Source organism: Bacillus cereus group sp. Bce041, from assembly GCF_052646455.1.
On sequence record NZ_JBQXON010000012.1, the window covers coordinates 57,672 to 115,342 of the forward strand.

Here is a 57,671-nt window from a genome sequence, read left to right on the forward strand (position 1 = left end):
ATTCATCCAAATGCGATAATTAGTATGGAAACAGATTTGAATACGTTACTTACATCTGTGGGTGGATGTGATCGTATCAAAACAACACCTATTCCTTTTGCATATTTTGCTCATATAAAAATTTTATTGATTATATTTTGTGCAACTTTACCGATTGGTCTTGTTGATAGTCTCGGATGGTTTACAGTACTTGCGACTACGTTTATAAGTTTTGCATTCATAGGTATTGAAGCAATAGGGGTTGAAATTGAAGATCCCTTTGGTCAGGATCCAAATGATCTTCCGCTAGAAGGAATTTGTATAGGAGTAGAAGCGCATTTGGTGAATCTATATAATCAAAATGATCTATTAGAAGTAATGGGTTTGAATCTTGATAAAAAAATCATTTAATCATTTATTGTTGTTTTAAAATAGGTTATTTAAAAACTTGTCAAGAGTCAATTTAAGGCTTAACGTCAGCTTTATATTTTTTATATAAATATATAATATTCCTCCATGCTATAATCCATTCATGAAATGTACATGTTGCATGAGTTGGAATAAAAAAGACATGAATTGAGGATTAGTTGGCTTTGTGAAATCAATTATGTAACTACTATTAAAAAGCGAGGTAAATAATATGGAACAAAAACATAATGGAATTATTTTTACTGCAATACCAGACGAATCGAATGAATATTATCAACCATTTTATGAAGACTTGATTTACTTTAATGAATGTTTAAATGAAAAGAAATCAATTGCGGATCAACTTATATCTTTATCTGTTGAAGAACAAGACTTTCATACGAGCTGTTTTGAGTATGATGATATTTGGCTAAGAGATGTTGCACCGGTTGTCACAAATCATCTAGTTAAATTTAAATATCGACCAAATTATTTGCCAGATGATCAAGGGCGATATTTAGATCAACAGTTTAATAAATGGTTGAAAAAGAATGACTTTGAATATGTGAAATCCCCATTAATATTAGATGGTGGTAATCTTATTTGGAATAAAAAAGATACCGTAATATTAACAGAACGTATATTTGATGATAACGATGATTGGACAGAAGAGGAAATTATTGAGCAGTTAGAATGGGATTTAGATGTGAGCCGAGTTATTATTATTCCTGCTGAAGAAGGGGATGTACTAGCACACGCAGACGGAATGGTTAAATTTATTGATGAACATACAATGTTTATTAGTGATTTTTTAGGGGATCATGAATTTAGATATAGTGTTCAAGAGATTATTCAAGAACAAATGCCAGAAGCTGAATTTATAGTTGTTCCTTCATCATATACAGAGAAAGGACAATATGATCAAGAGATAGCATCAGCAAAAGGGTTGTATATAAATATGTTAGAATCATGTGATGCTCTTTATGTTCCTAAGTTTGGACTAGCTAAAGATGAGGAAGTTTTACGATATATTCAACAGTATACGGAGAAGCAAGTTATTCAAATTCATGTAGGAGAAATATCAACAATGGGAGGCGCAATGAATTGTTTAACGTGGTATTGTTCAAGCCATTTGTTACCTTCAAAAATGAGAAGATTAAAAAATCAGAATGAAGATTTTTCAATGAAGAAGATTTTTGATTGGTTTTAATAAATAAGTAATGAAAAGAAAATCTATTCAAGGAGTATTGATATGTATACCATCGCTGAGTTTTCTCGGATTTGTAAAATGAGTACGCGGATGTTAAGACATTATGACAAAGAGGAGATATTAAAACCGGCATATGTGAATCCGGTTAATGGGTATAGGTATTATGAACAAGAGCAGCTGGAAGTAGCGTTGAAAATCAAAAAGTTAAGGGAGTATAAATTTCCTCTTCCAAAAATTAAAATTGTTTTGCAGTCATCAGATCAAGATTCGTTTGTTCAACATATACAATCACAAATTATCGAGTTGTCTCATGAAGTGAAGCAAAATTTACAGGTTATTTCAGAAATGAATGAAATGGTAAAGGTGAATAGTAGTCTAAATATTGCTCGTCATAGAAATTACGATATATTAATGGGAATGAGGAATGAAGTAACGATAATTACTCAAAGAGTAAAAATAGATATAGATGATATGGATGATTATTTTTATGACTTATATGAAGAGGTACAAAAAAATAATTTTCAAATAGTCGGTTCACCATCTGCAGTCTTTTATGATGAAGAATATATTCCAAGTAACAGTGATATTGAATTAAGAATCCCGGTTATGCAGGGGAATGATGAAGACGTAGCACAAGAGTATGAAATGAAACAACTAAGTCCACATCATATCGTTACTACTATGCATTATGGAAGTTACGACTATATAGGTTACGCTTATATAGCGTTAGAAGAATGGATTGAAAGAAATGGGTATGTGATAATTAATTCGCCATATGAGGTTTATATAAAGGGACCTGAATGTGATTGTTTAGCAGAAGAGTATGTGACACAAATTTGTTTTTTAGTTACGAAAATAGAATGAGAATAAGGATTGACATTAACATTATGTCAAGCCTTATTCTATGTATGAAAGCAATTTATCATAATAAAAAGGAGAGAGAATATGAGAAGAACAATCATGATTATTTGTCTCGTTCTAAGTATGGTATGGATTTCCGCATGTACTGCTGGAGTAGGAGAAGGTGAGAGTGGTAGCGCTGTACTACCAAGTCAGTTACCTAAAAATGTAGTGTTTAAAAATGGTACAATCTATACTTCAAATGAAAAGCAAGACATCGTAGAGGCTGTAGCCGTTAAAGAGGGGAAAATTATATTTGTTGGTTCAAACAAGGATGTAGAGGAATTTATAAATGAAGATACGAAAGTGGTGGATTTACAAGGACGTTTTATCCTTCCTGGTTTTGTGGACAATCATAATCATATATTTGAAGCAAAATCACCAGCAGCAGGAAATTGTAGTGTCTCACCAGATGCTTCTCTGCAAAAACAACGCTCGTATTTAAAGGCTTGTAAAAAAGGTGTGAAAGATGGCGAATGGATAAGTGGAACGGGGTTCAGTTTGGAAGCGTTGTTAAAAGATATGGACGAAAAATCAGAGCAACAAACCCCATTACAAGTTCTTGATGAGTTATTTCCTAATAATCCAGTATTAATTATGGAAAGAACCTCCCATTCTGTATGGGTTAATTCAAAGGCACTCGAGTTAGCTGGAATAAATAAAGATACAAAAGATCCACAAGGTGGAAGGATTATTCGGGATTCCGAGACAGGAGAACCGTTTGGTATTCTTTATGATACAGCAGGAGATATCGTGATGGAAAAAGCATGGAATTCTCAACCAAATCTGTTTGAAAAAAATTATGAAGGTTTATTAGACGGTTTAGATGAGGTTGCAAAGAATGGTATTACTACAGTTGGTGATGGACGTCTTTATTGGAAGCGAGGCTGGTTAGACGTTTGGAATAAAGTAAATGACGAAAAAAAGCTAACGTCACGCGTAGTACTTCGACCATGGGTATATCCAAATTTAAACGAAGCAGAACAAATGGAGTATTTCAAAAAAATTAAGCGTGATGATGTGTCATCCCGTATGCTTATTAATCAAGTGAAAATGTATAGTGATGGAATTAGTATTAATAGCACTGCTAAAACACTAGAAAAATATAAATTTGAATGGTTTACAGGAACTCCGTATGGGTTGAATTATATTCCAGAAGAAAAAATGAAATGGTGGTTAACCGAATTAAATAAAATTGGTTACGGTGCACTTATTCATACAATTGGAGATGCTGGGGTAAGAGAGAGTTTAAATGCGATTGAAGCAGCGAAAAAAGAAGGTGCAAACCAGCCTTATACACTTACGCATGTGGAAATGGTAGAAGATAGTGATATAGATCGTTTTGCTAAGTTAGGTATTAGCGCTGATTTTCAAGTAGGTCATGATTTTGCGGAAGATCCAAAACAAAGCTGGGCAAGTACGTATTTTACAAATCAGCAAATGAAACGAATTATGCCGTTAGGGCGAATTTGGAAAACCGGTGCGAATGTATCACTTAGTAGTGATTGGGATGTAAACGAACTGAATCCACTTGTGACGATTTCAAATGCATTAAGCATTGATGAAAAGGGCTTGTCTGATGTATACGCAGCTATTGATGCCTATACAATTAAGCCAGCTAAAGCGCTAGGTCTTGATAACATTACAGGTTCGATTGAAGTAGGCAAATCAGCTGATATGGTATTACTAAATGAAGATATTACTAAAATGAGTGCCGATAAGATTCCGAATGCGAAAGTTTTAGTGACGGTTTTACAAGGAGAAGTAGTGTATCACAAGGAGAAATAAAGAGTCACCTTATAAAGTTGCTACAAGTAAATGAATATATTCCTGTTGACCTTAACACGATGTCAAAGTATAGACTGGACATACATTCATATAAGGGGTGAACACGTATGAGAAATATAGAAAATAGTTTGTATTATATGCCTGCGGAATGGGAGAAACATGAAGGTACATGGCTCCAATGGCCACATGATAAAGCACATAGAGGTGAAGGTTATAGAGCTAAGTTAGATGATATTTGGATATCGATGGCAAAGGAGCTTCACTATGGAGAAAATGTCCATATTGTTGTATGTGATGAAGAAGAGAAAATACATGTCCAATCGAAGTTAATGGAAGCTAATGTAAATATGGATAAAATTGATTTCTTAATTCAAGAAACTGATGATATTTGGATAAGAGATAACGGACCAATCTTTGTAACGGATAAGGAAGGGAATCGCTGCCTAACGCACTGGATATTTAATGGTTGGGGAGATAAATATCCGTACGAAAACGACGCTAATATTCCGAATAAAATAAGTGAAATGTATCGCATTCCAAAAGTTGAATCTAGTGTCTGTCTAGAGGGCGGGGGAATTGAGATAAACGGAAACGGGACCTTAATGGCGGCGAAAACGTCTATTATAAATGAAAATCGAAATCCTACACTAAGTCAGAAAGAAATTGAAATAGAATTAACGAAATATTTAGGAGTAACGAATTTTATATGGATAACTGGTATACGCGGAGAAGATAATTATGATGAAGATACGGATTATCATATTGATGGCGCGGCACGGTTTGTAAATGAAAATACGATACTGTATGAATATGATCCTTTCGGTGAAGGAGAGCCATACCTTTTGGAGGCGTACGAAAAGCATTATCAAGAATTGCGACAAGCGAAAAATATAGATGGAAAGCCATTTCAGCTCATTCCAGTACCAGTAACAAGAAAAGTGGTAAAAGAAGCAGACTGTAAGGGTTCATATTTGAATTTTTATATTGGTAATGAAGTTGTATTGGTACCTATATACGGTGATGAACATGATAAATTAGGGCTTCAAATCATTGAAGGTCAATTTCCAGGGAGAAGAATTGTCGGTATATATGTTAACGAATTGTATGCATACGGTGGTATGATTCATTGTGTGACGCAGCAGTATATAGAATAGAGTAATTCAAATAAAAAGCATGCAGAGCATATACTCTGCATGCTTTTTATAATGTTGAAAACTCCTCAACAAGTTGAGTGAATTGTTTCAATGCACTTTCAATCGGTTCTGGCGTTGTTAAATCGACGCCAGCTTTTTTCAATAAGTTTAATGGGTAGTCTGAACTTCCACCTTTAAGGAATTCAATATAATTTTTCTGAGCATTCGGATCACCGCTTAATAGTTTATCAGCGATTTGAATGGCAGATGCGAATCCAGTTGCATATTTGTATACGTAAAACGGGCGATAGAAATGAGGGATTCTAGCCCATCCGTATTTTACTTCTTCATCAAATACAAGTGAATCACCGTTATATTCTTTAAATAGCTTTTCATAAATTTCACTGAATACTTGTGCATTTAATGGTTTACCTTGTTCAGCCATTTCATGTGTGATTTTTTCAAATTCTGCAAACATAATTTGTGTAAAGAAAGTACCTTTAAATTTCTCAATAAAATGGTTAACTAAATGGTTACGTACGTTCGTTTCTTTTGCTTCTTTTAATAAATAGTGAATTAATAACACTTCATTTACTGTTGAAGCGACTTCTGCGACAAAGATAGAATAATGTGCAGAAATTCGTGGTTGGTATCCATGTGAATAGTGCGTATGCATACCGTGTCCGCATTCATGAGTAAGAGTGAACAGGCTGTTTAAATCATCGTGATGATTTAAAAGAATGAAAGGGTGAACACCATATACACCAAAGTTATAAGCACCAGAACGTTTTCCTGGTGTTTCCCTTACGTCTATATATCTTTTATCTTTAAAACTTTTTAATGTTTCAATATATTCTTCTCCTAAAGGAGCTAGTGATGCAATCATAATGTCAAATGCTTCACTATATGGAATGTCTTGTTTTGCACCTTCTACTAAATCGACGCCTAAGTCGTATTGTCTTAGTTCATCTACGTTTAATTTTTCTTTTCGAATTTCATTGTATGTATGTAATGTTTGAATGTTTTTTTTCGTTGTATCAATTAGGTTTTCATATACTTCTTTCGGAACCATATCGCCAAATAATGATTTCTCTAGCGCTGATGGATAGTTTCTTAGCTTCGAAACAGTAACATTATTTTTAATAGCAGCAGATAAAGTAGATGCGATGGAATTCTTTAACTGAACATATGGTTTGTAATATGCTTTATAAGCTTCTTTACGCTTTTCACGATTCGTATCTTCTATTAACTTTGCATACATTCCGCGTGTTAAGTTCACTTTTTCTCCATCGTCAGTCGTCACTTCACCAAATAATATATCTGCATTGTTTAACATACCAAATGTGTGCTGTGGAGAAGAAAGAGCTTCACCCATCTGTGATAAAATTGCTTCTTGGTCCTTATTCAATACGTGTTTTTTATACCGATATAATTCAAATAAGTCTTCTTTATAATATTGTAAGCCTTCTGTTTCTTCTATGTAAGAATGTAATGTGCTTTCGTCTATGCTAAGTAAGAAGGGGGAAAAGAAAGATTTCGCCGCACTTACTTTCACGTGTAATTGTGATACTTTATCGACAAGAGATTGCGCGTCAGTATCGCGTGTATCAAGGTCAGATTGTAATCGTGCATAAGCGAACATTAAAGATATTATGCTAGAAATTTCTTCACTCTTCGTTAAATAAGCTAATAAACTATTGCCATCGTGAATATTGCCATTAAACTCGTGTAATTCCTTCGTTAATACTTCAATTTTATGAAAATCACTTTCCCAATCTTCAATTGTATGGTAAATGTCTGTTAAATCCCATTTTTCTATATCAGCTACTTGTAATCGATCTTTAAGTTCTGTCATAATCATTTCCTTTCTAAACATGTAGTTATATTTCTATATAACTATGAAATACAACAAATTGCAAAAAATCCCTGCTGAAAATTGAAAAGCCTTGCTAAAATAACAAGGCTTACATACTTATAGTGTAATTCCAAATTTTGAATGTAAAAGGTTTGTATATTGCATGTCTGTAACGGTTTCTTTCGTTTTTTTACCATTTTTCGCTACTGTAAGGCTATCTTTCGTTAAAGAGGCATGCCCATCTTCAGTTAGTTTTACAATAAGAGGTACTTTATTAAAGGGTGATCCTTCATGTTCAACGATAATTTTTTGTGCTGTATTTGCTTTTTCTTCATCCACTTCTTCTATATAAAATGCATAGCCTAACGTCCAATCATCAGCAGCAGATTGATCCAAGAACTCATTGTTTTTCCGCATCTCTAAAATGTAGTTTCCCTTTTCGGTCATTTCTTTACGAATACGATAATCTCCTGTAGCAGAGTGAATGACTTCACCTAAGAAAGGGACAGGGGCAAGAGGTAAGTATGATCCGAATCCTACTTCAATTAAATAAAGTTCATTATGATGGGTTAAAACGGTTGCGATATGGCCAGAATCAACAGCCCATATGGAGTTTGCAGCGTTATAAACTGTTCCTGAAACGAGATGAACATCGAATCCAGAATCTTTCAGGAAGTAATACATAGTAGGATTGAGTTCATAACAAAGACCGCCACGGTTATTTACTAAAATTTTCTCTTTCAAATTTTCTTTTGATATTTCTTTAAAATTCTTTTCGAGAATATTTAAGTTTTCAAAAGGAACAGTTTGTGCCATTGCGTACATAATGTTAGATAAATCTTCAAATAAAACTGTGTCTTTTTCTTCTATATGTAATCGTGCGAAAAATTGTTTTTGAAAGTCTGTCATCGAAATCCCTCCGTTATGCTTTTATAGGTAAATTGTAAACAATCTTGAATAGGATGTGAAATTAAAACTACGTTGAATATTTGAAATTAGATTAAAAATAATATGGGAGAGTGAGAGATTGCTACTTTACTAACGGTGGGACGAATATTATAATAATTCTGATAAACTATGCAAACGCTTTCTTGGGAGGGGATGGTGTACAGATGTTTAAAAGAATAACAATAGTCGGATTGTCGGTTGTTATGTTTTTACCTAGTATATATGAGGGGAGTAAAGCATATGCAGACACAGTTAACAATGGAACGTTAATGCAGTATTTTGAGTGGTATGCTCCGAATGATGGGAATCATTGGAATCGTTTGCGTACTGATGTTGAAAATTTAGCGGAAAAAGGAATTACATCTGTTTGGATACCACCTGCATATAAAGGAACTACGCAAAATGACGTAGGATATGGAGCATATGATTTATATGATCTGGGGGAATTCAATCAAAAGGGCACAGTGCGGACGAAATATGGGACGAAAGCACAATTGAAATCTGCAATTGACGCTTTACATAAGAAAAACATCGATGTATACGGTGATGTAGTTATGAATCATAAAGGTGGGGCTGATTATACAGAAACTGTAACAGCAGTTGAGGTAGACCCGAGCAATCGAAATGTTGAAGTATCAGGTGATTATGAAATTAGTGCGTGGACGGGATTTAACTTTCCAGGACGTGGAGATTCTTATTCTAATTTCAAATGGAAATGGTATCATTTTGACGGAACGGATTGGGATGAAGGAAGGAAATTAAACCGAATTTATAAATTTAGGGGCATAGGTAAAGCATGGGACTGGGAAGTGTCTAGCGAGAATGGGAATTATGATTATTTGATGTATGCGGATCTTGATTTTGATCATCCAGATGTTGCGAATGAAATGAAAAAATGGGGAACGTGGTATGCGAATGAATTAAATTTAGATGGTTTTCGTTTAGATGCTGTTAAACATATTGATCATGAATATTTGCGCGATTGGGTAAATCATGTTAGACAGCAAACAGGGAAAGAAATGTTTACAGTAGCTGAATATTGGCAAAACGATATCCAGACTTTAAATAATTATTTAGCGAAGGTTAATTATAATCAATCTGTGTTCGATGCACCACTTCATTATAATTTTCATTATGCTTCAACAGGAAATGGAAATTATGATATGAGAAATATTTTAAAAGGAACGGTAGTTGCGAATCATCCTACACTTGCGGTTACTCTAGTTGAAAATCATGATTCACAGCCTGGTCAGTCATTGGAATCTGTAGTGAGCCCTTGGTTCAAACCGCTGGCATATGCATTTATTTTAACGCGTGCAGAGGGGTATCCTTCTGTTTTCTATGGTGATTACTATGGTACAAAAGGAAATAGTAACTATGAAATTCCAGCGTTAAAGGACAAAATTGATCCGATTTTGACGGCACGAAAAAACTTTGCATATGGTACGCAGCGTGATTATTTTGATCATCCGGATGTGATTGGCTGGACAAGAGAAGGTGATAGTGTACATGCTAATTCTGGTTTAGCAACATTAATCTCTGATGGACCAGGAGGGGCGAAGTGGATGGATGTTGGAAAGAATAACGCAGGGGAAGTATGGTACGATATTACGGGTAATCAAACAAATACTGTAACAATTAATAAGGACGGATGGGGGCAGTTCCAAGTAAGTGGAGGATCAGTTTCCATATATGTTCAACAATAATTTGGTGATGAAAAAGAAGAGGTAGACTGAAATATAAGTTTTCCTCTTCTTTTTATATTGTGCATATTTATCCCGCTATTTGTGGGAAGCCCGATTGGTGAGGGCTTATTAAAGTTTCACTTTATTTTTCATAAATCTTTATTGTAATAAAAGAGCTAGTCGACCTTTATAACAACAAGAGAGGCGTTGGAATATATAATGTCACCCGTGGCTTCTCTTATTCGTACTCGAAGAACATCCCCTTGATTTAAAGGTAGTAAATCAGTTCTGGCGGATGTAGCTCTCACCCCAGAAGCACCACCAACTCGCGTTTCAATTGCGAATTGAATGGAATCGTTTATTGTAAGATTTAATATACTAGACGATATAGCTTGTATTACAAATACAATTGAAAAGGATACAGAGTACACGCCAGTGGTATCAATTGTAATAGAATTATTTAATGGATTTAGGGTAGTTCCACTAGCAGGTCCTGGAATGGTAAAATTAATATTTGTATTAACTACTGCTGAAAAACCGATTCCTACTTCAGAAGTTATTGTTCCAAATATGGGAAGAATCCCTAAACCTGTAACCCCAGTAGGACCAGTTATTCCGATTCCGGTAGGACCTGTAACCCCAGTAGGACCAGTTATTCCGATTCCGGTAAAACCTGTCGCGCCGGTAGGTCCTGTGATTCCAGTAGGTCCGGTGGGGAATGTAAATGGTGGAATTGATGGTAGTGTGGGACCGATTAAATTTGGTTCCAGAGCAGTTCCATGTAAAATACTATATTCTTCATTCATATAGTAAACCTCCTATTATTGCTTGTCATAATTATTAAATGTATCAGGGGAAGGAAATGACATTCGCAATAGCGGAGGCGCTTCTTATAATTTCTCCTCAGCGAATATAGGTCTAATTTAAGAAATATTGAAGTGTAGAGTTGCGTACTACTGAAGTATGGCACCTTTACTTCTCACGTAACATATAGTATGATGATTTCAATAAATTAGATTTCAATGACTATAATATAAATTAATGAGAGGTGCTTTTTGTGAGTGCGGTAGGTATTAAATAGGAAAAATTTAATGAAATAAATCGGATAAGACCAGGGGATTTTTATGTACATCATACCCCTAATTTTGTCATGCATTTATTTCAAAACCTATGAAGATACCTACAATACTTTATAAAGCGTGTAATAAGGGACTGCCATCTATTTTTTATGGCTTATTTCCTCATACGTTATTACACATGCCTTGTAAATGTAAAAGCTGCGGTATCCCCGCAGCTTTTTTGTATATGTTTTTATTGTATAATTATGGAATTTTATATATGACTCATTGGAATCTAATGAGTAGGTATCTTCATTTATGATAAAAATCAATCATAGTGAGGAGAAACAAAATGAATACGATGACTTTTGAAAAGTTACAATATAACGAATTAAAGGATATAGTGAAATCTTATTGTGTAAGTGGATTAGGTAAGGAATTATTAAACAAATTAGAGCCGAGTACGAGTATAAAAGTAGTGAGAAATCGGCTGAATGAAACGACAGAAGCACGAGCTATATTAGATGCAGAAGGGCATGTTCCTTTCTTCGGCATTTCTAATATTGCTAGTACAATTCAAAAATTAGAAAAAGGTATGATTTTAGATCCAGAAGAATTAGTGAGTGTTTCAGACTTTTTACGTGGATGTAGAAAGATTAAAAAGTTTATGTTAGATAAAGAATTTTTTGCACCAGTATTAGCTTCTTATGCAAATTCAATGACTGAATATAAAAGTATTGAAGAGGAAATTAACTTTTCAATTAAAGGAAATAGTATTGATGCAGCTGCAAGTAAAGAGTTAAAACGAATTCGAAATAATATCGATTCTGTAGATGGGAAAATAAAAGAACGTTTAACGAAGTTTTTAAATAGTAGTGCAAATAAGAAATTCATTCAGGAATTCTTTATTAGTAAAAAGGATGACCGTTATACGATTCCAATTAAATCTTCCTATAAAAACCAAGTTGCCGGAAGTATTATTGAAGCCTCGGCAAAAGGTTCTACTGTATTTATAGAACCGCATACGGTTACGAAATTGAATGCAGAACTAGCTGGTTTGAAAGCAGAAGAAGCGGTTGAAGAATATCAAATTTTAGCGACTTTATCAGGGATGGTATTAGAAAATATTTATAGTATAAAGATTAACATGGAGCTAATTAGTCAGTATGATATGGTATTTGCGAAAGCGAAGTTTAGTAAATCGATTGATGGAATAGAACCGAAGTTAAATGATCATGGCTACATTCATTTAGTGAATTGTAAGCATCCGCTTTTAACAGGGCAAGTTGTACCCTTGAATTTTAAAATTGGTCAAGAGTATCGTAGTTTAATTATTACAGGGCCGAATGCGGGCGGAAAGACAATTGTGTTAAAAACGATTGGATTGTTAACATTAGCTACAATGTCAGGTCTTCATATTGCAGGAGATAAAGGGACAGAAATCGCTATTTTTGAAAATGTATTTGTAGATATTGGTGATAATCAAAGTATCGAAAACGCACTAAGTACATTTTCATCTCATATGAAAAATCTTTCTGAGATTATGAGGATGTCAAATAATAATACGTTACTTTTATTTGATGAAATAGGGAGCGGTACAGAGCCAAATGAAGGTGCAGCACTTGCAATTTCTATTTTAGAAGAGTTGTACTTTGCGGGATGTATTACCGTTGCGAGTACGCATTACGGAGAAATTAAACGATTTTCAGAAATGCATGATGACTTTATGAATGCAGCGATGCAGTTTAATAGTGAAACGTTAGAGCCGCTTTATAAATTAGTTATCGGAAAATCAGGAGAAAGTAATGCACTTTGGATTGCGAATAAAATGAACGTAAAAGAACATGTACTGAAAAGGGCGAAAGAGTACATGGGAAATAAAGAGTACGCTTTAGAAAAAGTGAATGAAAGTAAAATTAGAAAACCGAAATTCGTACAAGAAAAAAGAGAATCTCATTATGAGTACAAAATCGGCGATCGTGTTAATTTATTGGATCATGATGATTTTGGTATCATCTATAAGGAAAAAGATAATTTTTATAACGTTGTTGTATATTATAACGGTGAATTCGTTGAAGTAAATGTAAAACGTATTACTTTAGAAGTAGCAGCGAAGGAGTTATATCCAGAAGGATACGATTTAAATACACTATTTGTTGATTATAAAGAAAGAAAAATGCAACACGATATTGAGCGCGGATCGAAAAAAGCACTGCGTAAAATTCAAAAAGAAATAAGAAAGAATAGAGGATAAGTTAAAATGGTAACGATTAGACAAGAACAAAAAAATGATTATAGAAAAACAGAAGAAGTCGTAAAAGAAGCATTTTTAAAGGAAGAATTTAGTGATAAAACAGAACATGAACTTGTAAAACGTATTAGAGAATGTGACGCGTTTGTTCCAGAGTTATCAATTGTTGCGGTAGATGAAGATATAGTTGGTCACATTATGTTATCGAAAATTACAATAGAACAAGATGGAACTTCTGTAGAATCGTTAGCGCTTGCACCAGTTTCAGTTGCTAGGGGTCATCAGAAAAAAGGAATTGGTGGAAAACTGATTGTAGCTGCATTAGAAAAAGCGAAAGAACTTGGATACGGATCAGTTGTAGTATTAGGACATCCAGAGTACTACCCGAAATTTGGTTTTAAGAAAGCAAGTGAGTGGAATATAAAAGCACCGTTTGAAGTGCCTGAAGAGGTATTTATGATAATGGAATTAACAGAAAATTCTCTTCGAGGTGTAAAAGGAATTGTACAATATTCGAGTGCTTTTGCTGAGTAGGAGTAACGGTTAAGAAATGTAATCATAAAAGATGCTATCTTTTTGTATGGATATACAGAAAGATAGCTTTTTTTATTAAGCGGATCTACTGACGTATATTTTGCTCAATGAATAATTGAGGTGGTAAAATTGATATAGAAACGTAAAGGGAGAGAATGAAATGAATAAGCGAGAAACAGATAGCAATGAGAATGCAGTTACGTTATATGTTACAAGACACGGTAAAACAATATTAAATACGAATCATCGCGCGCAAGGTTGGGCTGATTCTCCATTAGTAGAAAAAGGTGTTGAAGTTGCCACAAATTTAGGGACAGGATTAAAAGATATTCATTTTATGAATGCATATAGTAGTGATAGCGGCCGCGCAATTGAAACTGCTAATTTAGTATTAAAATATAGTGAGCAATCAAAATTAAAACTTGAGCAAAGAAAAGATTTGCGAGAATTAAATTTCGGTATTTTTGAAGGTGAAAAACTTGAGAATATGTGGGATGTGGTTGGAAAAGCTGCAGGCGTTGCATCACCAGAAGAACTTATGAAGTTTTCTATTCAAGAAGTGATTAATCTTATTAGAGTAGCAGATCCTACAAAACAGGCGGAAGATTGGGAATTATTTTCTACTCGCATAAAAGCTGAGATAGATAAAATTAGTGAAGAAGCTGCTGGAAATGGTGGCGGTAACGTTTTAGTTGTCGTTCATGGGCTTTTGATTACTACCTTAATAGAAATGTTAGACAGTAGCAAAACAAAACTTGGGGTGGAAAATGCTAGTGTGACGAAGATTGTATACCAAGATGGAACATATACAGTCGAGTCGGTTGGAGATATGAGTTATGTTGCAAAAGGGAAAGAAAGTGTGGAAATATAATTAAATCTCAAATAGAAATAAGAAAAGGAAGGTAGAGAAATCTAGCTTCCTTTTCATTTTGTGAATTATGGGATTAATAAAATCTTCCCTGTGCTTTTACGGCTCTCTAATAATTCATGAGCAAGAGCACCGTCTTGTAAAGAGAATGTAGTAGGATTTGAAATGTTTAATTTTCCAGTTGCGATCCAATCGAATAATTGAGTAGAGCGTTTTTTACGTTCTTCATAAGTGGTAAGCACGTTCCAAAGGTCTCCACCAGTTAAAGTTTTTGAAGTATCCATAAGCATACGCGGATCAACTGGCGCAGGATTACCACCAGCCATTCCGTAAAATACGACAGTACCGCCAATTTTAGTAGCGTTAAAACTTTCCCCTAATGTAGAACCTACTGATTCATACACAACATTTACTCCAGTTCCATTAGTCATTTCAAGTACTTTCATATGCCATGCTTCGGTATATAAAAATACGTGATCGGCACCAGCTAATGTAGCTATCTTTGCTTTTTCTTTTGATGATGTAAGACCAATTACTGTTCCGCCCTGTAGTTTAATCATTTGAATAAGAAGTTGACCGACGCCACCAGCTGCAGCGTGTACTAAAGCTATATCACCTTGTTTTAGTTGATAGCTATCGTGCGTTAAATAATGTGCAGTTAATCCTTGTAATAAGACAGAAGCGGCTGTTTCAAAAGAAATAGAATCTGGTAGTGGGATTACTTTTTCAGATGGAACGGCAACTAGTTCTGCATTTGCAAATGGGACGTCCGCAAATGTAATACGGTCTCCTAGGTTGATAGTAGTAACGTCAGCTCCTACTTTTTCAACAATTCCAGCTCCTTCATAACCTAATACATAAGGCGGATTGCCAGCAAGATGATAATCGCCGCGGCGTCTATAAATATCAGCGAAGTTTAATCCGATTGCTTTCGTGCGGACAAGAATTTCATTTGGACTTATGATTGGATTGTGTATTTCTTTATAGTGTAGAACATTAGCGTCTCCGAATGTTTCGAAACAAAGTGCTTTCATATGGAATACCTCCATTTATATTGTTTATAGATGTTCTTTATCATACAATACAAATATCAATAGACAAAGAGGATTATTTCGATGGAATCAATCGGAAATATCGATTGAAAAGAGGGATGATAAATGGAAATAAAACAGTTAATTACATTTAAAGTAGCGGCACATACTTTGAACTTTACACAAACTGCGAAGAAATTAAACTTTGCCCAATCGAGCGTTACAGCACAAATTAAAACATTAGAGGCTGAGCTCGGTACACCACTATTTGAGAGATTAGGGAAACGTCTTTTCTTAACTGAAGCAGGTAGGAAGTTTCAACTATATGCCGACAAGATGATTGCACTCAGTAACGAAGCGAAAATGGCTGTGAAAGATGATGAAGAAATAGCAGGTACGTTAATAATTGGTGCACAAGAAAGTCAATGTACATACAGACTGCCTTCTATATTAAAGAAGTTTAAAGCACAATTTCCTCAAATAAAACTTATATTTAAACCAGCACACTCCAATAAAGATGCGAAGGAACAATTGATGGAGGGGAAAGTAGATCTTGCATTTATTTTGGACGAATGTAAAACAGAAGATGTTTTACATGTGGAACCACTTATGAAAGAAGAATTAAAAGTAGTAGCTGCTCCTACGCATCGTTTACTTGAACAACCTTCAGTTTCTATAAAAGATTTAGAGAGTGAAACACTTTTACTAACAGAATTAGGCTGCTCGTATCGGACTTTATTTGAAGAGCTATTTCGCGGGGAAGATGTATATCCAGCAAATAAAATTGAATTTGTGAGTGTTGAAGCAATTAAACAATGTGTTATTGCAGATTTAGGTATAGCCATTTTACCAGCGATAGTAGTAGAAAAAGATATACGGGAAGGGACGTTAAAGGAGTTAATGTTAAACGAAACAATATCTCCAATTTATACACAAATTGCTTGGCATAAAGATAAATGGATGACAGCACCACTGCAGCAATTTATTGATGTAACGAGGGAGTTCTTTACAACGGATTAAGTGGAGAAATATTTATTTTATAAAAAGAAAAAATGGCAATTTTGTATAAAGAACTGATGCTTGCATGTAACAAGTATCGGTTCTTTTATGTTTGAAATAAAGGATGTCTTCAAATTTGTATTTCTCAACTTTTTTTCTTAAAAGGATAAGTAAATTTCTTTGTATATTCCAATAATCGTAAGGGAATTTACAACTTTTATTCGTTTCTGTAAGATGCCTCTAGGCAGCATGAAAGGAGGGGCGTACATAGGGGATAGATAAACGTACTTATTTTGAGGGAGGAGATTTACAATGTTTAAAAAGCTAATGAAAGTATGTGTGTTAAGTGCAGCGAGTGTAGGGGTATTATTTAGTTTCCAAGGAAGTACATTTGCAGCTACTGATTTAAGCAGTTATTATGACGGGAAGAATCCAGCAACAACGAAAGTATACGGGGGAAGTACGACGTGTGATGCAGATGGATTTAATGCAAAATCTACAGCTGTATATGAAGGTAGTAAAAAAGTAGGGACAGTGTATTTACGTTACAGTAATAAATGTCATGCAGCATGGGCTAAGTTTGTTTTAGATCAACCAGCACCAGCTGTTTCGGGAGGAGTGTACGCGTACGCTGTTGTGAATAAATACAAAAATGGTGTATTCCAAAAATCAGTTACTTCTAATCAGGGGAACGGCACAATAAAAACAGGTCAAACGAGCACTTATACAGGAATGGTATTTGATTTAACTGCTGATTTCGGATACACAGCAGATGCTGAAGCAGTTACGTTTAATAACGGTTACGGGAAAACAGCACGTTATTAATAAAGGAGTGAAAAGATATGAAACTTTTAAAAAAGACGAGTGCATGTTTATTGCTATCTTTACTCGTTGTAACTAGTATGTTTAGCACGACTAATAGCGATAAAGCATACGCAGAAGACCATTCATATGATGGGAAAAGTCCTTATTATAACAGCTGTGATCAATCTGCAGTAACGAAAGAAAAGAAGTGGATTGATTCAAATTCTTATGTGGAATTAAAATTTAGCACGACGTGTAAAACAGCGTGGGCAAAAGTTACTGTAACTCGCCTGGCAGTTTATAATAATGAAGCTGATGCAAGGATTGTTAGAAAAACAGATGGAAAGGCATACACTTGCGGAAGTGCTGGAGGAAATGGTGTTGTAAATAAAGGGCAAACATCATGCTATACACCAATGGTATATGATTTAGATCCAAGAAAGGCACAAGCACAAGGGAAACATGCAATTCCGAATAGTGATGCATATAATTATGCGGAGACTATTTGGTATTAATACGATTATACATGTTTTAAGAGCTGTTATTTGATATAAAAATGAAAGAGCCTTACTGCATTTTATTGTGGTAAGGTTCTTTAAATTTGTTTAATAGATTAACTGCATCCATTTACAAAGGTCTCTCTATATAATCGCTTTTAAGTATGGCCATAATAATTTCATCTGAGTATGTATCGTTATAAAATAAAGATTGACGTAAGGTTCCTTCTTTTACAAAACCAACTTTTTTATAAGCTTTAATTCCGCGTAAATTATGGCTAAATACTTCTAACTGTAAACGATTTAATGATAGTTGTTCAAAAACAAATCTTAAAACTATTTTAATAGCTTCCGTTCCATAGCCTTGTCCTGTTAATGCTATTGAAAGCATTGATATTCTGAATCCTGCTCTTTTGTTCTCCTCATCGATATCTAAAATCGACAACTCTCCAATCATCTTGTCAGTACTTTGTAAACAAATAGCGAAATCATAGCGACTTGAATCATTATTTATATGATCTATATGTTTCGTAATTTGCTCCAATGAAAAAGTGGACTTAGTTCCAGTCATATATCTTATTTCATCATCCATTGTACTTTCTAATATAATAGGAGCATCTAGCTGACAAAGAGGCCTTAAATAAATTCTCTCGCTCTCTAATCTCATTATAATTTTCTCCTTTAGTTAGTAATTGAATGTATAAATACTTAACTTTCTTCAATGAGTTACATAAAAAATATGAATCTTAATTCGACGTTACATGAATTTTATAATGGCATGGTATACCTAAAACAAATAATAAATGTTTTATACACAACAAAATGTATCAACGAGTTTTTTGATCATACTATTATTCTTGCTGCTCATTCCGCTTTTAAATGAACACGAATGTATTAACTAAGGTCTGTATCAGGAGGAGTATATCCAAGGTGACGAGTCATAGATACAATTTGTCCTTTATGGTGAAATTCATGCGTCTCCGTATGAGTTAAAAGCCATAGCGGAGTTGTGCTCCAAGGTTCTTTTTGCCATTTCACTTCATTTGCTATATTTTCGAGCCAACGGTCATTGTATTCATCTAAAAAACGTTGTACAGTCTCATCTACTAACTTAAATCTAGCGCGAACTTTTTCCACATCTGCATGCTCAATTTCGTAATCGCTAGCAAATGAAAAATCTGCTCTTTTTTGCTTGAATGCGAATGATCCAAGCCAGTATCGATAGCAATCGGCTACATGAATATGAGTCTTTATAATGCTACCGCTTCCGAAATTAGAAACTGTGCTATGTAATTTTTCTACTGGGATTTCTTCCAAAAACGAAAATAGAGTTTCTCTTGTAGAGCTAATAAGATTATATTGTTGTTTTAAAATATGTAACATGCAAGTACACTCCTCTTTTATTAACATAGTAAGTAATTCTATATTTACGAGGAGTGAACCTTTTTATTATTTTTAATAAGCATATTAGATGTATTTCTTATTTGTTTCTGATAGATTAAACAAGGTGAAACTTTAATAAGTTGAACATTCTTAGTTCATAATAAATTGTACATCAAGAAGGGGAACGATAAAATGAATAGACTAGTGGGTTTAAAACAATTTGAAATAACGCGCGGGGCGTTACTTAAATTTATGGAAACGTTAGATGATAAAACTGTGGATACGCAGCCAGAGGGTTTTAACAATACAATTCGTTGGCATATTGGACACGTGTTAACAGCAGCAGAGACTTTCATGTTCGGAAGAGAATTTAAACAATTGCCAACTGAATATCCAGGTATGTTTGGATATGGATCAAGACCATCTAAATGGACGACAGAAGGACCATCGTTAGAAGTGTTAACGGCTCAATTAAAAGAACAAGCAAAACGTATTAACGAAATTCCAGCAGAAGCATTTGAAAATAAACTGCCAGAGCCATTCCTAGGATTGGAAACAGTAGGGGAGCTTTACGGTATGATGCTTTATCATGAAGCTGATCATATTGGGCAAATGAAGGCGATGGAACGTATTATTAAAGCTCTTTAGTCTTAATTGCATATAACAAGCAATACAGTTGTAATGTTAAATAATATATACAAAAAAGGTAGATAAATTATTATCTACTTTTTTGTATAACTTCTTGAAGGATTAGAGAATTTTTTATGTTGTGATTATTAATTATAGTATTCCTAAATATGGAATATACGTATAATGATAGAGAAGAACTAGAAATAGGAGTGAATACTATGATTACATTAGAGAAAAAGTTGGAGCAATATAAACATACATATGTACAGTTAAAGGGAGAACTAAAATGGAAAACGAGTGATTCTCGAACAGGAATGATGATTGCTGCTATGTATGCAGGTAGTGATAAATTGTTTGATCTCGGACGTTTTTTAGAAATTAGTAGTTATATTAAGAATCAGGTAGGGATGTTTTCATACTTAAAGTCTTATCATCGTTTTGTAGTGGCCGCAACATTAGATATTCACTTTACAGATTACAAGAAAGCTTTTCGGACGTTTTTAGATTTATATGAACAATTGGTCACTGGTGGCTTTAGCCGGAGTATATTTACTTATCTCGCAGCAGCTGTGCTTTTGACAGAAGAAGATGAACAGCATGGCGCGCACATTCAGCGTTCGATGCAAGTATATAAACGCATGAAAAAGGATCATCTCTTTCTTACAAGTACAAATGATTATCCGCTCGCAGTTTTATTAGCAGGACAATCAGAGCATGTAGAAACACTTATGGACCGAGTGGAACGTCTTTATCAGAAACTAGCGACAGCTGGTTTGCGTAAAGGGAATGATCTTCAATTCTTGAGTCATATTCTTTCATTAAAGAAGGAGGTCAGGGAAGAACTATTAGTTGCAAAATGCACAAATATATGGAATTTGTTAAAGCAAGAAAAGGTAAAAGTAAAACAGATGCATTACCCAGCTATCGGGCTACTAGCGTTACTCGAGGATGGAGAAAAAGAGATTCATTCTATTCGAGCATTTATTGAAAAATTGCAGGGGGATAAATTGTTCCGTTGGCATACAGATACAACTATTCTTATTGCTATTCAACTGTTCGTAAGTCAGAAAGGTGAGGAAAGTAAAGCTACTAACACAGGTTTACAAACAATGATAGAAGTCCTCATACAAGCACAACAGGCAGCCATGATGGCAACGATTGCCGCTTCATCTGTAGCAACATCTTCTGCTAGTAGCAGTTCATAATGTGTAATTGCTTATACTCTTGTAAATTATAACTCCCTTGATAAGGACGGTTTAAAAAATATTACTAAAAACAGTTAGCTCATCACTCTCTAATGAGTGATGGGCTAACTGTTTTTACATAATCAGCATTATCTTTTTGATTCCTTCAAATGTTTGAGCTGCGTGACAATCATAATGCTAATAACAACGAGTAAAAACCATGAACTAATTTTGCTTAAGTGAACGAGATTCCATGCTTCCCGTTGATTTGGATATTGCCATGCTCCGAAAAATGTTGCGATGTTCTCTGCAATCCAAATGAAGAAACCGATAAGGAAAAAGGAGAGAACGAGTGGTATTTTATATGTAACGCCTCGTAATGAAAATTCCACAAATGTCCGAAAGAAACCGATGAATAGAAGTAAAGTTAAGAACCATCTAAAATCGTATAGAAAATGATGCGTGAAAAAATTGAAGTAAATCATTGCTCCTAATGGCACGGTAAAAATAGCTTTCGGCCAATAATGCATTTGTAAATGCAACCTTCTCCACGCTTGGCATATGTAACTTGCGACACTTGCGTACATAAAGCCGCTGTAAAGCGGAACTCCAAAAATCTTTGAATACGCCTCTTCAGGATAACTCCATGAACCGAAATGAACTTTATATATTTCTAGTAAAAGGCCGATGAGGTGAAAGGCAGTAATTACTTTTAATTCGTCTTTCGTCTCAAGTCCAGTCTTGTACATAATCCACTGCATAAGAAGACATGCGATGAGTATGAAATCATAGCGATATAACCCTGGAATAGAAACGATTTTTGAAAGGGAATTGTAATAAGTATTTTAATATTTAGCGAAGTGAAAAAATAGTTTGCTATTTAAAAAAAGTGGGGATATAATATCTAAATGAAAATGATAATTATTATCAATAATAATTATAAATAAAAAATAATTATAAAAAACAACTGAATATAAAGGATGAAATGAAACATGTTACATAAGTCTACTGTACATGCTGGTAATAACCGCTGGATACATATTAAGTTCATATGTTTCATGAGCTTAACAATTTTATGTTTAATTGGATCTATATTTTTAGCCATTTCATTTGGTGCAAAAGATATTCATTTACAAACGGTGTGGGCAGCGATTTTGAATTACGATCCGAAATTAACGCAGCACCAAATTATTTATGAATTAAGGCTCCCGAGAGTAATTGGTGCAGCAGTTGTAGGGGCAGCTTTTGCGGTTGCTGGTGCTGTTATGCAAGGTATAACACGAAATCCTTTAGCTGATGCAGGTGTACTCGGAATAAATGCAGGTGCGATGTTTGTAGTAGCACTTAGTTTTGCTTTTTTTCCGCATATGCCGTATTCCTATTTAATGATTGTTTCCTTTATTGGAGCAGTCTTAAGTACAGTACTTATTTTTGTTATTGGATCAGCAACATCAGGCGGGTTAACACCAATGAGGTTAACGATTGCTGGAGCGGTTATGGCAGCGCTTTTACATTCATTAAGTTCAGGTGTTGCGATTTATTATGATTTAAGCCAGGATTTAGCGTTTTGGTATGCTGGTGGTGTTGCAGGGATTAAGTGGGAACACTTGAAATTTTTAGTTCCTATTATTCTTATAACGATTATTTTCGCGACAATGCTAGGGAAATCTATTTCACTCATATCAATGGGGGATGATGTTGCTACAAATTTAGGAGTGAAAACGAACCGAACGAGAATACTAGGGATGATTATAGTAGTTATTCTGGCAGGTGTTTCTGTTTCAGCTGTTGGTTCTATTGGATTTGTGGGACTAGTTATCCCACACATTGCTAGAAAATTAGTTGGTGTGAATTATAGACTCATTATTCCTATGTCAGCATTATTAGGAGCTATGTTATTAGTTGTAGCTGATTTAGGGGCAAGAACAGTAAATCCTCCTAAGGAACTTGCGATAGGGATTATGGTAGCTCTTGTTGGAGTTCCGTTCTTCCTCTATATAGCACGTAAAGTTGGGAGGGAGTTATAAGTGAAAGATCTTTTTAACACGGATAAAAAGAGAGCTATTACTGTAACTACAATCTTCGGATGTATAAGTATCGCTGTAATTTTAATTAGTTTAAATACAGGGACGCTGAGTATAGCACCACTTAGAGTAATTGAAACACTTTTGGGTTATGGTGATTTTGAGAGTGCAACCGTGCTATATGATTATCGTATGCCAAGAATAATAATCACGATGTTAGCCGGCATTGGTCTTGGTATTTCCGGTGCGATTTTGCAAGGGTTATCACGTAATGCACTTGCAGATCCTGGTATTTTAGGGTTGCATTCAGGTGCATCTTTCGGTCTTATCGTATTTGTTACTCTCTTTCATTCTATTAATGAGAGTGCATCCATTTTAATACCGTTATTTACATTTGGCGGAGGAGTATTAGCTGCATTTCTTATTATTTTACTTGCGAGTGATCGGTCAAAAGGTTTACTTCCCATTAGACTTATTCTCGTTGGTATTGCAGTTTCAGCTGGCTTTAGTGCAATTTCGTTATTTTTCTCTCTCAAGTTAAATGATGAGACGTATACATTCGCTTCTAGATGGCTAGTTGGTAACGTGTGGGGAAGGGATTGGATTCATGTCTTTGCATTATTACCTTGGATTTTCATACTAACCCCTTATGCGTGGCTAAAATCTAAAACGTTAAATGCATTGTCACTAGGTGATAGTGTAGCAGCAGGACTTGGTGTTTCTGTTCAAAAAGAACGGTTATTACTTTTAGCTACAGCGGTTGGATTATCTTGCACAAGTGTATCGATGGCAGGAGGAATTGGTTTTATCGGTTTAGTTGCTCCGCATATCGCAAGGAAGTTAGTAGGTACTACATATCAACACTTTCTTCCTTTAGCTGGCATTATCGGAATGATTATTTTAGTGCTAGCAGATACGATAGGTCGTTCTATATTTGAGCCAAACTCTATTCCGGCTGGTGTAGTAGTGGCAGCTTTAGGAGCACCGTATTTTCTTTATTTACTTACAAAAACAAAATAAATACTTCAAAGAGGAGAACATATGAAAAAGAAACTTACTATTTTATTTAGCATGATGTGTATTTTAGTATTAGCAGCATGTGGTCAAACGAAAGCTAATGAAGAGGCAACGAAAAAAACGGAAAAAAGTAATGATCCAAAAATTGCTTCAATGTCTATTCATTTAACAAATGATTTACTTGCATTAGGAATTACACCAGTAGGTTCTGTTATTGGTGGAGATTTAAAAGATTTCTTACCGCACGCTAAAGAGAAGTTGAAAGATACGAAGAAGCTTGGTGTTGTAACAGATCCGAATATGGAAGCGTTACTTCAATTAAAGCCAACTGACATTTATGTTGATGAAAAATATGCTGGTAAAGATGTAGCGAAATACGAAAAAATTGCAAAAACACATTCTTTCAATTTAGATGAAGGTACGTGGAGAGAGCATTTAAAACAAGTTGGTAAACTTGTAAACCGTGAGAAAGAAGCAGATAAATATATTCAAGATTACGAAGAGCAATCAAAACGAGTAAAAGGTTTAATAGATAAAGAGCTAGGTAATAACGAAAAAGTAATGGCAATTCGCGTTACTGCAAAAGAATTGCGTGTATTTAGTACGAAAAGACCGATGGGACCAATTTTATTCCAAGACCTAGGGTTACAACCTGCAAATGGTGTAGAGAAAATTGATGGAAACCGTCCTTTCGAAGTCATTTCACAAGAAGTATTACCTGACTTTGATGCAGATGCGATTTTCGTTGTTGTAAATAGAGATGATAAAGCAAAAGCAGCATTTAAACAACTTCAAGAAACACCAATTTGGAAAGACTTAAAAGCAGTTAAAGGCAAGCACGTATACATTATCAATGATCAACCATGGCTTGACTATTCTGCTTTAGGAAACAAAATGGCAATGGATGAAGCGGAGAAAATGTTTACGAAATAATATAGTTTTGCTATTAGGAAAGGCCCTCAAAATTTGGAGGGCCTTTCTGTTATTGTTAGAATAAATAAAAAATTATACAATGAAGTTAATTCAATATGGAGGAGATGTGCCAATGTCAGCGCTTATTGTAAGTATCCCGTTTATGAAACGAGGGGGTAAATAGGCTGGAATAATTATCCCCGTTATTTAATAAAGGGGGAGTTTGAAATGACAATGAATCTTTTTCGAAATAAAACGATTAAATTATCAGCTATGAGAGAAACAGATGCTGAAGTAATGGCTATGTGGCAAGAAGATAGTGAGTATTTAAGAAATGTTGATACAGATGTAGCATTCCCGCAATCTTTAAATGAAATAGCAAGTGATGGGTTATTAAAAGGACGAAGATCGAATAGTGTTTCTTTCATGGTAAGGACAGTTCAAGAAGATCGCTTAATTGGTTTTGTGGCGATTCATGGTATAGAGTGGAATAACAGAACAGGTTTATTAGCCATTGGTATAGGAGATGCGAATGATAGAGGAAAAGGATATGGGAAAGAAGCAATACATCTTATTTTAAAGTATGCTTTCTATGAATTGAATTTACACCGCGTCGGTCTGGATGTAATTTCTTATAATAAAGCAGCCATTGCGTTGTATAAAAAGATAGGTTTTCAGATGGAAGGGTGTATGAGAGAAGCGGTTCAAAGAGATGGGAAGTGTTTTGATCGTATCATTATGGGGATATTGCGGGATGAATGGATAGGGTTGCAAGATTAGCGAATACATTCAATATTATATATGTAGTATGCAGGAGATATAATGATAATTGGCGAAAATTCACAGTGAACTGATTGAATTTATAAGGAGTTATGTAAAATGAATTTAGAAAAAGCAAAACCAGTAAATGAAGAGGTCGCTGAATTAAAGGAACTAATTAAAGAGTTACACGGAAGTGTACATCAACTGCAAAGCGAAGTGCAGCAACTAAGGCACGAAAGACCAGTTGTTGAAGTGAGAAAAGGTGTTCAATTATCACCAACAATTGTCGGACAAATTGGTGGTATGATTTTAGGTGGGTTAGCAATTATCGGTATATTTTGGTGATGAAAAAAGGTTTGCAGCACGATGCTGCAAACCTTTTGGATTTGACGATATAATTTCATGCAATACAACTTTTACATTAAATAACGTAAATATATATAAGCATGTGATAACAAGAGTGCAACAATAGTTAATGGTAAACCAATTTTTAAGAAGTCCATATAAGAGAAAGCATGTCCTTCACGTTTTGCAATACCAGCAACGACTACGTTTGCAGATGCTCCGATTAGCGTTCCATTTCCTCCTAAGCAAGCTCCAAGAGATAACGCCCACCATAGTACTTCGATTTGCGGAGAATCGACAGATAGTCCGAGTCCTGTAGCTAAGTCTTGAATAAGAGGAATCATCGTAGCGACAAAAGGGATGTTGTCGATTGTCGCAGATGCGATGCCAGATACCCATAAAATAAGTATAGCTGCGAATCCGATGTCACCGTTTGTTACGCCGATTACTTCTTTTGCAAGTGAAGAGATAAGTCCGATATCAATTAACCCGCCAACGAGAACGAATAGTCCGGCGAAGAAGAAAATGGTTACCCATTCAACGTGGGCAAATACATCTTCAATATCATGTTCTTTCACGCCGATTAACATAAGAAGTGTAGCGCCTGTCATCGCTATAACGGCAGCGTCTACATGAATAATCGAATGAAGTACGAAGCCTAAAATAGTTAGTCCTAAAATCGAAATAGATTTTAAAAGGAGGCTTTGATCCTTAATATAATCTTTTTCATTTAATGCCATTAGTTTTTCGATTTGTTCAGGTGTTGTTTTTAGTTTGTTACGGTACATGAAGTAAATAATGCCAAGTGTCACAATAGAAATAATAATTACGATTGGAGCTAAGTTAAGTAAAAAGGCGTTAAAGTCTAAATGCTTGTTTGCTGATCCAATCATAATATTAGGTGGATCACCGATTAATGTTGCTGTTCCGCCTATATTTGAAAACAGCACTTCTGAAATCAAATAAGGCACAGGATTTACTTTTAAAATACGTGTAATGGATAATGTAACAGGAACGATTAATAAAACAGTCGTTACATTGTCCAAAAATGCTGATCCGACAGCAGTTAATAGGGATAGTAATAATAAAATGCGAATCGGTTTTCCGCCAGCTGCTTTTGCCGCTTTAATGGCCACAAATTCAAAGACGCCTGATTGACTCGTAATATGTACGAGAATCATCATCCCAATTAAAAGGGTAATCGTTTCCCATTGAATATGTGATGTGAAAGCAGTATGTAAATCTACAACTCCAAAAATAATCATAATAGCAGCACCGAATAGTGCGATTACAGCACGATTCAATTTCTCAGAAATAATAAATCCGTACGTGATTAAAAATACGGCAATTGCAAAATAATATTGCCAATTTGCTACTTCATGTGCTGACTGTTCCAATCATGTCACCTTCTTTAAATTATGTATTCAATTGTCGAAATGTATCTCGCTGCAATAATACGGGATAAAATATATTGTAGCAAATTCAAAAAAGAAAGAAAACTATTTAACAAAGTGAAGGAAAAAATGTATTTTTTACATATCATATAAAAAATATAAAAAACACAGTGCAAATTATTAGGAAAAGTGAGCGTTGTCCTCTAATATAGAGATAGCAATTTACATTATTTTTGCGTAAAATGGTTTAAAGAGGTGAATTCCGATGGAAATAGTAAAAGATAGTTCTCTTATTCAAAATGAAATTGAACGTTTTGTAAATAAAGATGTATATATTCATTTAGAAACGACAAACGGAGCGTATGCATCACACATAAATGAAAAGATGATGACAGTTGGTGCTTTCATTCGAAATGCGATTATCCGTTTTGAACGCGGGAAGATAACTGGAACAAATCCATACCGAGTTGGTCTGAAAATGGATCACGGTTGGGTATATGCTGAAGGTATTACGCACTGGGAAGTAGACGATCAAGAGCGTTTATTATTAGCTGGACATGATAATTTAGGTCGTCTAGCAGTTGCACTTGAGTTAAGCTTAACACCATTTAAGTAAGAAGGAGGGAAACTTATGGAGAGACATGTACTTGTTGTATTTCCGCATCCAGATGATGAAGCATATGCTGCGGGAGGAACAATTCGCTTATTAACAGATCAAGGAGTACCTGTAACATATGCATGTGGTACTCTAGGACAAATGGGACGTAACATGGGTAAGAACGTATTCGCTAACCGTGAAACGATTCCACATATCCGTAAGAAAGAATTGAAAGATGCTTGTGAAGCGATGGGTATTAAAGATTTAAGAATGCTTGGCTTCCATGATAAAACGTTAGAATTTGAAGATGTTGATTTCGTTGCTGACAAAATTCAAGCAATCATTCAAGAAGTAAATCCATCTCGAATTATTACATTTTATCCAGAGCACGGTGTACATCCAGATCATAATGCATTTGGCCGCGCTGTCGTTCGCGCTGTATCACGTATGCCAAAAGAAGAGCGCCCAGTTATTCATGCTGTTGCGATTACGAAAAATCGTGAAGCAGTATTAGGAGAACCGGATGTTGTAAATAACATTAGTGAAGTATTTGATCATAAATTAACTGCATTAGGTGCGCACCGTTCACAAACAGAAGCAATGCTTGAAGACACGCATGCAAAAATAAAAAACAAAGATGCAGCAACATTAAAATGGCTGCAATTTGAACAGTTTTGGACTTATAAATGGGAGTAGGCTAGAAGGATATCTTCTAGTTGCTCTTACATAGAAAAAGCGCCGTCACTTGTGATGGCGCTTTTTCTTGTTGAAGACTATATATTTTTTAGGGTGCTTCAAAATTTTTAAATTAACGTGCAGTATAGCCTCCATCAACAAGAAGTGTTGTGCCGTTAACAAAACTAGCATCATCACTTGCTAAAAATAAGACAGCTTTAGCGACTTCTTCTGGTGTTCCAAGTCTGCCTTGTGGATGAAGTGAAGCTAAATATTCTTTCTGTTGAGGATTAACACTACCTAGTAAAGGGGTGTCAATATAACCAGGGCACACCGCGTTAATACGTATTCCATATTTAGCGTAGGCAGTACATAAATTTTGAGTTAATAGTTTCACACCACCTTTTGCAGAGGAGTATGCTGTTGGTGTAGGTAATGAAACAAAACTATGAATCGAACCAGCGTTAACGATGACACCACCTGTACCTTGTTTAAGAAATTGTTCAATCGAATATTTATCAGAAAGGAATACCCCAGACAAATTAATATCAATAGTTCTTTTCCACTTTTCATAGGATAATTCGTTTGCCGGTGCATCATCAGCAACGCCGGCATTGGCATACATAATATCTAATTTACCGTATGTACTTACTGTCTCATGAATTAGCTGTTTAATATCTGCCTCTTTTGTTACATCGGTTTTAATAAATAATGTATTATATCCATGTGCATTCAATTCATCTGATAGTTCTTTTCCACGTTCAGAAAAGTCAGCAATAACTACTTTTGCACCTTCTTCGATAAAAAGACGAACAGTAGATTCGCCAATTCCACTTGCACCACCAGTTATGATTGCTACTTTGTCTTTTAATTTCATATAAACCTCTCCATTCATTAATGAATTTAAGTCGAATTTTTAAATCTTGTTACTAAACTATTAACCTTAAATAGTAAGTAGATAGAAGAAAAAAGCTCGCGTTTACTTAATCGTGAGAGTGCTATTTTTTCTTTAGTGTACTTTTTGATACAGTTATGGACGAAAATATTAATTTGGTCAATTTTATCATTAGATTGAATATTTGGTAAAGAGCTCTCGAACAGAGCGAGTAAGGATGTTGAAAAAGTAAAATAAACATTCAGTATTATTTGTAGGGTAAGGAACAAAGGGGAGAGATGCATAACGAAAACTACTACTCTAGTTAAATAGGAAAAAGCCTTGCAGGGGGGCAAGGCTTTAAACAGGGTATTAAAAATGATTGATTTATTAAGAATAACTTCTTCTTGTGAATAAACTAATTTTAGCATAATAACTCATATATATGTGTTACGAATTTGTGAATAAAAACTCAATGATAAAAGTATGAGTGAAAGGAAATAATGTATTTGAAATATGCATTATTACACAAAGTTAAGTTGAAATAGGGGATTTGTATATGTAATTTCTTTTTGCATTTAATTCTTTAGAACTGATTTTTAATAATGTATATGAGAAGCGTATATTTTGAATTATTTAATAGAATAATATATATTTATATTGATTTAATGATTTTAGTTTGTTAAAAATGGGGAAATCGATATGAAGGTTAAATTTGCCGTAATAAAAGATGAGAATTTTGATTGTAGTTTATTGGAAACAAAATTATTGAAAACTTTTAAAGAAGTAGATTGTGAAGCAGATATTGTAAAGGTTGAGGATGAAATTTTTGAAAACAATGATATACAAACGTATTTATCAGAAATAACCATTCATGTTACTGGAAAAAATATTGGATATAGATCCGTTTCAGCCAGTATATTTATTGTTCTAGAGAGTTTATCAATACAGCTATTTCGTATTCATATTAGTATACTTTAAACAGTTCAAAAAGTGGCTTCTTCAGAAAATCATACTGATTATATGGAGTTGTAAATATGAAAACAATAGAAATTATCGTAGGTGCTCCCGAATGTTGGATTGCACCTTGTTTGTTGTTAAATAAACAAGGGATTCCTTTTTTAATTTATCTTAACGCTGATTTATATAGAAGATAGGAAACATATGAATAATTCAATTAGATTGTACAAATAATTTGGTACGCGGATGTACGCAATGTATTCACAGGTAAGAGGGTTGTCTCATAATATATATAGATTTTTCTATTAAGATGAACAGAGGGTGTGAATATATGGAAGATGTTTACGCTAAAATTGACAGTCTCAAGGCGGAGCAAAAAGAAATTATGAGAGACATTCGTGCTTTAGAAACGCGTACTACTATTAATGAGAAAGATATAGCAACAATCAATAAGCAATTAGAAAAAATAAGTACAAACACAACTTGGATTTTGCGAATTATTATTAGTGCGATAATAATGTCAGTTTTAGGATTAATATTAAAAGGGATGATTTAAAAGAAAGAGGGGAGCTCCCTCTTTCTTTTATGTAAATGAGAAGCTATAAATTTTCCGTTTCCCCTTCATCTGCATACTTATCCTCTAAGGAAATTAATAGAGGGATTGATATAGTTACAAGAATGATTAAAGTAGTTATAAAAGATTTAGAAAGAGAAAAAGAACTTTCAATTAAAGGTGATAAAAACTTGAATGAAAGTATGCTTGTTATTAAGGAAATTACTAAAAAGCTCAAAAGAGATATATTTTTATTCTTTATAGATGTCTCTATAAAGTCTTTAACACAGGTTATTACGACAAATATAGTTAATATGATAAGAGAAACAAAATAATGTGTTAAATTCGTCATACTAATAGTAGGATCGTCTATTATGTAAGCAAGTAACTTAGATACTAATATTCCTCCAAACAATAAAATAATAAAAGCAAGTAATCCTTCCGATATATAAGTGCTGAAATTGCCTTTCTTGTTAAAGAGTTTATAGTTTAGAGTAGATTGGGTTATTTGAATTAGGAATAGGGTAATAATCCATACATAATATACAAATGGTAATTCTCCTGAGAATAGAGAAATTAGAAAGTTTACTACTGTCCTTAAAATTTCAATCATTACGAAAGGCCTCCAGTTTGTAAGCTTGTGACATTAAAATATGCTAGTCTATCGTTTAATAATTAAACTTACGAATTCAAACTATTTCTAATTATTCCATAAAAAGGTGACTGCATCAAGTTATCTTTTTAACAATCCTCCAAGGCCGAGCACTAGTAAAAGAAACGCAGTATGTAATATAATTGAAAAAGTATATTTAAAAATCGATGTTAATATTACCCTCCTATAAGTATTAACATACGTAATTGAGGTGTTTTCTTTGTTGTTTTATGAACGGATTTCTATAATGGCCCCTCCTGTTCCGTAGCTAAGGAAAGTCTTTTTATTTCTGAGATTTTCAAAGTTATAGGAGGGTATGAAAAATGAAAAAAGTCTCAGTACCATCACTTTTGTTAATGATTGTTCTTGTCGCATTTCCGCAAATTAGTGAAACGATTTACACACCGTCTTTACCAGACATTTCAAAGGCGTTACATGTAAGTAATAATGAGGTGCAGTTAACACTTAGTGTGTATTTTGCTGGTTTTGCGTTAGGTGTATTTTTTATTGGGTGGTTATCAGATATAATTGGTCGTCGCCGGGCGATGTTACTTGGAATTGTCGTATATGGCGCTGGGAGTTTCTTATGCTATATTGCAAGTTCCATTGAAGTTTTATTGATAAGTCGTTTTATTCAAGCGTTTGGAGCAAGTGCAGGATCCGTGGTTACACAAACGATTCTTCGGGAAAGTGTAGAAGGGCATAAGCGGCATGTTATGTTTGCTCAAATCTCGGCAGTCATTGCTTTTACACCAGCGATAGGACCGTTAATTGGTGGCTTTCTTGATCAAATGTTTGGATTTAAAATAGTATTTTTAAGTTTAGTAGTTATGAGTATCGGTATTTTTCTGTATACGTTTGTTTCTCTCCCTGAAACAAAAACGGTCTCAGTAACGAATAAAATAAATGTATTTTCAGTCTCGAAGAGGTTAATTACAAATCCGAAAGTGGTAACATATGGGCTGTTAATTGGAGGAGCAAATGGTGTTTTATTTAGCTATTATGCAGAAGCGCCGTTTATCTTTATTGAATATTTTCAATTATCGCCTAGTATGTATGGATTTCTAGGAATTGTTGTTGCATCTGCTTCTATTGTTGGAGCGAAAATTTCAAAACGTTTACTTGCTACTTATAAACCAGAGAAAATTATATATATCGGTTGTCTCGTAATGACAGGGGGAGCTATCCTTTTATCTGTTATTACGTTTATTGGATTAAATCCGAATGTAATATATATGGTTGTATTTTTAATAGCAATGTTTATATTGTTATTAGGGATTGGAGTAGCGTTACCTAACTGTTTAAGTTTAGCGTTAGTAGATTTTCAAGATGTCATTGGTACAGCAGGTGCATTGTTTAGTTTAGGGTACTATGTAATTGTAACGATGACAATTTTGGGAATGAGTCAGCTGCATACAGGCTCGTTACTAGTGATGCCACTTTATTTTCTGGTTATTGTAGTTATAATGGTAGTGTTTACTAGGGTATTTATCTTTGGTAAGCAAACTTCGAAATCGATTTAAATATGAAATTGTAAAAGAGTCTCATTTTTTAATGAGACTCTTTTATATTTTGGCTGGTGTAAAGAAGTTAGTAGTTTATTAATATATTAAATTTCTCATTGGTATATAAATCGAATGTGTGGGAAATTACGTTATTAACTATAAAGGTTGAAGTATTTGACATATGAAACCGAGGAAGATATACTTTCCTCGGTTATTTATATTGTAATAATATTCATGCCGGAATCATATTGAATAGATGTATTTTATTGTTAATTTAGTTAAAAATTAATCAGACTTATGTATAATAATTTATTGAAAAAATAATTGAATTTTTCAGATTAATGAATTAATATAAGGTAAGTAATTTTAAGATTTATAGAATATTGGAAGATGAAAGGTTTTGAGAATTTTATTAGGAGCGCAAAACGATTTTAGGATAGCTTTAAAGCTAGTGTAAAATGACGTTTGCTTCATCATTTTCAGGGCCGAAAGGAATTAGGGGAAAGCATCTTGTGTTAAAATGCGGCTATGAATCATCTAAGAGGGGGAAGTGAAGTGGCAAACAAAGAATTGAAAAGAGGTTTAGAAGCACGTCATATTCAAATGATTGCTTTAGGCGGAACGATTGGTGTTGGTTTGTTTATGGGGTCAGCCAGCACAATTAAATGGACAGGTCCGTCAGTAATGCTTGCTTATGCCATTGCAGGTATTTTTATCTTCTTCATCATGCGTGCCATGGGAGAAATGTTGTATATGGAGCCAAGTACAGGCTCATTTGCGACGTTCGGTCATAAGTATATTCACCCGTTAGCTGGTTATATGACAGCGTGGAGTAACTGGTTCCAGTGGGTTATCGTTGGGATGTCAGAAATTATCGCGGTTGGAGCATATATGCAATATTGGTTCCCGGATTTACCAGCTTGGATACCAGGTATAATCGCAATGGTTATTCTTGGTGCAGCTAACTTAATTTCAGTTAAGTCATTTGGTGAATTTGAATTTTGGTTTGCGATGATTAAAATCGTTACGATTCTATTAATGATTATTGCGGGATTTGGCCTTATTTTCTTTGGAATTGGTAACGGCGGAGAAGCGATTGGCATATCTAATCTTTGGTCAAATGGCGGTTTCTTTACAGGTGGTTTTTCAGGATTCTTCTTTGCATTATCACTTGTAGTTGGAGCGTATCAAGGTGTGGAATTAATCGGTATTACTGCTGGTGAAGCGAAGGATCCAAAGAAGACACTTACAAGAGCGATTCAAAGTACAATTTGGCGTATTTTAATTTTCTACATCGGTGCTATTTTCGTTATTGTAACTGTGTATCCGTGGGATCAATTAAGTACAATTGGTAGCCCGTTCGTAGCGACTTTTGCGAAAGTTGGTATTACGGCAGCAGCTGGACTTATTAACTTTGTTGTTATTACAGCAGCAATGTCTGGTTGTAATAGTGGTATTTATAGTGCTGGTCGTATGCTTTATACGTTAGGTGTAAATGGACAAGCACCGAAATATTTTACGAAACTTTCTGGAAATGGTGTACCTTTATTTGGTACAGTTGGCGTAATTATCGGTCTGGCGGTTGGTGTTGTTTTAAGTTACATCGCACCGAAAAACTTATTCGTATATGTATATAGTGCGAGTGTACTTCCTGGTATGGTACCATGGTTTGTCATTTTAATTAGTCAAATTAATTTTAGAAAAGAAAAGGGAGCAGAGATGAAAGATCATCCATTCAAAATGCCATTTGCTCCTGTAACAAACTATTTAACGATTGCCTTTTTAATTATGGTATTAATCGGAATGTGGTTTAACGATGATACTCGTATTTCATTAGTTGTAGGTATTATTTTCTTAGCTATCGTTACAATTAGTTTCTATGCTTTCGGAATAGGAAAGCGAGCTCCGTTAGACGTTCAAAATAATAAAGAGATTTCAAGTAAATAAAGAAAAGGCTGTTCATCTGGAACAGCCTTTTCTTATTGTTGCTATTTGTCGATAAATCGATATAGCTTGACGAATCGTTGATATAATTTGATTTATGATAGATATATTTGAAAAATCGTTGATATATTGTACGTTATGATAGATATATTCGAAAAATCGTTGATATATTGTACGTTATGATAGATATATTCGAAAAATCGTTAATATAGTTTCACATACTATCTGTCACTATCATGATTAAAATCTCTCTAATACGATTTTCCCAATGGTGTGCCCGCTTTCAAGTAGTGCATGTGCTTTCTTTTAGTTTTCAGCGTTAATCGGTGTTAATGTTTCATTTTTATGTAAGCTGTACTGATAGTCTAGAAGGAGTTTATTTCTAAAAAGAAGAATTTTTTATTGTATTACTTTATCCCAAACTAAATGTAAAGGTGGATACATAATGACAGTAAAGAAGCTTTATTTCATCCCAGCAGGTCGTTGTATGTTAGATCATTCTTCTGTTAATGGTACACTCGCGCCGGGGAATTTATTGAACTTACCTGTATGGTGTTATCTTTTGGAGACAGAAGAGGGGCCTATTTTAGTAGATACAGGTATGCCAGAAAGTGCAGTTAATAATGAAGGGCTTTTTAACGGTACATTTGTTGAAGGACAGATTTTACCGAAAATGACTGAAGAAGATAGAATCGTGAATATATTAAAGCGTGTAGGGTATGAGCCGGACGACCTTTTATATATTATTAGTTCTCACTTACATTTTGATCATGCAGGAGGAAACGGTGCTTTTACAAATACACCGATTATTGTGCAGCGAACGGAATATGAGGCAGCACTTCATAGAGAAGAATATATGAAAGAATGTATATTACCGCATTTGAACTACAAAATTATTGAAGGGGATTATGAAGTGGTACCAGGTGTTCAATTATTGTATACGCCAGGTCATTCTCCAGGCCATCAGTCGCTATTCATTGAGACGGAGCAATCCGGTTCAGTTTTATTAACAATTGATGCATCGTACACGAAAGAGAATTTTGAAGATGAAGTGCCGTTCGCAGGATTTGATCCAGAATTAGCTTTATCTTCAATTAAACGTTTAAAAGGAGTTGTGGCGAAAGAGAAACCAATTGTTTTCTTTGGTCATGATATAGAGCAGGAAAAGGGTTGTAGAGTGTTCCCTGAGTATATATAGTGCAAAAAGTCATGAGTTCGCGTGCTCATGACTTTTTCGTTTAAATAATTTTTTTAAATAAATTATAAACTTTTTTTGAACTATCTTCGTTTAACTGATAGTACGTAAGGTTTACATCATCAGGAGTATCTTGCTGAGCAATCATCACTTCGCTGCTGTGATGATCAACTACCCATATGAAATATTTTTTATAAGTTCCATCCTCGAAAGTAATCCACATATCACAATCTATTAAGTCTGATCCTTCTTCATCTAATGTTAATTTACCTTTTTTTGCGGTATTCATACTGTTAATAAACGTTTTTAATTCATCTGTTTTTGTGAGAAAGATATCCTGTTTTGTTTTAATTGATTCGACATGTATATCTTTTATTTCCTGTTTACCTAAAAAAACAGAGGGCTCATTTGGATCTCGCGAGCTTGAAATAATAGTAGCTTTCTTTTTCGGCTTATTTGCAGTATAGAGATCTTGAATAGATTTTCCCGAGTTTATAAACCATGCAATTCCAGAAATAATTAATACGCTACCTAGCAATAAAATAATTTTTTTAATAGGATTTTCTCCTCTCTATTACTTCGTGTGAAGAGCTTTTCTATTAATATATGATAGGTAAGCGTAAAGTATTATAGTTGAACTTGGTTATGCTTCACAGTTTTTATCGGGCGATCTATGAGTAAATTGTAAGTGAGCCCAATTAATACGAAAATGCCACCGATAACTTTACCAATTGAGAGTTCATTTGTCAGGAAGAAATCAATAATAGTCCCCGCAAATAATTGTCCGATAAAGATGAGTAATGTTAAATAAAAGGCTGATATTTTAGGAGTAATATAGTTGGATAATGAAATAACGATAACTCCTACTAATCCGCCTAAGTATACGGCGATAGGAATAGATTGCAACTTATGAATAGGGATATACAATGAATCTGAACTGAAAATTAAAAATAACATAGAGAAAAATAATCCAGTAATATAATTGAAAAACGTGCCTTCCCAGTTTCCAATTTCCTTTGCTAAATTCGCGTTAATAATTCTAGCAACAACGATAGAAACACCAGCTAAAATAGCGATCGTAATATATAACATTTTCTTGCCCCCATTAATAAATTGTCATGATTATAATTCCAGAAGAGATGAAACATAATCCAATTAGTTTTTTCTTTTCAAACTTTGCAACTTTCATTCCTAATAAGCCGAAATGATCAATAACGATGGAAGCAATAGATTGACCGAGTAAACTTAATGCGATCGTAATAGAAGCACCAAGGACGGAGAAACTTATATTGTTAAAAAGAACAGTGAATACTCCAATCGCTCCAGCGCTATATAAAAAAAGTGGAATACTTTTATCGAAACGAATTTTATTTTTGTTTATGATTAAAATGAAGATAACTGCAATTAAACCGACAAGGTGAATGACCACGCTTGCTGTGTACTTGCCAATTAACTCAGATAAAATTCCATTCAATGGAAGCATAACGGCGATGAGCACACCAATAAAGACAGAAAGAAAGTTATACAATGTAATATCCCCTTTGTATTTCATATTTGTAATGACTGTATCATGCTGAAATTGTGTATTGTTATGACATATGTCATAGTGGAAGAAGAAAATTTTGATTACAATGGGGATGAGTTGTAAAGGTGGGGAACTATGAAGAAAGTATGTAATTCTATTAAATTAGCAGAGTATATGAAGAAAAATAATATTGATTCATTTTTTAGTCATGATATGAAGCCATATATGAAACTTATATTTTTTAAAAAGAATGAGTTTATTTGTAGAGAAAATGAAGAGATAGATTATTTATTTTTCTTCGTTGAAGGAAAAGCGAAAGCGTTTAATACATTAAGTAACGGGAAATCTGTATTATTATGCTTTTATGATAGCTTGCAGCTGTTAGGAGATGTGGAGTTAATTCATTCTCAAAAGACAACTTCAAACGTACAAGTGATGGCAGATTCATATTGTGTTGGTTTGCCTTTAGGGAAAGTGAGAAATCAACTATTTAATGATGCGAAATTTTTACGATGTATTTGCGGATCGTTAGCGCATAAGTTAAATCGGCTTTCAAAAAATAGTACAATTAATTTACTATATCCTCTTGAAAATAGACTTGCGAGTTACATGTTAGCAGCAGGAGAACGGGCAGTACAGCACGGAAATAGAATTGTATTTAGTGGGAATTTAACGGAAACAGCGGAATTGTTAGGAACGAGCTATCGGCATTTGTTGCGCACATTAAATGTTTTTTGTGATAAAGAGATAATAAAGAAGAATGATGGTTGTTTTGAAGTAGTAAACGTGGAAGTTTTGAGAGAATTGGCAGCAGATGTTTATAAATAGGAGGAGAGTATAAATGATAACACCTATATTTAGAATTTTTGATATTGAAAAAGCAAAACTATTTTACTTAGGTTTTTTAGGATTTAAACTGGATTGGGAACATCGGTATGAGGAAAATATGCCATTATATTTGCAAATTTCGTTACAGGATGCTGTGATACATTTATCAGAACATCATGGTGATGCCTCACCAGGTGGTGCGATTCGGATCAAAATAGATGATGTAAAGGATTATCATTCTGTAGTATTAAGTAAAGAATATGCTTATTCGAAGCCGAATATAGAAAAAACACCTTGGGGTACAATTGAATTAACCGTAATTGATCCGTTTTCAAATAGAATTACACTATACGAGGAAAAATTGTAGAAATGGAATGAAGAGTAGTTCATAGAGCAGTGAACTGCTCTTTTTTATTTTGAGTAGATATTGAATCATATAAAAAGAAAATGTTATGATTATGGAAACGTATGAATATATGAACAAGTATTCATGCGTTTAAGAAGAGGAGGGATTAGAATGAAAGATCTAATTATTATTGGGGCGGGTCAAGCTGGATTAACAATGGGATATTACTTGAAGCAAGAAGGGCATAATTTTTTATTACTTGAGGCAGGAAAACGAGTTGGTGATTCATGGAGAAATCGATATGATTCTTTGCAGCTTTTTACCCCAAGGTCTTACAGTAGCTTGCCGGGTATGGCGTTAATAGGTGAAAAAAATGAATTTCCATATAAAGATGAAATTGCAACTTATTTAGAAGAATATGCAAGACATTTTCAATTACCGGTACAATTACAAACGGAAGTTCTAAAAATAAAGAAAGAAAAAGAAATATTTGAATTACATACTCCTACAGAAATTTTACAAACGAAAAAAGTTATTATCGCATCAGGTGCTTTTCAGCAACCGTTTATTCCCTCAGTTTCAGCAAATCTATCATCACATATTTTTCAAATACATTCATCACAATATAAATCACCATCACAAATTCCTAAGGGAAAAGTACTAGTAGTAGGTGGTGGGAATTCAGGAATGCAAATTGCAGTAGAACTGGCAAAGACTCATGAAGTTACGGTGTCTATTAGTCATCCTTTAACGTTTTTACCGTTACAACTTTTTGGAAAAAGTATTTTTAATCTGCTAGAAAAAGTGGGTTTATTGTACGCTGAAATAAATACAAAGAGGGGAAGATGGTTTCAGAAGAGAAAGGACCCTATTTTCGGTTTTGAAGGTAAGAAACTTATTCGTAATGGAGCAATCAAACTGCAAGAAAAAGTAGTAAGTGCATCAAGAAATAACATTATGTTTCAGAATGGTGATACTTATAGTGCAGAAAGCATTATATGGTCAACTGGTTTTGTTCAAAATTATAATTGGATTGAAATTGAACAGGCAGTGAATGAGAAAGGATTTCCTAATCATATAAAGGGAATCAGTCCAGTAAAAGGATTGTATTATATCGGTTTACCATGGCAATCTCAAAGGGGTTCCGCACTTATTTGTGGTGTAGGAAAGGATGCAGAGTATGTACTTTCTGAAATCAAAAAAATAGATCAGTAGCAATAACTACTGATCATCCATATGTACATGAATTAGGAGAGGTCAAACATTTATTAACTTTATTATAATAGATTTTCATAGGATTAAAAACTGAAAATTCAAATTTAATGTTGAGAAAGTTTTTTGTATCGAAATATATGAAAAAATAGGGATTTTTATTAAAACAGAAAAAGATATTTCTATTTTAGTAAATTATGATATAGTCTAAATAAGTGTGTTTTTCCATAAATGTAATTATTTTCATTGTAATTTTGTTTATATGAGGGAAGGAGAAGTAATTATGAAGTTTGATGATCAACGCTTACTAGGAGTCCGATTAGGTTCTGTACTTGTGACAGAGGAAAATCAATATTTAGTAATTAAGAAAAAAGATCATTATGCACTGTTAAATATACATAATTTAGAATGCACTCATGTTGAAGTGCAGTTAGAACATTTGGAAGAAATGTTGCGGGAAGATTTCCAAGAAAGTATAACGGAGATTATCGCACCAGAACATATAAAAATTGTTGCGAAAAATGTTATATAGATAAAGAAGCTGGAAGGAACAGCTTCTTTATTTTCATTATAAGGATAACGTTTTTACAACCTCACCAATGATCCCTTCCATTTGATGAACACCTAAATCGGAATTAGTCATAATAACAGCACCATTCCCGCAGTATGGATAACAAACCATCATACATTGAAATCCAACGCCCCATCCGAGTGAATAAATCTGTAATTCTTCATTAGAATCATCTAGAAAAAAACCTAATCCAGTCCATTTTGAGCAACCTTGAGGAGAAATCATGTCTATTACTAATTTTTGAGAAAGTTTTAGTTTGCCCTTTCCTTGTAAGGAATGAATGATTTCAATAACTAAAGCTGATAAGTCAGTTGGTGTTGTCCAAATACCTGAAGCAGCTGCGAATGGATAAAATGGATACTTCTCATTTGTTACAGTTCTATCTTTATTATGTCCGCAAGCAAAAACATCGGTTTTATCTATGTCTTTTGGAGAAAAAAGTGTACTATTTTTCATTTGTAATGGCTGGAAGATGTGTTCTTCTAATAACTGACTAAATGATCTTCCTGTAATATCTTCTAGTAGTAGTTCGATTATACAAAAGTTTGCGTCTGAGTAGTGAAATTCACTTTCTGGTTTATAAGTTACCTCTATAGGTACGGGGCAATATAGTGTTTTACCGGAAAGGAGCTCAGACATATTAGGTAAGCCTTTTGCAGGTGTATAATGTTCAAAACTATTAGGTGGATCAATGAGTCCAGATTGATGGCTTAATAAGTTTCTCAAAGTGATGCTTTTTTGTGAAGTAAATAGATTAGTAGGAATGTTCCAAGATGTGAGTTTATCATTTACGTCTTCGTCTAAATGCAAGATTTCTTGATCTGATAACATTAGTACGAGCATTGTAGTGATGAATTTGCTGATAGAACAAGAATTAAAGAGAGAATTTGTAGTAACAGCTCTAGTTGTTCCAGCTTCAAGTGTTCCAAAGGCAGTCGCTTCATCTAGTTTGCCATTACATATAACAGCGAGGCTTAAACCTGCAACGGAATATTGGTTCATTTTCTCGTATATATTGCTACTTTTTAAGTTCATGGTGACTCCTTTCTTTAAAGACAGAATAGTATTTTTATTATACAGTAGTAAAAAAAAGAAAACACTTCGTCATTCACCAATGAAGTGTTTTCTTTTTTAGTTAGTTTGAAGTGAACTTTTGAAAAAATTTGTCTCGGTACATGTACATAACCCATGAGATTGTTATTAAAGAAATGATGATTTGTTTGTTTTTAATTGGTGCATTGAAAACAAGCCAACCAACTATATCAAATAACAAATGTAGCACGATTGAAAGAACTACAAATTGAAGTAACGTATTTAAAAATCTTTTCATAAAGTGTCCCCCTAAAATAATAGGTTTTATTAACAGTTTGATATAGTGATATTATACATTAAATGTGTATTGTGGTAAAATTTACATAAGTTAGTGGAATAAAGTAAATGAAAGTTAGTAAGGGGGGAACATTCATGGAATTCTGGATGGTTATACTGATAGTAGCTGTTGGTTTCATTTATATCGCTGAAAAATTAACTACAATTGAAAAGAAAAATGATGCGCGTTTAAAGAGAATTGAAGATAGATTACAATTAATTACGAAAGAAATGGGAATTATAGAAAGAGAACCTGAAATTAATAAAGAACTACGCCAGCTTGTAGAAGAAGGCAAAAAAATTACAGCAGTTAAGAGAGTAAGAGAAGCTTTTAGTTTTTCCTTACTAGAAGCGAAGCAATATGTTGATAAATTATAAAAAAGATCATCCATTTGGGTGATCTTTTTTACTGCACCATGCGTGTATTTACATAAGCCGCGATTATAAAGTGTCCAATTATATGGAACAAACATTTGAGATAAATTGTCTAATATAGGTAATAACTATTTAGCTTGAAAGAAAGGGTTGATAACATGAAAAAGAATACGTTGTTAAAAGTAGGATTATGTGTAGGTTTACTAGGAACAATTCAATTTGTTAGCACAATTTCTTCTGTACAAGCATCACAAAAGGTAGAGAAAACAGTAATAAAAAATGAGACGGGAACCATTTCAATATCTCAGTTAAACAAGAATGTATGGGTTCATACGGAGTTAGGTTATTTTAATGGAGAAGCAGTTCCTTCGAACGGTCTAGTTCTTAATACTACTAAAGGACTAGTGCTTGTTGATTCTTCTTGGGATAACAAATTAACGAAGGAACTAATGGAAATGGTAGAAAAGAAATTTCAGAAGCGCATAACGGATGTCATTATTACACATGCGCACGCTGATCGAATTGGCGGAATAAAAACGTTGAAAGAAAGAGGAATTAAAGCGCATAGTACAGCATTAACCGCAGAACTAGCAAAGAACAGTGGATATGAAGAGCCGCTTGGAGATTTACAAATAATTACGAGTTTGAAGTTTGGCAATACAAAAGTAGAAACGTTCTATCCAGGGAAAGGACATACAGAAGATAATATTGTTGTTTGGTTGCCACAATATCAAATTTTAGCTGGAGGCTGTTTAGTAAAATCTGCGGAAGCTAAAGATTTAGGAAATGTTGCGGATGCGTATGTAAATGAATGGTCTACATCGATTGAGAATGTGCTGAAGCGATATGGAAATATAAATTCGGTAGTACCTGGTCATGGAGAAGTAGGAGACAAGGGATTACTTTTACATACATTGGATTTATTAAAATAAGAAATTGTAGAAATACAAAAGAAAGGAGAAATAATTTTCTCCTTTCTTTCTTTCTTCTAACTATATTTAAATGCTGAATCTGTCGATTACGTCAGCATATATTACTGAGATTTTAATTCCAAGTATACAAATACTAGTACTGTCATAATTGCAATAACAACGTAAGTAGCATCAAGCATTATAAGTGTTTTTAAAGTTTCAGTCATCGTAATTCACCCCTGTTATAAAAATATAACATGATCTTTTTATTGATTAGATTAGAGATCATAAAGATAAAATGTATATGAAATTTCTTAAGTAGCTTCTATATAAATATATCATATAAATAATGTAAGTAATGTTAAGATAGTGTAAATGTATTGTAAATAAAGAGGTTTACAATGAAGGCTTTAATAAAAAAATGATAGTTCCTTAAAATAAAAAATACGCTATTTTCATATGAGATGAATTGCAATTATTTGTATAAGGGATTCAAAAAAATTTTTTTGTTGTATATATTTCTCCAAATTAATTATTTAGCTATTTAAAAGTATCGAAAGATGTGTGCACACTAATGTATATTTTTTGGATGTCAATAAAAGTATTATGTCAACAATATGAACTGTCACAAATCTTTATATATTATTGTGATTGATATCACATCACTTTTTTTCAATGGGTATTATGCTTAAGGTGTAATGAATGATTGGGAGAGGGTGGGATGATATGTTTTGTTATCAATGTGAACAAACGCCAACAGGCGGATGTAAAGTAATGGGTGTTTGTGGCAAGAATGAAACGATTGCGAGTCTACAAGATACGATTGTGTTTGGGCTAAAAGGAATTGCAGCTTATCGCACACATGCTGCTCAGCTAGGGTATACGGATGGATTTGTAGATGCTACAACACAAGAAGCTTTATATATGACATTAACAAATTCTAATTTTAACGAACAAGAGCATATTGATATGGCTATGAAAGTGGGGAAATCAGCTTTACAGGTGATGGAATTATTAGATGAGGCACATACGAATCATTTTGGTGTGCCAGAACCTGTACAAATTACACAAAATCGTGTAGAAGGTAAAGCAATTGTAGTTACGGGCCATAATTTATTTGCATTAGAAGAACTATTAAAGCAAACAGAAGGAAAAGACATTAATATTTATACGCATTCTGAAATGCTACCAGCACACGGATACCCGCAACTGAAAAAATATAAACATTTAAAAGGAAACATCGGTAAGGCATGGTATGATCAAAGACGCCTTTTTGAAAAATTTACTGGTGCCATATTAGCTACAACGAACTGTGTTATGCCAATTAAAGGATCATACTCTGATCGATTCTTTTCATATGACATTGCAGGTTTAGAGGGTGTACAAAAAATTGAAAATGATGATTTTACACCATTGATTCAAAAAGCACTAGAACTTTCAGAAGTACATATGGAGTCGGATGAACAGTTAGTAACAGGGTTTCATCATAATACAGTATTATCATTAGCTCCGGAAATTATTAATGCAGTAAAAGAGGGGAAGATAAAGCGTTTCTTTGTTATTACCGGTTGTGATGCACCGGGAAAAGGTGGAGAATATTATCGTGAATTAGCAACGTCACTTCCGCCAGAAACAGTTATTTTAACAACTTCTTGCGGGAAATTCCGCTTTAATGATGTGGATTACGGTGTTGTACCTGGTACCGAGATTCCGCGCTACATCGACTTAGGACAATGTAATAATTCCATTTCTACAGTGAAAATAGCAGCTGCATTAGCTGATGCTTTCCAATGTGAAGTGAATGAATTGCCAGTAAGTATTGTGCTATCATGGTTTGAACAAAAAGCGGTTGCCATTTTACTCGGGCTATTTAGTCTTGGAATTCAAGATATTCGCATCGGTCCAAAGGCTCCTGAATTTATTTCACCTGGCGTGCTTGATGTATTACAAGAAACATTTGGTTTAAAACTAATTACAAATGCAGCAGAAGACATGGCTATGATGTTATCGTAACGGAAAAGATGTTTTCACTTAATTGTGGCTTTATAAATCATTTGTATGTGTGTGAGTAAACACACATACAAATGATTATTAATAAAGAAAATCGCTATATCTATAAAATTTATAGAGCTTTTAAAGTATAACACCACATGCCCATCACCTTAAGATTTTAAGTATCCCCAAAACGAAATTTCTACATGAATATCTATAATTTTACCTCTTTTTCATTTGATTTGAAAATAAGCTTTCTATTTTTAAAAACCAACGATACCACCTCAAATTATAGGAATAAAATCCATTCATTTATTAGGAAAATGGATTGAAAATAATAAGGTAGACTAAAAAGTAAAATATTATTTATGATAATCATTCTTTTATAAAATTTAAATTGGAAATAGCCCTACTCATTTTGATTGCGCATTTTCAAAATGGAGGGGCTTTTTTTACTGTAAAATCAATAACTGCATCTTATTTTTGTTGAAAAAATTCTCATTCTTATTTTGAAAGTGATATGGGTACATTTACATGCACATCAATCTTTTATTATGAAGTGGACCTTGAATATATTGTTTTTTATTGACAGACATAAAAATGATTTATTTGTTGTATTGATAATTTATAGACGTTATAATAAAATGTTTATGTATATGTAAACTTAATTTATTTTCGTTTGGTTTTATTGTAAGGTTAGGCAGTGTTGATAACAATAAAATAATGAATATATCACCTGTAAAAAGAATGAAACCAATACGGAGAAGATGATTTCGTTAAAAATTCAAAAAATAAGCGTTATTAGCTCTTGAAGAAAAATGACTAGAAAAATTACAAGCATATGGAAAATAGGGTTATACAAAAAGTCCTAAAGGGGGACGGAATTATGGAGAAAAGAAAGTATTCAGTAACACCACAAGATCGAATGAATTATGTATTAGGTCTTTATTCTGCAGATCAACAAATTAATGCAGTTCTTTATTTTCCTGTAGGTATATCCAAGGAAATACTTGAAGAATCAGTAAGGATAACGTTGCAATTGCAACCAGTTTTGAACAGCCGGTTTGTAGAAAATGATATTCCTTACTGGGAGGAACATTCATCTGACACTAACTCATCTATTTGCTTTTTTGCAGAAGGAAATAATCAAGAACTTGAAATAATGGCAATAGATTTTATTAAGGAACCTGGTGATCGTATTCAGGGGCCTATGGTTCAAACGAAATTATTACGGGGCACTACAATAGATATGTTAGTTGTGAAATTGTCTCATCTATGTTCAGATGGTGCAGGAGTCAAGGAATATATAAAATTGCTTGGAACAATATATACTCACCTTTCATTGGGACGGTCTAAGAAGCAAATTATAAAGGAATTTGATGAGGGAAATGAGAGTTGTCGAGATCAATCACATGTATTCAAATACGCTGGAATATCGGACATAAAAAGTGCGTATCGTCCTAACCAAGAACAACAGGCATCGTTATGGTCTTTTCCATCTCAACCTAACAAAAATAAATTTCCCCAAATGTCCGTACGGCGATTGAGCCATAAGCAAACTCTACGTTTAACCCAATGGACAAAAGCACAACAGGTTACCTTGAATGATGTAATCATGACTGCTTACTTCCGAGTTTTATCACATTTCACTGTGTATGCAGAACCTCGCACTGCAGAAAAAATGATTGGTTTGACAATTGATTTACGTCGATATCTGCCTAATAATACAACTGGTGCTATTTGCAACTTATCCGGTATGGAAATGCCAGTGATTAAAATGGAAGACGATGAAACATTTAAGCAGACTCTTGTTCGAGTTAAACAATCAATGGATAAAATAAAGTCTCAAAATCCAGGTCTTTCTTCAGCAGCAGGAATGGAGTTACTGGCAGAAATGAAGCTATCTACAGTGAAGGAAATGTATAATCAGCAATATGAACAGGCTGTACAGATGGGGATGGCGTTGCCATTACTGACAAATTTGGGAGTGATTGCTGAGGAACCTATTCAGTTTGGTCAAATTCAAGCTGAGGACGGGTATATGGCATCACCTATTATGTATGCACCATTCTTTTCAATGGGAGCAAGCTCTTATAATGGAAGGCTTACATTTACGATCGGTTATCATGCGCCGGATACATCAAAAGAAAAGGTAGAAAAATTTTTAGATAGTGTTGCTAATCAACTATCAGAAATAAAATAAAAGAGAATATAGAGAACAGATTTCTAACAGAATTGTATTTTAGGGGCTCGTATCATGTACGGATAATCTCTGGAAATTTTCTCTGACCGCACTTGCCTTTATGCTTTATATGCAATGGGAATGGTAGTGAGAAACAATTTGTATCGTGAAAAAACAAGATATATCGGTATAAAAACAATAAAACAGAGCTGATATAAATTACACTTTGAATCAGTTCTGTTTTGCTAGTGTGATGGTCCTTACAATAAAAAAGTAGGCTGTATCCGATTAGGGTAAAGCGGATTTTTAATTTTTTTGAAAATAAAGTTGACATCCATAACTACTTAGTCATACAATGTAGATGTAATAAGTGATACTGAATAGTTCAGATTCACAAAAACTGTTCAGTAAAAAATTCGCCTTAGTACTCTGTGATACTGAATATAAGTCAGACAGAATAGGGGGTAAAGGAGGATCAGGACATGGAAAATTTAACTGAAATGCTGAAAGGTTCACTGGAAGGGTGTGTACTGGAAATCATTAGTCGCCGTGAAACGTATGGCTATGAGATTACCCGCCACCTGAATGATCTTGGGTTTACCGAAGTTGTGGAAGGTACGGTGTATACCATCCTCGTACGATTAGAGAAGAAAAAGCTTGTGAATATTGAAAAGAAACCATCAGATATGGGACCGCCTCGTAAGTTTTATTCATTAAATGAAGAAGGCCGCCAGGAGCTTGAATTGTTTTGGGAAAAATGGGATTTTGTATCGTCAAAAATTAACGTCTTGAAGTCAAAATAGGTTCATAAGATAAAATGTTCCGGCCGATACTTTGGGAATTTCTTGTTCGGTTTTATAAAAAAGGAGGAAAATAAGATGTTAGAAATGTTCAAAAAGTTAATTGGTGATAAAAAAGAGTACAAAATGATGATGGCACGAGTTGAGGCTCTGCCAGAGGACTACCAATTTGTATTTAAGAAAATTCAAAACTACATGTGGAATTTTTCAGCGGGTAACGGGATGGATATGTTACACATACAGTATGAATTAATCGATTTGTTCGAAGCGGGTGCAACGGAAGGAAGACAAGTGCTTGACATTACTGGGGATGACGTGGCTTCCTTTGCTGACGAACTAGTGGCAAATGCTAAAACTTACGTCTCCAAGTATCGTGAAGATTTGAATGAAAGTATTATGAAGAAATTGAGAAAAAAATAAATGGAATAAGTAGTACCGACTGATTAGCTGGTTACACATATGAATTGCCATCATAGCTATTCAGTTATATTTTTAACTCGGTACTAAGTAATACAGAATATCAGTGATACTAAATAGATAGAGGTAAATAAATAGTCTTCGCAAAACATTTTTATAGGGAGGAAAAAAGTATGAGTCATGCAGTGATTTCTGTAAAAGGCTTGAAAAAATCCTTTAAAGATAAGGAAGTTTTAAAAGGGGTAGATTTTGAGGTGCAGCGTGGAGAAATTTTCGCGCTGCTAGGCTCAAATGGAGCGGGAAAGACGACAACGGTCAACATCCTTTCGACACTAATGAAGCAAGATAGCGGTGAAGTAAGTATTTGTGGATTTGATGTACAGAGTCAACCAGATCATGTTCGTCAAAGTATCAGTTTGACAGGGCAGTTTGCAGCTTTAGACGGTATGCTGACTGGGAGGGAAAACTTGATAATGATCGCCAAATTACGTGGTGTTTCCAATCCCGCTCAAGTTGCTGACAATCTACTTGCAAGATTTAGCCTGACTGATGCGGCAAACCAAAGGGCAGATCAGTATTCAGGCGGGATGAAGCGCCGGCTTGATATCGCGATGAGTTTGATTGGGGCGCCAGCAGTTATTTTTCTTGACGAACCAACGACTGGACTTGATCCTGAAGCGCGAATCGAAGTGTGGGATACAGTCAAGGAACTTGCTGGTAGCGGTACAACTATTTTGCTTACGACTCAGTACTTGGAGGAAGCAGAACAACTGGCAGACCGTATCGCTATTTTGCATGGCGGAAAAATTATTACGACAGGTACTCTTGCTGAACTAAAAGAGATGTTCCCGCCGGCAAAAGTGGAGTATATCGAGAAGCAACCGACATTGGAAGAAATATTCCTTTCGATCATTGGCAAAAAGGAGGAGATGTAAATGAAAAGTAAAACAGGTGTATTACTAGGTCGTTTAATGCGTAACATTATGCGCAGTCCGGATACAATTATTACAGTAGCGATTACACCGATTATGATGATGCTATTATTTGTCTACGTGTTTGGCGGCGCAATAAAAACTGGAACGGAAAACTACGTTAATTATTTATTGCCGGGAATTTTGCTAATGGCTATCGCATCCGGTGTAGCTTACACTTCCGTGCGACTCTTTACGGATGTAAAGAGTGGGCTGATGGCACGTTTCATTACGATGCCTATTAAGCGCTCATCCATATTGTGGGCTCACGTTTTAACCTCTCTAGTTGCTAATGTACTTACTATCGTGGTGGTTATTCTTGTTGCACTCTTAATGGGTTTCCGTTCCAGTGCTAATATTCTAGATTGGCTCGCGGTAGCTGGGATACTTGGGATGTTTACGCTGGCGCTAACATGGCTAGCTATCATTCCAGGATTGAAAGCGAGGTCTATGGAAGGGGCGACTGCTTACTCGTACCCGCTAGTTTTTCTTCCATTTATTAGTTCGGCCTTTGTGCCTACCGAAACGATGCCAAAAATTGTTCGTGCGTTTGCAGAGAATCAGCCTGTAACTTCAATCGTGAATGCGATTCGTGCTCTTTTATATGAAGGAACTGTTGGAAACGATATTTGGATTGCGCTCGCTTGGTGCGTAGGTATAATGGTCATCTCTTACTTTTTCGCCAGTAAAGCATTTAAACGTCAGTTAGGGTAAGAAACGTGATAAACGAAACCTTCAGGAATAATATATATCTAGAAAAGCACGGGAGATTTTCCGTGCTTTTATTATTTATCATGCTCTCATTGTAGTAAATGAAATGGTATTTAAAAATAGGATAATTATCCAGTGATAAAGCTTAATATTTGAGGCTCACTGCTTATGGAATGTATAAGCACACTCGTTTTTGTAAATCTGCTAATACTTCATCGGGTATTTCTTTGATTTTAATATCCTTCCCTAGAAAAAGCAGCCAATTTATTATTTCCGTCACTTCATCGGGATTGTTAACATTGATAAAAGTTTTTAAAATGGCTGTAGATTGGTAAGGATTAGTATAAGATATTGAAATTTTTAAAGGATGGTATTTTTTGAACTGGGCAATTGCTTTTGGTCCAAGTTCAAGTACCAAGTTGATTATTTCGTCCTTCTTACTTAGTTTTTCTAAAATCTTTTTCTTATTTAGCCTTTTGTTCGTCGTGTATGGTTCGATATTAATGAGATCATCGACAGGAAACATCATCTTCTTTTCTTTTTTTAAGTCAAACCCTTCAATGATCCAATGGCTTTTTTCTTGATAAAGGTGCAATAGATAAATTGGATAAGTCTTGATTTCTTCATCTTCTTTCATAGTAATCAATAAATGATTATCCAAAAGAAGGATTTGAATGAGTTTTTCTAACATAGGATGGGGGAGATCAGAAAGCTCAAGTAGATCGGGATTATGAGGGTTAGTCCCTTGGAAAAGCAAGAGTTGATTTAAAAGAACGAGATCATCTTGCTGGGTTTCTGAGATGAGTCCTAGTAGTTTTTCGGCTAAAGATTGACGACTCTTTAGGTAGGGAAGTTGTTGATTCCTCGTAGCCATAAAGGCAATAAAAAGAGCTTTCACTTCATTATCAGTAAAGCGAACAACGGGCAGGATAGAGTTGTGCATAACAAAATATCCCCCAGCCCTCCCAACTTCAGTGACAAGTGGCATTCCCATAGCTTCAATTTCTCTAATGTCTCTAATAGCTGTCGACCGTGATATGTTAAATTCTTGTATAATTTCAGAAATTGTAAAGTGAGAGCGGTTGTTGATATACCGCATCATTGTATTAATCCGTTCAACTTTTTTCATTTTAGTCTCCTAAACAGTATCATTTTTTGACATGGTTTAAAGGTATTATAAACGTATCAGATGAAAAGATAAATCGTTTGATTAATAAAAAAAGAGGCAGGTTTTGAACATGAAAAATTATACTATAGAAGAAAAAGATAGCTTTATTGTGTTAGGTATTGGAACTGAAATTAAGAGTGAATACACAGACTTTGCTGGAATAAATAAAGAAAAGGAAGACTTTTGGTCGGCTGTTAAAGAAGATGGAAGGCTGGACACTTTAAAAGCTTTAGCTACAAATGAATACATTTTTTCCGTGAGCGAAGCGGTGAATAACAAAATGATGTATTATGCGGGTGTCATGACAGAAGCACAAATAGAAGAAGAATCTAGAGTGATTCAGTTTCCGAGGGGAGAATACTTAGTAGTGAAAGGGGAAGACAAAACGGCTGAAGAGCTAAGTAATAAGCTTACTGGCATCGGCTTCGGTCAAGCTTTACCAGAAGCAAAGGATTTTGCCTATGTTGGTGGACCGAATACAACGGTTGAAATGGGGCAGAGAAATGGCTTAGTATTTGGTGAAATGTGGATTCCTGTTGTTAGGAAGTAAAGTGATAAAAGGTGCGAATATGGAAATTAGAGGCTAACAATCTTGGATTGTTGGCCTTTTTAACATGAATATAATATTCATGTGCTGCTACACAGTATGTTCTGATAAAATGGAATAAAAGGTAATTGCTGTAAGGTGGTGGTGGGGTGAATAAAAAAAGGTTATTTGAGCTATTCATAGTAACGTTTGTTTTTCTATTCCTTCATGTAAGTACATTTACTAATGAAAAGTTTAACGATAAATTGGGATCTTTTACTTTCATTGTGCTACTTCTTATGCTTTCTATTTACACTGCATTTATAGAAAAGTATTTTGATGATATACAAAAGTGGATTCGAAATATTACATGTTGCTTTGCTTTATTCGTAGTGGTTTTAGTAGCTCTATGGATAGGTTATTTTTAGTCCTTACTTAAGAGAATGAGAAATATGTGATTACACTACATTTGATCCGATAATATTACTTAGCTGCATCGGTTTATATTAATCTTTTCTCTCCTCAATCATGATAAAATGTACAATAGGAAATTTTATGTAAGATAAAGAAGGAAGGTTTACGGTCAGCCTGAGTACTTTGCTAGCTTTTGCGCTTGTTTCACTTAGTATGGTGAGCCTATTTTGATTTATCTTATTTCTCATTCCATTACGTAGGGGCGTATGACAGGATTTATTTTTTTATTAAGCATCATGCTTGGATTTGTAATTCATATAAATGAAGCAACTTTAGTATTCACTCAAAAATCCATTGTCTATGAAACAACTAGATTTGTAAACGGCTTTAATAGAAAGATGTCTATTGTATTTTTTGCGGCAAGATTAAATAGCTTTTTTGTTACTTTACAATAAAGTATACTTAATATCAGTAATTCATGTAATTAGGGGTGGTTTCTATATTTAGAGAAAATACAAAAAGGATACTTCTGTCATTAGTAACAAATCCAATACTAATAATTGTATACGGAATTTTTTGTTATGAGTTGGCCTTATACTGTAAGTACGGAAGAATGAATTATAATATTTACATTTTGTTATTATGTATAGTACTTTTTATATCCATAACTACATTTACTACAATGCGGGTGATAAAAAATAGAGAATATGAATCTAAAAAATTAACAAATTCAATAGCATGGAGATCCATTTCTATTATCATTATTGTTGCAATTACATCATTTTATGGGATGCAGATTTATAAAAGTGCAATAAATTACAATGGTAAATTGGCATGGTTTATAGAAAAGTTAAAACATGAAAGGTCAGTTAAACTTAAACATAATAATATATATAAGTCTGGAGTAGAAGGTATTTTTGAAGATATAAATAAAAAATATCCTTTGCCAAAGAAATTGTATATGGCAACTGATTTTGATCTTACATTTCATTCAGATGGAACAATCACAGCGTTTGATACATTTGTTTATGGGAAAAATGATGATGGGAAAGAAGAAACTTATTTAATCTCTTATAATAAGAAGAAGTCAGAAGATATTACTATAATACGAGACGGATACGCAAAGCCTGATTATAATGATGATAAATTAGTAGAACCTTTAATTGAAACGGTTAAGGCGATTCCAGTTAAGCAAACGGTTAGAAAATGGAATGAAAGTAAGTATGGGTTGATTTATTATGGAAAAAGAAATTGGGGATCCAATACAGAGGGAATTATTAATATTACTGAGGATGGTAAGGGGCAGAGTCTTAAAAAAGCAGCTTCTGATATCATTGGATATACTGTATCTATATTTGTCCCTGGAAAAGAGCAAGAGCTAGTCCCTGCTAGATATAATTTAATAAGTGACGCAAGTTGGAGTAAATCAAAGACGCCTCCAAAAGAAGATATGCTTAAAGAGAAGAAACAACAAGATTTAAAGAATGAAAAAGAACAGTTTTTCCTATCGAAAGAAGTTGGTTATAAACTAAATATGACAGATAAAGCATTAGGGAGCGCCTTTTATTCATTAAGCAAGACTAGTGATGAAGGGAAAACATGGGAGGTTATCAATCCAGACCCATTTAATGGGGGGATTGGTAGTGTATCAGGAATCACTTTTATAAATGATAAACTTGGGTTTTTAGGAGCAATTAGGCCTTCTGGTAATGAAGGAGAGTTATATCGCACAGATGATGGGGGAGTATCTTTTAAAAAGGTAGAATATCCGCCGCATGAAGTGAAATTAGATCATACACAGTCCACAATAAGTCCTTTTGATTCACCTAGTATGCCATATGAGAAAGATGGGGTTTTTCATATGTTAGTTGGACAAGGGGCAGATGGAGACTACAATGGCGATAGTAGTGCACTTTATCAATCAAAAGATAACGGAGAGACATGGGAATTTGTAGAAGAAGTGAAAAAGAAATAATCAGAATGTTTTTTTGAAAAATAAGGTAACTACTCAGCTATACATTTCATTTAGAAGTTTGGTAAGGGGTATAATTCCAGCCATGAAGATAAAAATGGACCTATACCTCGCTGCCTTTCTTTGTTTTATTTCTTATGCTTACTATCAACGCTATATATAGAAAGGTATTTTGGTGATATACAAAAGTGGATTCGAAATATCACATGTTGTTTTGCTTTATTTGTAGTGGTTTTAGTAGCTCTATGGATAGGGTACTCTTAGATCCTTACTTAAGAGAATGAGAAGTATGTGATTACAATACATTCGATCCGATAATATTACTTAGCTGCATCGTTTTATATTAATCTTTTCTCTCCTCAATCATGATAAAATGTACAATAGGAAATTTTATGTAAAATAAAGGGGGAAGGTTTATGGTCAGCTTGAGTACATTGGTAGCTTTTGCAATTGTTTCGCTTAGCATGGTTTGTTCACCTGGGCCTAATATGATTTACCTCATTTCCCGTTCCATTACGCAAGGACGTATGGCGGGATTTATTTCTTTATTGGGCATCATGCTCGGATTTGTAATCTATATAATCGCAACTATGTTTGGACTTACAGTTCTATTCGTTGCTGTTCCCGCTGTATATGAAGCAGTAAAGTGGGCAGGTGCTGCTTACTTGCTCTGGCTCGCCTGGAATTCGATTAAACCGGGTGCTACATCTATTATGGAACCTCGTATGATTTCTAATGAGCCACCAAGGAAATTATTTCTGAGGGGACTCATGACGAATCTTCTGAATCCAAAGATTGCTATTTTGTATGTATCACTTCTACCTCAATTTGAAGATCCAGAGAAGGGATCGTTGCTTTTTCAAGGTGCAGTTTTGGGGCTTACGCAAATCACTGTTAGCTTTATGGTTAACCTTGTAATTGTATGTACAGCAAGTAAAATTGCAAAATGGTTTGGCACACGCCCGACGTGGCTACGAGTACAGCGTTGGCTTATGGCAAGTGTTTTAACGGGGCTTGCTGTACGTCTTGCTTTTGAACGTCGACAGTAAGAGCCTCTTTACCGTCAGTTTCTATAATATAACCTAATAAATATTAATATAATTTATGTATAGTAGATATTTACCTTATAAAATAAGGGGGGAATATTATGACTGAGACAAACGAATCTTCAGGAGTTAATTTGAAAAAAGATGTGAAGTTTTCTATTATAATTCCTGCGCATAATGAAGAAAAGTACATTAGAAAATGTTTAGATTCAATTGCAAAGGCATCAGAGGCATATAAAGAGCAAACGGAAGTTATAGTTGTTTTAAATCGTTGTACAGATAAAACAGAGGAAATAGCAAAATCTTATAATTGTGTTACATTGAAAAATAACGATAAAAACTTATCTAAAATTCGAAATGCAGGGGCTAAAATAGCTAGTGGAGAAATAATCGTTACTATAGACGCTGATACCATAATGACAGAGTCTATGTTGTTTAATGTAGATAAATATTTAGCTTCAGGTACATACATTGGTGGTGGGGTGAATGGTAAGTTTGAAAGAATATCTTTAGGAATATTTCTCTCCGCAATGTTAATCATAATCCCCTTACTTTTTAAGTACGGAGCTATATCTGTAGGGATTTTTTGGTGCTATAGAAAAGACTTTATGGCAATCAACGGATTTAATGAAAACATGCTTATGGCAGAAGATGCAGATTTCGCTAAACGTTTAAAAGAGTGGGGAAAGAAAAATAATAAGAAATTCGGTACTATTAAAAATGGAATGATAACTTCATGCAGAAGATTTGATACATATGGAGACTGGACTTTACTTAAAAATCCAAAAGTAATTTTAGCTTATCTAAAAGGAAATGATAGAAAATACGCAGATAAGACATATTATGATAACCAAGAAAGATAAAAATGGAGAAAATCAGAAGAGGATAGCTAGTACTTTTTTAGATATAATGAGAATCCAACTTAATTTAATAGATATTATAAGAAAACCACCAATTTGATTATCCTTTTTCAAATTGGTGGTTTTTATTTTTGAAATAAATATGTATTTTTTTATAAAAATATTTTTTGACCCCCATAAAACTATGTATTCCTCCGAATATGTATAGTGAAGAAAATAAATAGAAGAAAAATGACTATGAAAGAATATAGAAGCATTAATAAAATTACTAGATTAGGTGGGCATCCAAAATAAAAGGATGAAATTACCAATGGTATAGAGGAGAGTTATTCAAGGATTGCAGATAAAATAGAAAAAGAATAAGCAAAACGAACGGTAGAAAATAAGAAAGTAGATAAAAATACAAACTTAACTGTAGTGCCGAGAGAAAAGGAAAATCATTAAGAAAACGTTGGAAAAAGTTAGACTCAAAAAATATAACTAACAGCAAGAAAACAAGACCGAAGAAAAGTACCAAGAAAATCTGGTTAAATGGTCACTTTTGTAGTGGCCATTTTGCTATTTGAAGGAGGCTGGGAGATTACAAGTGTTGAGTTTAGTAATGAAGATCTTAAGAAAACCGAAAATAGAAGATATCGTATGTAACATACAAAACAACGAAGAAGATAAAGAAGCGTTTATCGTACAGTATCAGCCTTTTATTAGAAAATCAATCTCATCTGTCTGCCGCCGGTATATTACAGAACAGGATGATGAATATAGCATTGGATTGTTTGCGTTTAACGAAGCAATTGAACAGTATTCCTATACAAAAGGAAAATCCTTTTTAGCGTTTGCTGATCTTCTTATAAAAAGAGATGTAATTGACTATATACGTAAGGAGTCTAAACATAACTTTGTCTTTTTAAAAGAAGATGAGCA

General features: G+C 34.1%; 59 protein-coding genes and 3 pseudogenes (2 of these 62 cut by a window edge). 46 read left to right on the top strand and 16 right to left on the bottom strand.

Annotated features, from left to right (window positions below; genetic code table 11):
* From ACUN13_RS25755 to ACUN13_RS25775, 5 genes are all read left to right on the top strand, one after another.
* Positions 1-390, top strand: the final stretch of a protein-coding gene (locus ACUN13_RS25755) for a bestrophin family protein (RefSeq protein ID WP_000233820.1). Its footprint begins 543 nt before the window's first position; the window shows 390 of its 933 coding nt (coding positions 544-933); its start codon lies off the left edge, out of view; the stop codon is at positions 388-390.
* Positions 391-619: 229 nt separating this feature from the next.
* On the top strand, positions 620-1,597 hold the full coding sequence (locus ACUN13_RS25760; RefSeq protein ID WP_445424015.1) for an agmatine deiminase family protein: 978 nt from the start codon (positions 620-622) through the stop codon (positions 1,595-1,597).
* A 42-nt stretch (positions 1,598-1,639) separates the two neighbouring features.
* Positions 1,640-2,461 carry a MerR family transcriptional regulator gene (locus ACUN13_RS25765; RefSeq protein WP_000287978.1) on the top strand — a complete coding sequence of 274 codons (822 nt, stop codon included), beginning with the start codon at positions 1,640-1,642 and terminating at the stop codon, positions 2,459-2,461.
* Between the two features lie 81 nt (positions 2,462-2,542).
* Positions 2,543-4,285, top strand: coding sequence for an amidohydrolase (locus ACUN13_RS25770; protein ID WP_001254972.1), 1,743 nt, complete (start codon positions 2,543-2,545; stop codon positions 4,283-4,285).
* Positions 4,286-4,392: 107 nt separating this feature from the next.
* Positions 4,393-5,439, top strand: a complete 1,047-nt coding sequence (locus ACUN13_RS25775) for an agmatine deiminase family protein (protein WP_409532514.1) — start codon at positions 4,393-4,395, stop codon at positions 5,437-5,439.
* Positions 5,440-5,485: 46 nt separating this feature from the next.
* On the opposite strand, the gene pepF is transcribed toward ACUN13_RS25775, so the two are convergent.
* Together pepF and ACUN13_RS25785 are read right to left on the bottom strand one after the other, a co-directional pair.
* Positions 5,486-7,273, bottom strand: coding sequence for an oligoendopeptidase F (gene pepF / locus ACUN13_RS25780; protein ID WP_000137535.1), 1,788 nt, complete (start codon positions 7,271-7,273; stop codon positions 5,486-5,488).
* Positions 7,274-7,390: 117 nt separating this feature from the next.
* Positions 7,391-8,182 carry an arylamine N-acetyltransferase family protein gene (locus tag ACUN13_RS25785; protein ID WP_409532515.1) on the bottom strand — a complete coding sequence of 264 codons (792 nt, stop codon included), beginning with the start codon at positions 8,180-8,182 and terminating at the stop codon, positions 7,391-7,393.
* A 203-nt stretch (positions 8,183-8,385) separates the two neighbouring features.
* Between ACUN13_RS25785 and amyS the strand changes: the two genes are divergently transcribed.
* Positions 8,386-9,927, top strand: coding sequence for an alpha-amylase (amyS, locus tag ACUN13_RS25790; protein ID WP_000476408.1), 1,542 nt, complete (start codon positions 8,386-8,388; stop codon positions 9,925-9,927).
* Positions 9,928-10,082: 155 nt separating this feature from the next.
* Here amyS and betA read toward each other — a convergent pair whose 3' ends face one another.
* Positions 10,083-10,712 carry a collagen-like exosporium glycoprotein BetA gene (gene betA, locus ACUN13_RS25795; RefSeq protein ID WP_438906249.1) on the bottom strand — a complete coding sequence of 210 codons (630 nt, stop codon included), beginning with the start codon at positions 10,710-10,712 and terminating at the stop codon, positions 10,083-10,085.
* A gap of 604 nt (positions 10,713-11,316) precedes the next feature.
* Here betA and ACUN13_RS25800 point away from each other — a divergent pair.
* The 3 genes from ACUN13_RS25800 to ACUN13_RS25810 all read left to right on the top strand — a co-directional run bounded on the left by ACUN13_RS25800 (position 11,317) and on the right by ACUN13_RS25810 (position 14,620).
* A complete protein-coding gene (locus tag ACUN13_RS25800; RefSeq protein WP_001095187.1) occupies positions 11,317-13,218 on the top strand; it encodes an endonuclease MutS2 in 1,902 nt (633 codons plus the stop codon).
* 6 nt (positions 13,219-13,224) lie between these two features.
* The gene (locus ACUN13_RS25805) at positions 13,225-13,749 is read left to right on the top strand and encodes a GNAT family N-acetyltransferase (RefSeq protein WP_000256470.1); all 525 of its coding nucleotides are present in this window, start codon (positions 13,225-13,227) and stop codon (positions 13,747-13,749) included.
* Between the two features lie 160 nt (positions 13,750-13,909).
* Positions 13,910-14,620, top strand: a complete 711-nt coding sequence (locus ACUN13_RS25810; RefSeq protein WP_001042044.1) for a histidine phosphatase family protein — start codon at positions 13,910-13,912, stop codon at positions 14,618-14,620.
* A 65-nt stretch (positions 14,621-14,685) separates the two neighbouring features.
* Here ACUN13_RS25810 and ACUN13_RS25815 read toward each other — a convergent pair whose 3' ends face one another.
* A complete protein-coding gene (locus tag ACUN13_RS25815) occupies positions 14,686-15,651 on the bottom strand; it encodes a quinone oxidoreductase family protein (RefSeq protein ID WP_409532516.1) in 966 nt (321 codons plus the stop codon).
* 123 nt (positions 15,652-15,774) lie between these two features.
* Between ACUN13_RS25815 and ACUN13_RS25820 the strand changes: the two genes are divergently transcribed.
* From ACUN13_RS25820 to ACUN13_RS25830, 3 genes are all read left to right on the top strand, one after another.
* Entirely contained in the window at positions 15,775-16,668 is an 894-nt protein-coding gene (locus ACUN13_RS25820; protein ID WP_000403894.1) for a LysR family transcriptional regulator, read from the top strand.
* Between the two features lie 291 nt (positions 16,669-16,959).
* Positions 16,960-17,472 carry a YjfA family protein gene (locus ACUN13_RS25825; protein ID WP_000473741.1) on the top strand — a complete coding sequence of 171 codons (513 nt, stop codon included), beginning with the start codon at positions 16,960-16,962 and terminating at the stop codon, positions 17,470-17,472.
* 17 nt (positions 17,473-17,489) lie between these two features.
* Positions 17,490-17,966: a DUF2690 domain-containing protein gene (locus tag ACUN13_RS25830; RefSeq protein ID WP_000771162.1), complete on the top strand. Its 477-nt coding sequence runs from the start codon at positions 17,490-17,492 to the stop codon at positions 17,964-17,966.
* A 112-nt stretch (positions 17,967-18,078) separates the two neighbouring features.
* On the opposite strand, the gene ACUN13_RS25835 is transcribed toward ACUN13_RS25830, so the two are convergent.
* Complete coding sequence (locus ACUN13_RS25835) at positions 18,079-18,615, bottom strand: GNAT family N-acetyltransferase (protein ID WP_001235430.1); 537 nt, start codon at positions 18,613-18,615, stop codon at positions 18,079-18,081.
* 227 nt (positions 18,616-18,842) lie between these two features.
* Positions 18,843-19,331, bottom strand: a complete 489-nt coding sequence (locus ACUN13_RS25840; RefSeq protein WP_445424016.1) for a DinB family protein — start codon at positions 19,329-19,331, stop codon at positions 18,843-18,845.
* A gap of 192 nt (positions 19,332-19,523) precedes the next feature.
* Here ACUN13_RS25840 and ACUN13_RS25845 point away from each other — a divergent pair, with 192 nt between their 5' ends.
* Both ACUN13_RS25845 and ACUN13_RS25850 read left to right on the top strand, forming a co-directional pair.
* Positions 19,524-19,979 (top strand): DinB family protein, encoded by a 456-nt coding sequence (locus tag ACUN13_RS25845; protein ID WP_001081123.1) that lies wholly within the window; start codon positions 19,524-19,526, stop codon positions 19,977-19,979.
* 149 nt (positions 19,980-20,128) lie between these two features.
* A complete protein-coding gene (locus ACUN13_RS25850; RefSeq protein WP_409532517.1) occupies positions 20,129-21,166 on the top strand; it encodes a DUF4003 domain-containing protein in 1,038 nt (345 codons plus the stop codon).
* 128 nt (positions 21,167-21,294) lie between these two features.
* Here the strand turns inward: ACUN13_RS25850 and ACUN13_RS25855 are convergent.
* Positions 21,295-21,975, bottom strand: a pseudogene (locus ACUN13_RS25855) (DUF817 domain-containing protein); the annotation flags it as partial.
* Between the two features lie 162 nt (positions 21,976-22,137).
* Between ACUN13_RS25855 and ACUN13_RS25860 the strand changes: the two are divergent.
* From ACUN13_RS25860 to ACUN13_RS25880, 5 genes are all read left to right on the top strand, one after another.
* Complete coding sequence (locus ACUN13_RS25860; RefSeq protein WP_409532519.1) at positions 22,138-23,172, top strand: FecCD family ABC transporter permease; 1,035 nt, start codon at positions 22,138-22,140, stop codon at positions 23,170-23,172.
* Positions 23,173-24,189 (top strand): FecCD family ABC transporter permease, encoded by a 1,017-nt coding sequence (locus ACUN13_RS25865; RefSeq protein ID WP_088361996.1) that lies wholly within the window; start codon positions 23,173-23,175, stop codon positions 24,187-24,189. It begins immediately after the preceding gene.
* 21 nt (positions 24,190-24,210) lie between these two features.
* Entirely contained in the window at positions 24,211-25,119 is a 909-nt protein-coding gene (locus ACUN13_RS25870) for an iron-hydroxamate ABC transporter substrate-binding protein (RefSeq protein WP_000728218.1), read from the top strand.
* Positions 25,120-25,326: 207 nt separating this feature from the next.
* Positions 25,327-25,878 carry a GNAT family N-acetyltransferase gene (locus ACUN13_RS25875; protein WP_000178509.1) on the top strand — a complete coding sequence of 184 codons (552 nt, stop codon included), beginning with the start codon at positions 25,327-25,329 and terminating at the stop codon, positions 25,876-25,878.
* Positions 25,879-25,977: 99 nt separating this feature from the next.
* Positions 25,978-26,205 carry a hypothetical protein gene (locus ACUN13_RS25880; protein WP_001047304.1) on the top strand — a complete coding sequence of 76 codons (228 nt, stop codon included), beginning with the start codon at positions 25,978-25,980 and terminating at the stop codon, positions 26,203-26,205.
* 71 nt (positions 26,206-26,276) lie between these two features.
* Here ACUN13_RS25880 and ACUN13_RS25885 read toward each other — a convergent pair whose 3' ends face one another.
* Positions 26,277-27,602, bottom strand: a complete 1,326-nt coding sequence (locus tag ACUN13_RS25885) for an ArsB/NhaD family transporter (RefSeq protein ID WP_000437988.1) — start codon at positions 27,600-27,602, stop codon at positions 26,277-26,279.
* Between the two features lie 262 nt (positions 27,603-27,864).
* Here ACUN13_RS25885 and ACUN13_RS25890 point away from each other — a divergent pair, with 262 nt between their 5' ends.
* Positions 27,865-28,215 carry a YojF family protein gene (locus tag ACUN13_RS25890; protein ID WP_000407045.1) on the top strand — a complete coding sequence of 117 codons (351 nt, stop codon included), beginning with the start codon at positions 27,865-27,867 and terminating at the stop codon, positions 28,213-28,215.
* 15 nt (positions 28,216-28,230) lie between these two features.
* Positions 28,231-28,893: a bacillithiol biosynthesis deacetylase BshB2 gene (bshB2, locus tag ACUN13_RS25895; protein ID WP_445424017.1), complete on the top strand. Its 663-nt coding sequence runs from the start codon at positions 28,231-28,233 to the stop codon at positions 28,891-28,893.
* Between the two features lie 112 nt (positions 28,894-29,005).
* Here the strand turns inward: bshB2 and ACUN13_RS25900 are convergent, their stop codons facing one another.
* Positions 29,006-29,749, bottom strand: coding sequence for an SDR family NAD(P)-dependent oxidoreductase (locus tag ACUN13_RS25900; RefSeq protein WP_000768018.1), 744 nt, complete (start codon positions 29,747-29,749; stop codon positions 29,006-29,008).
* Positions 29,750-30,448: 699 nt separating this feature from the next.
* Here ACUN13_RS25900 and ACUN13_RS25905 point away from each other — a divergent pair.
* Together ACUN13_RS25905 and ACUN13_RS25910 are read left to right on the top strand one after the other, a co-directional pair.
* Complete coding sequence (locus tag ACUN13_RS25905; RefSeq protein WP_000865005.1) at positions 30,449-30,727, top strand: hypothetical protein; 279 nt, start codon at positions 30,449-30,451, stop codon at positions 30,725-30,727.
* Positions 30,728-31,037: 310 nt separating this feature from the next.
* Positions 31,038-31,262 carry a hemolysin XhlA family protein gene (locus ACUN13_RS25910; protein WP_000390461.1) on the top strand — a complete coding sequence of 75 codons (225 nt, stop codon included), beginning with the start codon at positions 31,038-31,040 and terminating at the stop codon, positions 31,260-31,262.
* Between the two features lie 43 nt (positions 31,263-31,305).
* On the opposite strand, the gene ACUN13_RS25915 is transcribed toward ACUN13_RS25910, so the two are convergent.
* Positions 31,306-31,872, bottom strand: coding sequence for a DUF5823 family protein (locus tag ACUN13_RS25915; protein ID WP_322371679.1), 567 nt, complete (start codon positions 31,870-31,872; stop codon positions 31,306-31,308).
* Between the two features lie 362 nt (positions 31,873-32,234).
* On the opposite strand from ACUN13_RS25915, the gene ACUN13_RS25920 reads away from it, so the two are divergent.
* The 3 genes from ACUN13_RS25920 (at position 32,235) to aiiA (ending at position 36,558) form a co-directional block, all read left to right on the top strand.
* Complete coding sequence (locus tag ACUN13_RS25920) at positions 32,235-33,434, top strand: multidrug effflux MFS transporter (protein ID WP_000758017.1); 1,200 nt, start codon at positions 32,235-32,237, stop codon at positions 33,432-33,434.
* A 537-nt stretch (positions 33,435-33,971) separates the two neighbouring features.
* Positions 33,972-35,363, top strand: a complete 1,392-nt coding sequence (locus ACUN13_RS25925) for an amino acid permease (protein WP_001284404.1) — start codon at positions 33,972-33,974, stop codon at positions 35,361-35,363.
* Positions 35,364-35,805: 442 nt separating this feature from the next.
* Complete coding sequence (aiiA, locus tag ACUN13_RS25930; protein ID WP_000216574.1) at positions 35,806-36,558, top strand: quorum-quenching N-acyl homoserine lactonase AiiA; 753 nt, start codon at positions 35,806-35,808, stop codon at positions 36,556-36,558.
* A gap of 40 nt (positions 36,559-36,598) precedes the next feature.
* Here aiiA and ACUN13_RS25935 read toward each other — a convergent pair whose 3' ends face one another.
* The 3 genes from ACUN13_RS25935 to ACUN13_RS25945 all read right to left on the bottom strand — a co-directional run bounded on the left by ACUN13_RS25935 (position 36,599) and on the right by ACUN13_RS25945 (position 38,107).
* Positions 36,599-37,093: a hypothetical protein gene (locus ACUN13_RS25935; RefSeq protein WP_000901702.1), complete on the bottom strand. Its 495-nt coding sequence runs from the start codon at positions 37,091-37,093 to the stop codon at positions 36,599-36,601.
* 89 nt (positions 37,094-37,182) lie between these two features.
* The gene (locus ACUN13_RS25940) at positions 37,183-37,647 is read right to left on the bottom strand and encodes a DMT family transporter (protein WP_000965811.1); all 465 of its coding nucleotides are present in this window, start codon (positions 37,645-37,647) and stop codon (positions 37,183-37,185) included.
* A gap of 13 nt (positions 37,648-37,660) precedes the next feature.
* Entirely contained in the window at positions 37,661-38,107 is a 447-nt protein-coding gene (locus ACUN13_RS25945) for a DMT family transporter (protein ID WP_002039063.1), read from the bottom strand.
* Between the two features lie 108 nt (positions 38,108-38,215).
* Here ACUN13_RS25945 and yeiL point away from each other — a divergent pair, with 108 nt between their 5' ends.
* From yeiL to ACUN13_RS25965, 4 genes are all read left to right on the top strand, one after another.
* Positions 38,216-38,908 (top strand): transcriptional regulator YeiL, encoded by a 693-nt coding sequence (gene yeiL / locus ACUN13_RS25950; RefSeq protein ID WP_000754835.1) that lies wholly within the window; start codon positions 38,216-38,218, stop codon positions 38,906-38,908.
* Between the two features lie 13 nt (positions 38,909-38,921).
* Positions 38,922-39,275 (top strand): glyoxalase superfamily protein, encoded by a 354-nt coding sequence (locus tag ACUN13_RS25955; protein ID WP_000632406.1) that lies wholly within the window; start codon positions 38,922-38,924, stop codon positions 39,273-39,275.
* 150 nt (positions 39,276-39,425) lie between these two features.
* Positions 39,426-40,469, top strand: a complete 1,044-nt coding sequence (locus tag ACUN13_RS25960) for a flavin-containing monooxygenase (RefSeq protein ID WP_000653862.1) — start codon at positions 39,426-39,428, stop codon at positions 40,467-40,469.
* A gap of 280 nt (positions 40,470-40,749) precedes the next feature.
* The gene (locus tag ACUN13_RS25965) at positions 40,750-40,998 is read left to right on the top strand and encodes a hypothetical protein (protein ID WP_000666948.1); all 249 of its coding nucleotides are present in this window, start codon (positions 40,750-40,752) and stop codon (positions 40,996-40,998) included.
* 36 nt (positions 40,999-41,034) lie between these two features.
* Here the strand turns inward: ACUN13_RS25965 and ACUN13_RS25970 are convergent, their stop codons facing one another.
* Together ACUN13_RS25970 and ACUN13_RS25975 are read right to left on the bottom strand one after the other, a co-directional pair.
* The gene (locus ACUN13_RS25970; RefSeq protein WP_001050186.1) at positions 41,035-42,072 is read right to left on the bottom strand and encodes a serine hydrolase domain-containing protein; all 1,038 of its coding nucleotides are present in this window, start codon (positions 42,070-42,072) and stop codon (positions 41,035-41,037) included.
* A gap of 100 nt (positions 42,073-42,172) precedes the next feature.
* Complete coding sequence (locus ACUN13_RS25975) at positions 42,173-42,367, bottom strand: hypothetical protein (RefSeq protein ID WP_000819660.1); 195 nt, start codon at positions 42,365-42,367, stop codon at positions 42,173-42,175.
* Between the two features lie 134 nt (positions 42,368-42,501).
* On the opposite strand from ACUN13_RS25975, the gene ACUN13_RS25980 reads away from it, so the two are divergent.
* The 8 genes from ACUN13_RS25980 (at position 42,502) to ACUN13_RS26015 (ending at position 50,767) form a co-directional block, all read left to right on the top strand.
* Positions 42,502-42,783, top strand: coding sequence for a hypothetical protein (locus tag ACUN13_RS25980; RefSeq protein WP_000397725.1), 282 nt, complete (start codon positions 42,502-42,504; stop codon positions 42,781-42,783).
* 155 nt (positions 42,784-42,938) lie between these two features.
* Entirely contained in the window at positions 42,939-43,712 is a 774-nt protein-coding gene (gene bla2 / locus ACUN13_RS25985; RefSeq protein WP_000742478.1) for a BcII family subclass B1 metallo-beta-lactamase, read from the top strand.
* A gap of 705 nt (positions 43,713-44,417) precedes the next feature.
* Entirely contained in the window at positions 44,418-45,704 is a 1,287-nt protein-coding gene (gene hcp / locus ACUN13_RS25990; RefSeq protein ID WP_445424018.1) for a hydroxylamine reductase, read from the top strand.
* Positions 45,705-46,569: 865 nt separating this feature from the next.
* A complete protein-coding gene (locus ACUN13_RS25995; RefSeq protein WP_000415478.1) occupies positions 46,570-47,886 on the top strand; it encodes a condensation domain-containing protein in 1,317 nt (438 codons plus the stop codon).
* A gap of 461 nt (positions 47,887-48,347) precedes the next feature.
* The gene (locus tag ACUN13_RS26000; protein ID WP_000429487.1) at positions 48,348-48,668 is read left to right on the top strand and encodes a PadR family transcriptional regulator; all 321 of its coding nucleotides are present in this window, start codon (positions 48,348-48,350) and stop codon (positions 48,666-48,668) included.
* 75 nt (positions 48,669-48,743) lie between these two features.
* Positions 48,744-49,085: a DUF1048 domain-containing protein gene (locus tag ACUN13_RS26005; protein WP_000891988.1), complete on the top strand. Its 342-nt coding sequence runs from the start codon at positions 48,744-48,746 to the stop codon at positions 49,083-49,085.
* Between the two features lie 170 nt (positions 49,086-49,255).
* On the top strand, positions 49,256-50,017 hold the full coding sequence (locus ACUN13_RS26010; protein WP_000017567.1) for an ABC transporter ATP-binding protein: 762 nt from the start codon (positions 49,256-49,258) through the stop codon (positions 50,015-50,017).
* A complete protein-coding gene (locus tag ACUN13_RS26015) occupies positions 50,018-50,767 on the top strand; it encodes an ABC transporter permease (protein WP_000837816.1) in 750 nt (249 codons plus the stop codon).
* Positions 50,768-50,930: 163 nt separating this feature from the next.
* On the opposite strand, the gene ACUN13_RS26020 is transcribed toward ACUN13_RS26015, so the two are convergent.
* On the bottom strand, positions 50,931-51,893 hold the full coding sequence (locus ACUN13_RS26020; protein ID WP_000755073.1) for a helix-turn-helix transcriptional regulator: 963 nt from the start codon (positions 51,891-51,893) through the stop codon (positions 50,931-50,933).
* Between the two features lie 109 nt (positions 51,894-52,002).
* Here ACUN13_RS26020 and ACUN13_RS26025 point away from each other — a divergent pair, with 109 nt between their 5' ends.
* The 8 genes and pseudogenes from ACUN13_RS26025 to sigI all read left to right on the top strand — a co-directional run.
* Positions 52,003-52,482, top strand: coding sequence for a GyrI-like domain-containing protein (locus ACUN13_RS26025; protein WP_000801041.1), 480 nt, complete (start codon positions 52,003-52,005; stop codon positions 52,480-52,482).
* Between the two features lie 146 nt (positions 52,483-52,628).
* Positions 52,629-52,886: a DUF3963 domain-containing protein gene (locus ACUN13_RS26030; RefSeq protein WP_001036208.1), complete on the top strand. Its 258-nt coding sequence runs from the start codon at positions 52,629-52,631 to the stop codon at positions 52,884-52,886.
* 199 nt (positions 52,887-53,085) lie between these two features.
* Positions 53,086-53,249 (top strand): annotated as a pseudogene (locus ACUN13_RS26035) (LysE family translocator); the annotation flags it as partial.
* Between the two features lie 113 nt (positions 53,250-53,362).
* Positions 53,363-54,847 carry a WD40/YVTN/BNR-like repeat-containing protein gene (locus tag ACUN13_RS26040; protein ID WP_074554922.1) on the top strand — a complete coding sequence of 495 codons (1,485 nt, stop codon included), beginning with the start codon at positions 53,363-53,365 and terminating at the stop codon, positions 54,845-54,847.
* A 107-nt stretch (positions 54,848-54,954) separates the two neighbouring features.
* Positions 54,955-55,108, top strand: a pseudogene (locus ACUN13_RS26045) (DUF3963 domain-containing protein); the annotation flags it as partial.
* 152 nt (positions 55,109-55,260) lie between these two features.
* Positions 55,261-55,893, top strand: coding sequence for a LysE family translocator (locus tag ACUN13_RS26050; protein ID WP_000254114.1), 633 nt, complete (start codon positions 55,261-55,263; stop codon positions 55,891-55,893).
* A gap of 98 nt (positions 55,894-55,991) precedes the next feature.
* Positions 55,992-56,753 (top strand): glycosyltransferase, encoded by a 762-nt coding sequence (locus ACUN13_RS26055; RefSeq protein ID WP_000141007.1) that lies wholly within the window; start codon positions 55,992-55,994, stop codon positions 56,751-56,753.
* A 583-nt stretch (positions 56,754-57,336) separates the two neighbouring features.
* Positions 57,337-57,671: the start of an RNA polymerase sigma factor SigI gene (gene sigI / locus ACUN13_RS26060; RefSeq protein ID WP_002082432.1), read on the top strand. The gene runs 388 nt beyond the window's last position; the window shows 335 of its 723 coding nt (coding positions 1-335); it begins with the start codon at positions 57,337-57,339; its stop codon lies off the right edge, out of view.

Excerpts from the sequence above, each read along its gene's own strand:
- ACUN13_RS25760 (WP_445424015.1), top strand. The coding sequence starts at position 620 with ATGGAACAAAAACATAATGGAATTATTTTTACTGCAATACCAGACGAA.
- ACUN13_RS25765 (WP_000287978.1), top strand. The coding sequence starts at position 1,640 with ATGTATACCATCGCTGAGTTTTCTCGGATTTGTAAAATGAGTACGCGG.
- ACUN13_RS25770 (WP_001254972.1), top strand. The coding sequence starts at position 2,543 with ATGAGAAGAACAATCATGATTATTTGTCTCGTTCTAAGTATGGTATGG.
- ACUN13_RS25775 (WP_409532514.1), top strand. The coding sequence starts at position 4,393 with ATGAGAAATATAGAAAATAGTTTGTATTATATGCCTGCGGAATGGGAG.
- pepF (WP_000137535.1), bottom strand. The coding sequence starts at position 7,273 with ATGACAGAACTTAAAGATCGATTACAAGTAGCTGATATAGAAAAATGG.
- ACUN13_RS25785 (WP_409532515.1), bottom strand. The coding sequence starts at position 8,182 with ATGACAGACTTTCAAAAACAATTTTTCGCACGATTACATATAGAAGAA.
- amyS (WP_000476408.1), top strand. The coding sequence starts at position 8,386 with ATGTTTAAAAGAATAACAATAGTCGGATTGTCGGTTGTTATGTTTTTA.
- betA (WP_438906249.1), bottom strand. The coding sequence starts at position 10,712 with ATGAATGAAGAATATAGTATTTTACATGGAACTGCTCTGGAACCAAAT.
- ACUN13_RS25800 (WP_001095187.1), top strand. The coding sequence starts at position 11,317 with ATGAATACGATGACTTTTGAAAAGTTACAATATAACGAATTAAAGGAT.
- ACUN13_RS25805 (WP_000256470.1), top strand. The coding sequence starts at position 13,225 with ATGGTAACGATTAGACAAGAACAAAAAAATGATTATAGAAAAACAGAA.
- ACUN13_RS25810 (WP_001042044.1), top strand. The coding sequence starts at position 13,910 with ATGAATAAGCGAGAAACAGATAGCAATGAGAATGCAGTTACGTTATAT.
- ACUN13_RS25815 (WP_409532516.1), bottom strand. The coding sequence starts at position 15,651 with ATGAAAGCACTTTGTTTCGAAACATTCGGAGACGCTAATGTTCTACAC.
- ACUN13_RS25820 (WP_000403894.1), top strand. The coding sequence starts at position 15,775 with ATGGAAATAAAACAGTTAATTACATTTAAAGTAGCGGCACATACTTTG.
- ACUN13_RS25825 (WP_000473741.1), top strand. The coding sequence starts at position 16,960 with ATGTTTAAAAAGCTAATGAAAGTATGTGTGTTAAGTGCAGCGAGTGTA.
- ACUN13_RS25830 (WP_000771162.1), top strand. The coding sequence starts at position 17,490 with ATGAAACTTTTAAAAAAGACGAGTGCATGTTTATTGCTATCTTTACTC.
- ACUN13_RS25835 (WP_001235430.1), bottom strand. The coding sequence starts at position 18,615 with ATGAGATTAGAGAGCGAGAGAATTTATTTAAGGCCTCTTTGTCAGCTA.
- ACUN13_RS25840 (WP_445424016.1), bottom strand. The coding sequence starts at position 19,331 with ATGTTACATATTTTAAAACAACAATATAATCTTATTAGCTCTACAAGA.
- ACUN13_RS25845 (WP_001081123.1), top strand. The coding sequence starts at position 19,524 with ATGAATAGACTAGTGGGTTTAAAACAATTTGAAATAACGCGCGGGGCG.
- ACUN13_RS25850 (WP_409532517.1), top strand. The coding sequence starts at position 20,129 with ATGGAATATACGTATAATGATAGAGAAGAACTAGAAATAGGAGTGAAT.
- ACUN13_RS25860 (WP_409532519.1), top strand. The coding sequence starts at position 22,138 with ATGTTACATAAGTCTACTGTACATGCTGGTAATAACCGCTGGATACAT.
- ACUN13_RS25870 (WP_000728218.1), top strand. The coding sequence starts at position 24,211 with ATGAAAAAGAAACTTACTATTTTATTTAGCATGATGTGTATTTTAGTA.
- ACUN13_RS25875 (WP_000178509.1), top strand. The coding sequence starts at position 25,327 with ATGACAATGAATCTTTTTCGAAATAAAACGATTAAATTATCAGCTATG.
- ACUN13_RS25880 (WP_001047304.1), top strand. The coding sequence starts at position 25,978 with ATGAATTTAGAAAAAGCAAAACCAGTAAATGAAGAGGTCGCTGAATTA.
- ACUN13_RS25890 (WP_000407045.1), top strand. The coding sequence starts at position 27,865 with ATGGAAATAGTAAAAGATAGTTCTCTTATTCAAAATGAAATTGAACGT.
- bshB2 (WP_445424017.1), top strand. The coding sequence starts at position 28,231 with ATGGAGAGACATGTACTTGTTGTATTTCCGCATCCAGATGATGAAGCA.
- ACUN13_RS25900 (WP_000768018.1), bottom strand. The coding sequence starts at position 29,749 with ATGAAATTAAAAGACAAAGTAGCAATCATAACTGGTGGTGCAAGTGGA.
- ACUN13_RS25905 (WP_000865005.1), top strand. The coding sequence starts at position 30,449 with ATGAAGGTTAAATTTGCCGTAATAAAAGATGAGAATTTTGATTGTAGT.
- ACUN13_RS25910 (WP_000390461.1), top strand. The coding sequence starts at position 31,038 with ATGGAAGATGTTTACGCTAAAATTGACAGTCTCAAGGCGGAGCAAAAA.
- ACUN13_RS25915 (WP_322371679.1), bottom strand. The coding sequence starts at position 31,872 with ATGATTGAAATTTTAAGGACAGTAGTAAACTTTCTAATTTCTCTATTC.
- ACUN13_RS25920 (WP_000758017.1), top strand. The coding sequence starts at position 32,235 with ATGAAAAAAGTCTCAGTACCATCACTTTTGTTAATGATTGTTCTTGTC.
- aiiA (WP_000216574.1), top strand. The coding sequence starts at position 35,806 with ATGACAGTAAAGAAGCTTTATTTCATCCCAGCAGGTCGTTGTATGTTA.
- ACUN13_RS25940 (WP_000965811.1), bottom strand. The coding sequence starts at position 37,647 with ATGTTATATATTACGATCGCTATTTTAGCTGGTGTTTCTATCGTTGTT.
- ACUN13_RS25945 (WP_002039063.1), bottom strand. The coding sequence starts at position 38,107 with ATGAAATACAAAGGGGATATTACATTGTATAACTTTCTTTCTGTCTTT.
- yeiL (WP_000754835.1), top strand. The coding sequence starts at position 38,216 with ATGAAGAAAGTATGTAATTCTATTAAATTAGCAGAGTATATGAAGAAA.
- ACUN13_RS25955 (WP_000632406.1), top strand. The coding sequence starts at position 38,922 with ATGATAACACCTATATTTAGAATTTTTGATATTGAAAAAGCAAAACTA.
- ACUN13_RS25960 (WP_000653862.1), top strand. The coding sequence starts at position 39,426 with ATGAAAGATCTAATTATTATTGGGGCGGGTCAAGCTGGATTAACAATG.
- ACUN13_RS25965 (WP_000666948.1), top strand. The coding sequence starts at position 40,750 with ATGAAGTTTGATGATCAACGCTTACTAGGAGTCCGATTAGGTTCTGTA.
- ACUN13_RS25970 (WP_001050186.1), bottom strand. The coding sequence starts at position 42,072 with ATGAACTTAAAAAGTAGCAATATATACGAGAAAATGAACCAATATTCC.
- ACUN13_RS25975 (WP_000819660.1), bottom strand. The coding sequence starts at position 42,367 with ATGAAAAGATTTTTAAATACGTTACTTCAATTTGTAGTTCTTTCAATC.
- ACUN13_RS25980 (WP_000397725.1), top strand. The coding sequence starts at position 42,502 with ATGGAATTCTGGATGGTTATACTGATAGTAGCTGTTGGTTTCATTTAT.
- bla2 (WP_000742478.1), top strand. The coding sequence starts at position 42,939 with ATGAAAAAGAATACGTTGTTAAAAGTAGGATTATGTGTAGGTTTACTA.
- hcp (WP_445424018.1), top strand. The coding sequence starts at position 44,418 with ATGTTTTGTTATCAATGTGAACAAACGCCAACAGGCGGATGTAAAGTA.
- ACUN13_RS25995 (WP_000415478.1), top strand. The coding sequence starts at position 46,570 with ATGGAGAAAAGAAAGTATTCAGTAACACCACAAGATCGAATGAATTAT.
- ACUN13_RS26000 (WP_000429487.1), top strand. The coding sequence starts at position 48,348 with ATGGAAAATTTAACTGAAATGCTGAAAGGTTCACTGGAAGGGTGTGTA.
- ACUN13_RS26005 (WP_000891988.1), top strand. The coding sequence starts at position 48,744 with ATGTTAGAAATGTTCAAAAAGTTAATTGGTGATAAAAAAGAGTACAAA.
- ACUN13_RS26010 (WP_000017567.1), top strand. The coding sequence starts at position 49,256 with ATGAGTCATGCAGTGATTTCTGTAAAAGGCTTGAAAAAATCCTTTAAA.
- ACUN13_RS26015 (WP_000837816.1), top strand. The coding sequence starts at position 50,018 with ATGAAAAGTAAAACAGGTGTATTACTAGGTCGTTTAATGCGTAACATT.
- ACUN13_RS26020 (WP_000755073.1), bottom strand. The coding sequence starts at position 51,893 with ATGAAAAAAGTTGAACGGATTAATACAATGATGCGGTATATCAACAAC.
- ACUN13_RS26025 (WP_000801041.1), top strand. The coding sequence starts at position 52,003 with ATGAAAAATTATACTATAGAAGAAAAAGATAGCTTTATTGTGTTAGGT.
- ACUN13_RS26050 (WP_000254114.1), top strand. The coding sequence starts at position 55,261 with ATGGTCAGCTTGAGTACATTGGTAGCTTTTGCAATTGTTTCGCTTAGC.
- ACUN13_RS26055 (WP_000141007.1), top strand. The coding sequence starts at position 55,992 with ATGACTGAGACAAACGAATCTTCAGGAGTTAATTTGAAAAAAGATGTG.